The 51,057-nt window shown below is 34.9% G+C and carries 50 protein-coding genes and 6 pseudogenes; 33 read left to right on the forward strand and 23 right to left on the reverse strand.

Annotation, left to right across the window (positions count from 1 at the left end):
* Nucleotides 1-184: 184 nt before the first annotated feature.
* Nucleotides 185-814, forward strand: a complete 630-nt coding sequence (locus ES765_RS16235) for a LysE family translocator (protein WP_138115361.1) — start codon at nt 185-187, stop codon at nt 812-814.
* 1,195 nt (nt 815-2,009) lie between these two features.
* A complete protein-coding gene (locus ES765_RS16240; protein ID WP_138115362.1) occupies nt 2,010-3,032 on the forward strand; it encodes a transporter in 1,023 nt (340 codons plus the stop codon).
* An 811-nt stretch (nt 3,033-3,843) separates the two neighbouring features.
* Here the strand turns inward: ES765_RS16240 and ES765_RS16245 are convergent.
* The 7 genes from ES765_RS16245 to glgP form a co-directional block, all read right to left on the reverse strand.
* On the reverse strand, nt 3,844-4,068 hold the full coding sequence (locus ES765_RS16245; RefSeq protein WP_138115363.1) for a hypothetical protein: 225 nt from the start codon (nt 4,066-4,068) through the stop codon (nt 3,844-3,846).
* A gap of 63 nt (nt 4,069-4,131) precedes the next feature.
* Nucleotides 4,132-4,344, reverse strand: a complete 213-nt coding sequence (locus ES765_RS16250) for a hypothetical protein (RefSeq protein WP_138115364.1) — start codon at nt 4,342-4,344, stop codon at nt 4,132-4,134.
* Nucleotides 4,345-4,484: 140 nt separating this feature from the next.
* A complete protein-coding gene (locus tag ES765_RS16255; protein WP_138115365.1) occupies nt 4,485-4,724 on the reverse strand; it encodes a hypothetical protein in 240 nt (79 codons plus the stop codon).
* A gap of 516 nt (nt 4,725-5,240) precedes the next feature.
* Nucleotides 5,241-7,649 (reverse strand): phosphoenolpyruvate synthase, encoded by a 2,409-nt coding sequence (gene ppsA / locus ES765_RS16260; RefSeq protein WP_138115366.1) that lies wholly within the window; start codon nt 7,647-7,649, stop codon nt 5,241-5,243.
* 526 nt (nt 7,650-8,175) lie between these two features.
* On the reverse strand, nt 8,176-8,424 hold the full coding sequence (locus tag ES765_RS22980) for a cation-transporting P-type ATPase (RefSeq protein ID WP_138115410.1): 249 nt from the start codon (nt 8,422-8,424) through the stop codon (nt 8,176-8,178).
* A gap of 190 nt (nt 8,425-8,614) precedes the next feature.
* Nucleotides 8,615-9,067, reverse strand: coding sequence for a pyridoxamine 5'-phosphate oxidase family protein (locus ES765_RS16270; RefSeq protein ID WP_138115367.1), 453 nt, complete (start codon nt 9,065-9,067; stop codon nt 8,615-8,617).
* 91 nt (nt 9,068-9,158) lie between these two features.
* Nucleotides 9,159-11,696: an alpha-glucan family phosphorylase gene (gene glgP / locus ES765_RS16275; protein WP_138115368.1), complete on the reverse strand. Its 2,538-nt coding sequence runs from the start codon at nt 11,694-11,696 to the stop codon at nt 9,159-9,161.
* Between the two features lie 435 nt (nt 11,697-12,131).
* On the opposite strand from glgP, the gene ES765_RS16280 reads away from it, so the two are divergent.
* From ES765_RS16280 to ES765_RS22420, 9 genes and pseudogenes are all read left to right on the forward strand, one after another.
* The gene (locus tag ES765_RS16280; RefSeq protein ID WP_138115369.1) at nt 12,132-12,989 is read left to right on the forward strand and encodes a flagellar motor protein MotB; all 858 of its coding nucleotides are present in this window, start codon (nt 12,132-12,134) and stop codon (nt 12,987-12,989) included.
* Between the two features lie 218 nt (nt 12,990-13,207).
* Complete coding sequence (locus ES765_RS16285; RefSeq protein WP_249356524.1) at nt 13,208-14,005, forward strand: 2-hydroxyacid dehydrogenase; 798 nt, start codon at nt 13,208-13,210, stop codon at nt 14,003-14,005.
* Nucleotides 14,006-14,047: 42 nt separating this feature from the next.
* Complete coding sequence (locus ES765_RS22415; RefSeq protein ID WP_249356526.1) at nt 14,048-14,197, forward strand: hypothetical protein; 150 nt, start codon at nt 14,048-14,050, stop codon at nt 14,195-14,197.
* Nucleotides 14,198-14,257: 60 nt separating this feature from the next.
* A complete protein-coding gene (locus ES765_RS16290) occupies nt 14,258-15,193 on the forward strand; it encodes a 1-phosphofructokinase family hexose kinase (protein WP_138115370.1) in 936 nt (311 codons plus the stop codon).
* Nucleotides 15,175-15,432, forward strand: coding sequence for a hypothetical protein (locus tag ES765_RS16295; protein WP_138115371.1), 258 nt, complete (start codon nt 15,175-15,177; stop codon nt 15,430-15,432). The genes ES765_RS16290 and ES765_RS16295 overlap by 19 nt, the downstream gene beginning before the upstream one ends.
* 64 nt (nt 15,433-15,496) lie before the next feature.
* A pseudogene (gene glk, locus ES765_RS16300) lies at nt 15,497-16,520 on the forward strand (glucokinase).
* 191 nt (nt 16,521-16,711) lie between these two features.
* A pseudogene (locus ES765_RS16305) lies at nt 16,712-17,109 on the forward strand (DUF302 domain-containing protein).
* A 583-nt stretch (nt 17,110-17,692) separates the two neighbouring features.
* On the forward strand, nt 17,693-18,079 hold the full coding sequence (locus ES765_RS16310) for a hypothetical protein (RefSeq protein WP_138115372.1): 387 nt from the start codon (nt 17,693-17,695) through the stop codon (nt 18,077-18,079).
* 795 nt (nt 18,080-18,874) lie between these two features.
* A pseudogene (locus tag ES765_RS22420) lies at nt 18,875-19,552 on the forward strand (SDR family NAD(P)-dependent oxidoreductase); the annotation flags it as partial.
* Between the two features lie 151 nt (nt 19,553-19,703).
* Here the strand turns inward: ES765_RS22420 and tnpA are convergent.
* Nucleotides 19,704-20,147 (reverse strand): annotated as a pseudogene (gene tnpA, locus ES765_RS16325) (IS200/IS605 family transposase).
* Nucleotides 20,148-20,247: 100 nt separating this feature from the next.
* Here tnpA and ES765_RS16330 point away from each other — a divergent pair.
* From ES765_RS16330 to ES765_RS16340, 3 genes and pseudogenes are all read left to right on the forward strand, one after another.
* Nucleotides 20,248-20,835 carry a DUF2238 domain-containing protein gene (locus ES765_RS16330; protein WP_249356529.1) on the forward strand — a complete coding sequence of 196 codons (588 nt, stop codon included), beginning with the start codon at nt 20,248-20,250 and terminating at the stop codon, nt 20,833-20,835.
* Between the two features lie 188 nt (nt 20,836-21,023).
* Nucleotides 21,024-21,236 (forward strand): annotated as a pseudogene (locus ES765_RS22760) (Dps family protein); the annotation flags it as partial.
* Nucleotides 21,237-21,630: 394 nt separating this feature from the next.
* On the forward strand, nt 21,631-22,008 hold the full coding sequence (locus tag ES765_RS16340; RefSeq protein WP_138115376.1) for a response regulator transcription factor: 378 nt from the start codon (nt 21,631-21,633) through the stop codon (nt 22,006-22,008).
* Between the two features lie 343 nt (nt 22,009-22,351).
* Here the strand turns inward: ES765_RS16340 and ES765_RS21835 are convergent, their stop codons facing one another.
* The 5 genes from ES765_RS21835 to ES765_RS16360 form a co-directional block, all read right to left on the reverse strand.
* The gene (locus tag ES765_RS21835) at nt 22,352-22,513 is read right to left on the reverse strand and encodes a hypothetical protein (RefSeq protein WP_171017329.1); all 162 of its coding nucleotides are present in this window, start codon (nt 22,511-22,513) and stop codon (nt 22,352-22,354) included.
* An 18-nt stretch (nt 22,514-22,531) separates the two neighbouring features.
* A complete protein-coding gene (locus ES765_RS16345; RefSeq protein WP_171017330.1) occupies nt 22,532-23,155 on the reverse strand; it encodes an outer membrane beta-barrel protein in 624 nt (207 codons plus the stop codon).
* Nucleotides 23,156-23,348: 193 nt separating this feature from the next.
* Nucleotides 23,349-23,705: a hypothetical protein gene (locus ES765_RS16350; protein WP_138115378.1), complete on the reverse strand. Its 357-nt coding sequence runs from the start codon at nt 23,703-23,705 to the stop codon at nt 23,349-23,351.
* An 88-nt stretch (nt 23,706-23,793) separates the two neighbouring features.
* The gene (gene trxA / locus ES765_RS16355; RefSeq protein ID WP_171017331.1) at nt 23,794-24,093 is read right to left on the reverse strand and encodes a thioredoxin; all 300 of its coding nucleotides are present in this window, start codon (nt 24,091-24,093) and stop codon (nt 23,794-23,796) included.
* Nucleotides 24,094-24,615: 522 nt separating this feature from the next.
* Nucleotides 24,616-25,377 (reverse strand): sigma-70 family RNA polymerase sigma factor, encoded by a 762-nt coding sequence (locus ES765_RS16360; RefSeq protein WP_138115380.1) that lies wholly within the window; start codon nt 25,375-25,377, stop codon nt 24,616-24,618.
* A 208-nt stretch (nt 25,378-25,585) separates the two neighbouring features.
* Here ES765_RS16360 and ES765_RS16365 point away from each other — a divergent pair, with 208 nt between their 5' ends.
* Nucleotides 25,586-25,891, forward strand: a complete 306-nt coding sequence (locus ES765_RS16365) for a BON domain-containing protein (protein WP_171017332.1) — start codon at nt 25,586-25,588, stop codon at nt 25,889-25,891.
* 169 nt (nt 25,892-26,060) lie between these two features.
* On the forward strand, nt 26,061-26,582 hold the full coding sequence (locus tag ES765_RS16370; protein ID WP_262710690.1) for a BON domain-containing protein: 522 nt from the start codon (nt 26,061-26,063) through the stop codon (nt 26,580-26,582).
* A 703-nt stretch (nt 26,583-27,285) separates the two neighbouring features.
* Here ES765_RS16370 and ES765_RS16375 read toward each other — a convergent pair.
* A complete protein-coding gene (locus ES765_RS16375; RefSeq protein WP_138115383.1) occupies nt 27,286-27,717 on the reverse strand; it encodes a hypothetical protein in 432 nt (143 codons plus the stop codon).
* 931 nt (nt 27,718-28,648) lie between these two features.
* Here ES765_RS16375 and ES765_RS16385 point away from each other — a divergent pair.
* Nucleotides 28,649-28,873: a DUF6327 family protein gene (locus ES765_RS16385; protein WP_138115384.1), complete on the forward strand. Its 225-nt coding sequence runs from the start codon at nt 28,649-28,651 to the stop codon at nt 28,871-28,873.
* A 241-nt stretch (nt 28,874-29,114) separates the two neighbouring features.
* Here the strand turns inward: ES765_RS16385 and ES765_RS16390 are convergent, their stop codons facing one another.
* From ES765_RS16390 to ES765_RS16415, 6 genes and pseudogenes are all read right to left on the reverse strand, one after another.
* Nucleotides 29,115-30,185, reverse strand: a complete 1,071-nt coding sequence (locus ES765_RS16390; RefSeq protein WP_138115385.1) for a response regulator — start codon at nt 30,183-30,185, stop codon at nt 29,115-29,117.
* An 18-nt stretch (nt 30,186-30,203) separates the two neighbouring features.
* Entirely contained in the window at nt 30,204-33,443 is a 3,240-nt protein-coding gene (locus ES765_RS16395; protein WP_171017333.1) for a PAS domain S-box protein, read from the reverse strand.
* A 179-nt stretch (nt 33,444-33,622) separates the two neighbouring features.
* Nucleotides 33,623-33,838: a hypothetical protein gene (locus ES765_RS16400; protein WP_138115387.1), complete on the reverse strand. Its 216-nt coding sequence runs from the start codon at nt 33,836-33,838 to the stop codon at nt 33,623-33,625.
* 738 nt (nt 33,839-34,576) lie between these two features.
* Nucleotides 34,577-34,804, reverse strand: coding sequence for a hypothetical protein (locus tag ES765_RS16405; protein ID WP_138115388.1), 228 nt, complete (start codon nt 34,802-34,804; stop codon nt 34,577-34,579).
* A gap of 54 nt (nt 34,805-34,858) precedes the next feature.
* A pseudogene (locus tag ES765_RS16410) lies at nt 34,859-35,638 on the reverse strand (universal stress protein); the annotation flags it as partial.
* 1,711 nt (nt 35,639-37,349) lie between these two features.
* Nucleotides 37,350-38,189, reverse strand: coding sequence for a helix-turn-helix domain-containing protein (locus tag ES765_RS16415; protein WP_138115389.1), 840 nt, complete (start codon nt 38,187-38,189; stop codon nt 37,350-37,352).
* A 149-nt stretch (nt 38,190-38,338) separates the two neighbouring features.
* Between ES765_RS16415 and ES765_RS16420 the strand changes: the two genes are divergently transcribed.
* The 15 genes from ES765_RS16420 to ES765_RS16490 all read left to right on the forward strand — a co-directional run bounded on the left by ES765_RS16420 (nt 38,339) and on the right by ES765_RS16490 (nt 47,984).
* Nucleotides 38,339-39,193, forward strand: a complete 855-nt coding sequence (locus ES765_RS16420) for a DUF4412 domain-containing protein (protein ID WP_138115390.1) — start codon at nt 38,339-38,341, stop codon at nt 39,191-39,193.
* 290 nt (nt 39,194-39,483) lie between these two features.
* Nucleotides 39,484-39,894 (forward strand): carboxypeptidase-like regulatory domain-containing protein, encoded by a 411-nt coding sequence (locus ES765_RS16425; RefSeq protein ID WP_138115391.1) that lies wholly within the window; start codon nt 39,484-39,486, stop codon nt 39,892-39,894.
* Between the two features lie 130 nt (nt 39,895-40,024).
* A complete protein-coding gene (locus ES765_RS16430) occupies nt 40,025-40,387 on the forward strand; it encodes a hypothetical protein (RefSeq protein WP_138115392.1) in 363 nt (120 codons plus the stop codon).
* Between the two features lie 115 nt (nt 40,388-40,502).
* Nucleotides 40,503-41,009: a hypothetical protein gene (locus ES765_RS16435; RefSeq protein WP_138115393.1), complete on the forward strand. Its 507-nt coding sequence runs from the start codon at nt 40,503-40,505 to the stop codon at nt 41,007-41,009.
* Nucleotides 41,010-41,098: 89 nt separating this feature from the next.
* The gene (locus tag ES765_RS16440; RefSeq protein ID WP_138115394.1) at nt 41,099-41,491 is read left to right on the forward strand and encodes a hypothetical protein; all 393 of its coding nucleotides are present in this window, start codon (nt 41,099-41,101) and stop codon (nt 41,489-41,491) included.
* A 158-nt stretch (nt 41,492-41,649) separates the two neighbouring features.
* Nucleotides 41,650-42,024: a hypothetical protein gene (locus ES765_RS16445; RefSeq protein WP_138115395.1), complete on the forward strand. Its 375-nt coding sequence runs from the start codon at nt 41,650-41,652 to the stop codon at nt 42,022-42,024.
* 87 nt (nt 42,025-42,111) lie between these two features.
* Nucleotides 42,112-43,293 (forward strand): hypothetical protein, encoded by a 1,182-nt coding sequence (locus tag ES765_RS16450; RefSeq protein WP_138115396.1) that lies wholly within the window; start codon nt 42,112-42,114, stop codon nt 43,291-43,293.
* A 4-nt stretch (nt 43,294-43,297) separates the two neighbouring features.
* Nucleotides 43,298-44,017, forward strand: coding sequence for a hypothetical protein (locus ES765_RS16455; RefSeq protein WP_138115397.1), 720 nt, complete (start codon nt 43,298-43,300; stop codon nt 44,015-44,017).
* A gap of 177 nt (nt 44,018-44,194) precedes the next feature.
* A complete protein-coding gene (locus tag ES765_RS16460; RefSeq protein WP_138115398.1) occupies nt 44,195-44,992 on the forward strand; it encodes a hypothetical protein in 798 nt (265 codons plus the stop codon).
* A gap of 129 nt (nt 44,993-45,121) precedes the next feature.
* The gene (locus ES765_RS16465) at nt 45,122-45,334 is read left to right on the forward strand and encodes a hypothetical protein (protein WP_138115399.1); all 213 of its coding nucleotides are present in this window, start codon (nt 45,122-45,124) and stop codon (nt 45,332-45,334) included.
* A 123-nt stretch (nt 45,335-45,457) separates the two neighbouring features.
* Nucleotides 45,458-45,859, forward strand: coding sequence for a DUF6252 family protein (locus tag ES765_RS22425; protein ID WP_262710691.1), 402 nt, complete (start codon nt 45,458-45,460; stop codon nt 45,857-45,859).
* Nucleotides 45,860-45,889: 30 nt separating this feature from the next.
* Nucleotides 45,890-46,255, forward strand: coding sequence for a DUF4870 domain-containing protein (locus ES765_RS16475; protein WP_138115401.1), 366 nt, complete (start codon nt 45,890-45,892; stop codon nt 46,253-46,255).
* 162 nt (nt 46,256-46,417) lie between these two features.
* Nucleotides 46,418-46,849: a hypothetical protein gene (locus ES765_RS16480; protein WP_138115402.1), complete on the forward strand. Its 432-nt coding sequence runs from the start codon at nt 46,418-46,420 to the stop codon at nt 46,847-46,849.
* A complete protein-coding gene (locus ES765_RS16485; RefSeq protein WP_138115403.1) occupies nt 46,846-47,352 on the forward strand; it encodes a hypothetical protein in 507 nt (168 codons plus the stop codon). Before ES765_RS16480 ends, ES765_RS16485 begins: the two co-directional genes overlap by 4 nt.
* Before the next feature lie 2 nt (nt 47,353-47,354).
* A complete protein-coding gene (locus ES765_RS16490) occupies nt 47,355-47,984 on the forward strand; it encodes a hypothetical protein (protein ID WP_138115404.1) in 630 nt (209 codons plus the stop codon).
* Nucleotides 47,985-48,070: 86 nt separating this feature from the next.
* On the opposite strand, the gene ES765_RS16495 is transcribed toward ES765_RS16490, so the two are convergent.
* The 3 genes from ES765_RS16495 to ES765_RS16505 form a co-directional block, all read right to left on the reverse strand.
* Nucleotides 48,071-49,324, reverse strand: a complete 1,254-nt coding sequence (locus ES765_RS16495) for a type II toxin-antitoxin system HipA family toxin (RefSeq protein WP_138115405.1) — start codon at nt 49,322-49,324, stop codon at nt 48,071-48,073.
* 7 nt (nt 49,325-49,331) lie between these two features.
* Entirely contained in the window at nt 49,332-49,619 is a 288-nt protein-coding gene (locus ES765_RS16500; RefSeq protein ID WP_138115406.1) for a helix-turn-helix domain-containing protein, read from the reverse strand.
* 206 nt (nt 49,620-49,825) lie between these two features.
* On the reverse strand, nt 49,826-50,158 hold the full coding sequence (locus ES765_RS16505; RefSeq protein WP_138115407.1) for a hypothetical protein: 333 nt from the start codon (nt 50,156-50,158) through the stop codon (nt 49,826-49,828).
* On the opposite strand from ES765_RS16505, the gene ES765_RS16510 reads away from it, so the two are divergent.
* On the forward strand, nt 50,147-50,671 hold the full coding sequence (locus tag ES765_RS16510; protein ID WP_171017334.1) for a hypothetical protein: 525 nt from the start codon (nt 50,147-50,149) through the stop codon (nt 50,669-50,671). The genes ES765_RS16505 and ES765_RS16510 overlap by 12 nt on opposite strands.
* Nucleotides 50,672-51,057 lie beyond the last annotated feature (386 nt).

A 51,057-nucleotide genomic window follows, 5' to 3' on the forward strand; every position in this document is an offset into this window, starting at 1 on the left:
ATTACTGAAAAAAGAATAAAGGAAGTAGAAAGATTATTAAATTACAGACCTATTAGAAAGTTTAATTATAATAACCCAATTGAAGTCCTAAAAAATAAGTGTGTTGCACTTATGGGTTGAACTCAGCTTCCATATTAATCTCTTCTGAAATAATTTTGCTGCAGAAATATATCAAACTAAAATTATGGATTTGACACTTTTTATTTCCTTTATTGGAACGGTACTAATATTGGTCTGCACTCCAGGGCCAAGTGTTTTACTTGCAACTGCTAATAGTATGAAGTATGGAGCAAAGAAAACGAGTGGAACAATTTTAGGGGATTTATCAGCCAATTTGTTACAGATAATTGTTGCATCTGCTGGACTCGCCACAATTGTTATTTCATCTGGTGAACTATTTCAAATAATTAAGTGGCTTGGAGTTGCATATTTAATTTTTATTGGAGTTAAAAAAATAATAACTATTCCGAAAACAGAACTAAAAAAGAGTGATTTAAAAAACAGAAGTTTCTTTAATTTATATACTGAAGGGTTTTTAATGTCAGCAGCAAACCCAAAGGCTATCGTTTTTTTTGCCTCGTTATTTCCTCTATTTATAAACGAAACTCTACCTTTTATTCCTCAGGTAATTATTCTAGGAATTACTTTTTTGATTTTAGATGGAATCTCTCTTCTAACATATGTACATTTTGCAACCAAGTTGAAAAGTTATTTAGAAAATAAAGAAAAAGTTCATCTACAAAATAAAATAGTTGGTTCACTTTTAATATTGAGTGGATTGATGCTTTCAATGGTAAAACGAACAAATAATTAAAAACGGCATACAACGTGTATAATTAATTGCTTGGTTATAGCAAACTTGGAAATTCCTTCGGAATTTCCTCTGGTTCGTTTCATTTTTTCTAAATTAGTTACTTAACCTTACAACTAAACATATTGTGCCAAGAAGTAGCCGGGCAATAAAATGGCTGCATGATTTAAGTATGATGATGGTAGGTCCATCAGGGTCGTTGTATAGGCGATGGCCCTAAACCAACTAAAGGTGCTTTGATTAATAGTCTTGATACTGAGCGTTTAGGAGAATCCAATCCATGAGAGAGGTGTCGAGAAGTTGCTACCTCCAGTCAAAAGCTACGAAGTATGATACGGAGTAAAAAGTGATGTTGTTTATAACATCAATTACAGAGACCACCTATTTATTTTCTGTAAGGCTGGCGTCATTCAGATGGCAAGAACTTTATTTGGGCTTATTTATGGAACTTGGGAAGCTGCATACAAATGTTAAGGGAAATGTGTAATAGGCACAACCTAGAGGCAAAATACCGATAGTGTATGTAGTGGCAGACTAAGCCGTAGTAGTGACGAAGTTTCTGTAATGGAGATGAAGCGAAGGGCTTAGCTAATTTGGAATACCGTTTGCCAACTTGAAAGAGGATGAGCTTATATTTGTTACAAATTAGAAGAGCCGTGTGAGGGGAGACTTTCAAGCACGGTTCTCTTAGAGCCTTGTGGTGAAACTCCCCTTGTCTAATAGATTACCAAACGTTGGGCATAATTAGAATGAGACCGAAAATAGCTATATGCATATTAATCATCTTCTGTTTTGCAGAAGTAAGACCTCTATTGCCTTTTTTGGAATACTATGTTAATTATGAATACATTTCAGAAGTGCTTTGTATAAACAAAGACAAACCTATGTCAAACTGTAACGGAACGTGTTACTTAAGCAAACAATTAAAAAAAGATCAAGAATCTGAAAAACAAGACAAAAAAATACCCACAGTCGAGCAGGAAAGAATTCCAATGTTTATTTGTAGTTCTGAATTTCCAAAGTTAGCAGTTACTGATTCAATCTCTCAAAAATATAACGTCTTTTTTCAATTTTCAATAAAAGATTTAACCATCTCACCCCCTACACCACCACCCAAATGTTAATTGGATATCAGATTAGTTTCCAATTGATTGGAGACTCAAAATATTCTTAATTTCAATTAACAAAACAGTAAATAATGTACAATAGAATCATATTGCCCATAGTGGGCATTATTCTGCTATGCTCTAATATAGCAGTAGCACAAGAAAATCAATGGAGTTCGGCGAGACCAGATGGTCACGCACCAATAAGTGTTATGGGCGACCATTATCATAAGAAAGGTGAATTTATGTTCTCATATAGGTATATGCTTATGTGGATGAACGGTAACTTACAATCTACTGATGACATCTCAAATGAAGATATTTATCAGAATTTTATGGTTGCACCGCAAAAAATGCAAATGAATATGCATATGCTTGGTATTATGTATGCACCTTCTGACCGAATTACGCTAATGGTTATGGGAAATTACATCTCCAATTCTATGGACTTAAGAACAGGAATGGGAGTTAATTTCAAAACAGAATCAGGTGGTTTAGGTGACATTTCTTTGAGTAGCCTAATAAAGATAATGAACAAAAACAGACAATCATTACACGGTAATGTTGGAATTTCGATTCCACTAGGTGATATTGACCAGCGTGATACAACACCTATGATGAATGATGCACAATTAGCGTACCCTATGCAGTTGGGTAGCGGAACTTGGGACCCAACTATAGGCTTAACCTATTTGGGGCAATCTGAAAAATTTTCTTGGGGCGCTCAATCAATGTATAAATTTAGATTAGGAGAGAACTCTGAAAACTACACCTTCGGTAATCGCTTTAATATAGTAGGTTGGGGCGCAGTTAAGATTTCTGATTATTTTAGTTTTTCAACAAGCTTGAGCTATTTCAACACACAGAAAATAGACGGTGTTGACGCAGACTTAAATCCAATGATGATGCCTTTGTTCAATACGGCTAATTCAGGAAGAAGTCAATTGGATGTTGGTTTAGGAACAAATTTCTTAATACCAAAAGGTAGTTTAAAAAACTTACGATTGGCAGCAGAAGTTAAAATTCCTACCTATCAAAAGGTGAATGGAATTCAAATGAAAAACACTTTAATGGTAACATTTGGAGTTCAATACACAATCGGACATAAAGAATAACTATGCTCAACCGTGTATAAAAATGGCCTGTGAACTACGTGAATGTATAGGCCTTAAAAGGCCGTATTTCTTTCATGTAAATCAAAACTTATTGTAAATTGCAATTAAATTATTAATCACAATAGTGAACACGAAACTGAACACGTTTTGGAACACGATTTTTATAATATAGCATCCCACAAAGGCCATTTTTAGGCATTTTGTGATTTAAGAGTTGAATTCATAACCCGGAGGTCGCGGGATCGTGCCCCGCTCTCGCTACCCAGTAAACAAAGGAAAACCCAAGATGAAAGTCTTGGGTTTTTTTATTAGGTACAACATAGGTGCAACATTTTGAAAGTATATATTTATTCTTCAAAAGCCTTACAACTAAGGAATTGATTCGCATTTATAGATTAAATATTGGTTTTGTTATAATGATTTTATACTGAACATAAATGCAGTGCCATCCATTTATAATCTTGATATTATCACTTTGGTTTATCATATTCACTTAGATTAATATTTTCATTGATTAAGAATCAAGTCAATTAAGGTTGAAGCTAGGGCAACTATTACTCAATAGTTGCCCTATAATATTTGAAAAAGTGTTTTAATTATGTGGTAAAAAAGTTATTTTCAATAATATTTATTCACTAATCAAACAGTAGTTGTATGCTCTTAAAGTCTTATTTTTTATAAGACTTGGATATTATTGTTTACTTATAACAAATTTGAAAGAATGAAGGTTATTGTTTGTTGTAGGAATATCATCCTTATTTAAACTTCTAATTTTGTTTTGAGTCGCCGACACTGTGTCCCACCTCGTTCCTTATTTGGACTTTGATTCTATCAGTTGATATTTCCCGATCAGATCATTCAGTTTATCCAACATCAATATGAAAGCCCTGGTTATAACCACCGGTCTACCATTGACATGAATTTTAAATGCACTGAATCCTTCTATTGTTCTGGCATAGATTACTCTGGCTTCTACAGTTTCATATTGGTCCAAATATGTGAAGCTTTGACCCTTCTTCAATTCCGGTTCAGACATAATGGTTATTTTCCATTTATTCTTTTAATTCTGTTTTGGTTCGCCGACATGGTGTCCTAGCCTTTATCTAGACTTTGCATGGTCTAGTTTCATTGCTTTCTCGATCTCGTTTGTTCGGGATTGGCCGAATAAGTTGACCAGGTAGGTATCTGGACTGGATATTTCGGAAGTAATTATCTCATTAAATTCTTCTTTGGTAATAAATCCTTTGTTAAGCAACGGTTGAAATGTTTCCTTAAGTATAGGATTGATTTTCTCTAGTTCTTCTTCTTTCATCCTCTATTTGAATTATCTATTCTATATCCCACTGAGCTAGGCATCGAATGGATTAAAACCTGTGTGAAGACTCCTATAGAGTCCTGCCTAGCCATTAAGCCACAATACCATGAACTATCCTTCATTTGAACTCTAATACTTTAATCTTCAGCAATAACTAAAAAATCAAAGAGATTCGGGATATCTAAAAACATTATTTTTACTCCTTCACGTATCTGATATTTATGGAAAGCATAGGTCTTATCCCAAAACTCTCTTCTCTCTTGGGTAAAGGATGGAAGATTCGACAACTCAATATCGATATCATGTTTTAAACTACTCAGCTTACTTAAACGATTTTCCTTCTCTAGTTTATCCAATAGATTTCTTAGGTTTTGCATAATTAATTTAAAACTAAGTAATTAGGTTAGGAATTTTCTAAAACCGCTTTGGTATTTAAAACACTTTAAAATAATGATAAACTGCTTATTCATTGAATCTACAATTCTAATATTTAAACACAGTATTTTTATGACCATATTCCTCATTTATTTCAAGCTATACATAGTAAATACAGAGTGTCTTCATAGTGAAAGTTCAGAACCATAAGAAGGAGGTCAATATTATAAAAGGAATATGCTACAGATCAAAACCTATAACCTAGGTTGATTCCGCCTTTGTCTATAATGGTAAAATCCCTGTCGTTTTTGAAATGGTTTCGTGCGATTCCTAAATATATTGTTAAGTCTTTTGGAATAGTTTTGACCCATCCAAAGATTTTGACCTTGGACTTCTTACAATTGATTAATCAATTCTTGTGCTGAAATTCGTAAAATACCATCCTTAATTTGAACTTTGCTCTAAATAGCCTATGACCTTTTTGACCTCCTCTCGTTAAACTGTCAATGCCGACTTGCTCAATTACTGTTTGAGGCCATTCCAAAACTAACCTTGTCTGCTTCAGCTATATTAATATTCTTTATTCCCGTAATCAATGCATCGGGGTTAAATGAGATGGAGTTAATCCCGTTTTCAACAAGAAATTGAGCAAACTCTGGAAAATCGCTAGGAGCCTGCCCACATAATCCGATTTTAGTGTGGGTTTTATAGGCTGAGGCGATAACCATTGCAATCATTTTTTTCACCCCAACATCATTGACATCGAAAATATCGCTTAATAGTTCAGAATCCCTATCCACGCCCAAGGTCAACTGAGTAAGATCATTGGATCCGATGGAAAAACCATCAAAATATTTGGCAAATTCTTCCGCCAGAATTACGTTGTTGGGTATTTCGGTCATCATATAAAGCTGTAGACCTTGTTCTCCCCTCTTTAATCCTTGATTGGCCATAAGATTTATCACTTTATCAGCTTCTTTTAAGGTGCGACAGAAGGGTATCATAATCTTTACATTATCGAAGCCCATATCTTCTCTAACCATTTTCATCGCTTTACATTCCAGCTCAAAAGCATCTTGATATTTAGGATGATAGTAGCGAGATGCACCTCTAAAACCTATCATTGGATTACGCTCTAACGGTTCAAATTCTTTTCCGCCAATTAAGTTGGCATATTCGTTAGATTTGAAATCACTTGTGCGCACGATAACATCTTTAGGGTAGAAGGCTGCCGCAATCTTGGCAATACCTTCTGCTAGCTTATGTACAAAATAATCGGACTTATCGGGATAGTGGTGGGTCAATTTTTCAATTTCCATTTTGGCCGAAGCATCTTTTAAGGTATCAAAATGCCTTAAGGCCATGGGATGTATCTGTATAGAATTGTTGATTACGAATTCTAAGCGCATCAGTCCGACACCTTCTGCGGGATAAAACGATAGTTTGAATGCTTGCTCTGGATCGGCCAAAATAAGCATAGGTTTCGTTTTCGGTTTTTTGAGGGATTTTGTGTCTACTTCCGTTTCGTCCCATTTTAGTAATCCTTTATATACAACACCCGTATCGCCGTCAGCACAGGAAATCGTAATATCTTCTCCATCTTTGATGGTCTTGGTTGCATTTATGGCTCCTACAATGGCCGCGACACCCACTTCACGGGCAACAATAGCCGCATGACTGGTGCGCCCACCTTGGTCCGTAATGATACCAGCTGCTTTTTTAAGGATTGGATCCCAATCGGGATCGGTCTTTTCGGTTACTAAAATTTCTCCTTGCTGTAACTTATCAGACTCCTTCGGGCTATGAAGAATTCTTGCCTTTCCAGAGGATATTTTGTTACCTAAACCCATTCCTTTGGTAATCACTTGACCTTTTTCCAACAATTTATAGGTTGTAATCTTAAGCTTGTCCTTTACGGCACTTTGCACGGTCTCTGGCCTTGCTTGTACAATGAATAGTTCGTTGGTTAGTCCATCTTTCGCCCATTCTATATCCATGGGACGATTATAATGATCTTCAATGATTATGGACCATTCTGCAAGTTTTACTACTTCTGAATCGGTCAAGACAAATTGTTCCATTTTCTCTTTTTTGGTCTCGAGGTTCACTGTACCGCTACCAGATGGATCATAGATCATGGTCTTTTCCTTACTTCCCAATTTTCTTGAAATAATCGGTTGGCGAATACCCGTTTTCAAACTGGGTTTGAAAACAAAATATTCGTCGGGATTGATACTACCCTGCACAATGTTCTCGCCAAGGCCCCATACACTCGAAATCAGCACCACCTTATCAAAACCCGTATCGGGATCCAGGGTGAAGTTTACGCCCGAGGCGGCCAGATCCGAACGAACCATCAATTGAATGCCAATCGACAGCGCTACCTTTGTCTGGTCGAAATGATTGTCTTCCCTGTATTTGATGGCTCTATTGGTAAACAACGAGGCATAGCATTTATGGCAGGCCGCTATCAATTCATCGATACCCTTTACGTTAAGATACGTTTCTTGCTGTCCTGCAAAACTGGCGTTAGGTAGGTCTTCTGCGGTAGCGCTACTGCGAACTGCTAAGGAAATCTCCTTCCCGTAATTTTTCACCAAAGCATTATACCCTTTTTCCACAGAGGTTTTAATGGCCTGAGGAAATTCTGCTTTTCCAATATAGTTTCGTATAGCTGCCCCGACCTTCCTTAAATTGGAAAAATCTTTTTTGTCCAGTTTTTCGAGCTCTTTGAATATTTTATCCTTTAGCTGCGCCTCCTCCAAAAAGAGCCAATAACCGGCTGATGTTGTGGCAAATCCATCAGGAATCCGAACCCCTTTCGATGTCAGTTTTTGGAACATTTCACCCAATGAAGCATTCTTACCCCCTACTTCAGGAACATTGTGTATATCAATTTCATTAAAGTGCTTTATGTAATTTTGCATAACAGAATTTTTATAAGCATGAAATTCCAAAAATGTACATTGGTTTGCAATGATTTAAATCAGTCCGTCTCAAAAATCATTACTAAGCGCTCCGAATCTTTTGACCAAAAAAGTGGCAGACTCTTGGGCCGTATTCATCACTTCACTTACTGAAACTAATGCAGCATCTACTGTATGACCAATGTGAGGTTAATGTTACTGCTAATGCATATCATTTAGAAAACCATTTACTTACAGTCAAACTAATAACAGCGGCCATAACGAGAATAAAAATACCAAATATAGAATGACGTACACTATCGATTTTTGCTATGAGCTTTTCCATAGCATTATGAAAGAAAATACCTAAACTCAGATACACTGCAACATAGGTTAATGAACCACAAATATTTATAAGAAAAAATTTACGTTGTTACATTCTGCTCAATCTGGCGAGGATAAGGCCGAAAAAATGTACTCTGGAAATAATGGCACCGATAAGGAACTTATGAACCTTATGGTTTTTTAAATTTGATCTAAAACTTTTTTATAATCTGCGCATGTTTCTTTTCTTGGAGTTTTTGTGTCCAATCGTTTCCTGGCAAAAACTCAAAAATCCGCTAAAAATAATAATATTGAATATGATTATGGTATCAACATGTTTGCCCAAAAAGAAGGCAAGTATATCAGCAATCAGTAGTTGTGCCATAAAGGGGTTTTTGAACTGGTTGAACAAAAATAGTAAATTTAAAACATGTTTATTTTCTACTATCGTATTAGTGCCAGCCCCCGTAATCTTGTGAACACTTCGTCACTGACGAGGCCATTGAGAAGGTCCGATTTTAAGGAGTTTACGATTTCTTCTGTTGCGTTGCTCCAAAAAGGTATTCTGCCATTGGCCATTAACTCTAGTTTTATGCAATTAGTCTTCTGTATATTTTGAGGATAGAAAGAAAATCAAACACATTGAGATAATTTGATTATGTTTAGGTCTCCTTACGTTTACCAGTTATCTCAATTATGTTGATTCGATATACAATGGGAACACTTTTTAAATATAATTTGCTTGAAAATTCACTAATAAATTCTGGATGGGAATGCTCTTTTTTTGTAATAACACTTTTAACACCCTTTGTAAATTGATGCAATTGGGACTTTGCATCACTACCACTTAATTCTTCGAAAGTACCATGTACTAAAACCGAAAGCCAGTTGCTATTCGATTTCACTTCCTCTACTTGTAGTGAAACCGAGCCATTTTCACGCATTGAATCTATTTTATGACCCTCAGACGAATAGCTTATGATAGCATTATTAGCTTCATCAAAGTAATATGTAATAGGTAAACTAGAGGGTCTACCGTTAGAAATATATGCCAAATGGCCTAAATAATTCTTCTTAAGAAGGGTAATGATTTCGCTATTCGATAAATTTTCCATTAAAATGTGTTTTTTTAATTAGTCATTAGGACCTCAATATCTATTTAGGTGGTTGTTTCTCATTTTTTTAAATGTACCGCACCTTTAAAAATTAATGTTGCCATCGAATCAGATTAACTTCCAATGGCACCGATACACCATCAAAATTTGGAATGATGCGAACTGTATAATCGTTGGCAGGGCGTGTTGTGCAAACATTTGTATGATAGGTTTGTACACCTTCCATTTTATCGAAACCGCTCTCCATATTTATTATTTCAGGCAACCCTCCATTAAGTTCATTGGCAAAAAGCTGAATCAAAATAGTAGTAGGGTCAATGGCCTTCAACGATACGGATATTATGTATTGAAAACCACCTTCAACATATTCTACGGAAGCTTCGCCAAATTGTAAGGTATCCCATTGTTTTTTTAAATCATGCATAATACTAACAATTGATTTTCCCAAACTACTTTCTTTAGCTGCCCTTTTTTGATAGTTGGTTGCTGCGGGTATATAATATTCTTCTGTATATTCCCGTATAGCACGATTAGCTGAAAATTTTGGTGTTAATGTTGAAATACTATTCCGCATTTTAGCTATCCACTGCTCAGGAATATCCTCATTATTACGGTTGTAAAAAGCAGGAACAACCTCCTGTTCAAGTAATCGGTAAAGTGAATCTGCTTCTACTGCATCCCAATTAGCATCATTATCATGGTTCTGAGTATCTCCTAATGCCCATCCAACTTCTGGGGAATAAGCTTCAGCCCACCATCCATCCAATTCGGATAAATTTATCCCGCCATTTACCAATACTTTCATACCGCTTGTTCCACAGGCTTCCCAAGGGTGTCTTGGCGTATTAATCCATACATCTGTACCTTGCACCATATGTTCGGCCAGCAACATATCATAATCACTTAAAAAGATTACGTGGTGATATAAATTATGTTGTTGAATAAACTGTATCCATTGCCTAATCATTGCTTTTCCTGACTCGTCAAATGGGGGTGATTTGCCCGCTATAACAAGTTGTACCGGCCGCTCAGGATTAGTCAATATTCGAATAAATCGTTCGGGATCATGCAATAGTAGGTTCGGTCTTTTATAGGGTACAAAACGCCTAGCGAAACCTAATGTCAGTGTATTTGAATCAAGAATATCAGTTGCAATAACATCAATTTCGGGTCGCTCTTCAGTAGCCTCTACTTGTTTTGCAAATCTTTCGCGCGCATAATTCACTAATTTATTACGAGAATCATTACGAAGTTGCCAAAGCTGTGCATCTGTTACCCCTGAGATATCTCCTTCTAGTTTTTCAAGATTTCCTCGCCAACGTTCTTTTCCGCAAGTCTCTGTCCAAATCTTATCCGCAAATTCCGAGTCCCAACTTGGCATATGGACGCCATTGGTTACCGAACCTATTGGAATTTCATTCTTTGTCCATCGTGGAAACAAGTTCTTAAAAAGTTGGCGGCTCACTTCGCCATGCAAACGACTTACCCCATTCACTGCTCCACTACCATGAATAGCAAGGAAAGCCATGTTAAAATTCTCCGAAGAATCTAATGGGTTCTTTCGGCCCAAATCTAGAAGATCATTAAAATCAATACCTAAATCGTTCTTCGCGTAATCACCAAAAAAACGCCACATCAACGATGGATTAAAATGATCAAAACCAGCAGCAACTGCAGTATGGGAGGTAAATAGATTACCTGCACGAGTAATAAACAAGGCCTCTTCAAAAGTTACTCCGTTCTCTTTAATAAAAGCACTGGCACGTTCCAAAACCAAAAAAGCAGCATGGCCTTCATTCATGTGGTAAACTTCTGGTTTTATGTTTAAAACCTGTAGCAATTTACATCCACCAATACCTAATATAATTTCCTGTTGTATGCGTAAGTCAGAACCGCCACCATATACTTCACTGGTAATAGCCCTGTGAATTGGACTATTGGCCGGGTCATTGCTATCCATTAAATATAATTTTACTCTGCCCACTTGAACTTGCCAGGTGCGCAACCAAATTTTCTGATTGCCTAAGTTCAATGCAAATCTTAACCACTCGCCATTGGGTAGGCGTAATGGGCTTATAGGAAGTTGTCCGGGGTCGTTATAAGGAAAAAGGGCTTGTTGGGTACCATGCTGGTCTATAATTTGTCTAAAATAACCTTGTTGGTACAGTAATCCAACAGCCACCACAGGCACGCCAAGGTCGCTGGCTGACTTTAGTTGATCACCTGCTACATTCCCTAGGCCACCTACATAAATCGGCAATGCTTCACTGAGCATGAACTCCATGCTGAAATAGGCGATGCACGTAAGAGATGATTTTGGATGGTTTTTTTGAAACCAAGCAGGCTCCGAAATCGATTTTCCCATCGACTTCATCATATCATCCATTTTTTTTCTGAATGTCTGATCGACCATTAACTTCATAAGCTTTTCGCGGGATACATTTTGTAATACAACCCATGGATTATGAGTATCCATCCATAGATCTGCGTCAAGTTGGTACCAGATTTCATCTACCGCATGGTTCCAAGACCACCGTAAGTCGAGGGCAAGCGATGCAAGTGTATCTACCCCTTCAATATCGGTGGGTAAAAACCCATATACTTGGTTATTGTTAATTGATTCTGCCATCTGTTTTTATATAGGTAACTTTTTTAAAATTCAGAATTAATCCTCTTGATTATTTAATTGATATGGCTGTAAATTCTATAGTTAATAGATATCTGATTTGTATATACAGAACTCCCTAGTACAAATTTATTTTTATGTTGGAAAGATATTTGGTAATCTGATCTCAATGAATGACCTATGTCATGTTAAGATATAAAATTTAGAATGGCCCTATCTATGAACACTTCAAATTCCATTTCTTAAAAATTAAATTACGTTTCATGCATTTTTTCATGTGTTCGGCACTCTTCCATTTCAGTTATAGCCCTACTGCCAAAATTGACGCTAACCCCGTTTTCGATTATAAATCAGGTATGACCTATATCATTTCAAGCCTCTTTTTGGAGTGTTACTTTGCATACATAAATTAATATTACCTATCTAAAATTGAATTAAATGAAAATACTAAAATTCACCGCCATTATCATTACACTATTTTTCGCATCATGCGTAAGCCAGAAGAAATATACTGTTGTAAAAGACAGCGCTGCACTTTGCGATAACAACCTAAAAAATAGCCAGAATGAAAATACGCTATTGGCAACCAATCTTGATAATGAAAAAAATCGAGCAAAGTCCCTAGAACAACAAATGGAATATTTTAAAAGTACTAATACAGATTTGCTAGCGCGCTTATCAGATCTTTCGGTGCTGAGTAAATCGGGTGCGGAAAGTATCAAACAATCTTTAGTGGCCCTAAACGAACAGAACAAATATATAAAAGACCTGACCACATCGATGCAACGTAAAGATAGCATCAACCTTGTACTTGTTATGAACCTTAAACGTTCGTTAGACAATATTGATGACGAGGATATCAATATAGAGGTTAAAAAAGGCGTGGTCTACGTATCCATTTCTGATAAAATGTTGTTTCAATCGGGCAGTTACCAAATCAGTAACCGTGCAGAAGAGGTTATTGGCAAGATAGCCAAAATTGTCAACGACCATAAAGAACTTGATATTCTGGTGGAAGGTCATACAGACAATGTATCTATTTCAAATGCGTGTATGGTCGATAATTGGGATTTGAGCGTCAAAAGGGCAACATCAATAGTCCGTTTAATGCAACTTAAATTTGGGGTTCAACCTTCACGGATGACCGCTGGTGGTCGATCTGAATATTTACCCAAGACCACGAATGAAACTGTCGAAGAGCGTGCAAAAAATCGAAGGACGGAAATCGTAATTCTACCTAAACTCGACCAATTTTTTGAATTGTTAGAACCACCAACAGCGAACAGTAAGGATTAAAACCCCTATCAAACAAGCTTTAAGAAAGTTACTTAATATCGTATTTATGGGTTTAATAAACATTCCTATGCGGCACAGCATTGTCTTCACTGTAAATATCAAAAAAGTCTAAGGCCATGTAAAAGGAAATTTTTCCTAATCGATTATATGTATTACACAAATCGGTCATGGATATAAAAAGGTTACAAATTAAAAAGATGAAAGTCTAAATCAAAAAAATGAACATCGCCATATTTAACATTCACAATTGGGAAAGGAAGTATTTGGAAAGTGCAAATCAAGGCAAAAATGAGCTGAAATTATTGGACACTTATTTGACCATGGATACTGTAGATCTTGCCAAAGATTGTAAGGCCATATCTATTTTTACAGCAGACGATGCGTCAGCACCTGTTTTAGACAAATTGTACGAACTGGGCGTTCGGTTTGTTGCGCTGCGCTCGGCAGGTTACAACAATATAGATGTGGCACATGCCCATAAATTGGGCATTAAAATTACAAGGGTACCCGACTACTCCCCTAATGCTATTGCTGAGTTTACTGTAGCAGTCATGTTGGCCTTAAACCGAAAATTGATCCGTACCCATTATCGAATCATGGAAATGAACTTTTCGTTGGATGGTTTAGTGGGCTTTGATATGAACGGGAAGAACGTAGGCATTGTGGGTACAGGTGAAATAGGACAAGTAGTAGCCAAGATTCTTAACGGTTTCGGATGCCATTTGCTAGCGTATGACCCAATCGAGAACAAAGAACTTGCCACAAAATACAACATAGTCTATACCGATTTTGACACCTTGTGCCAACAATCAGATATTATAACCTTACATGCGCCCTTGACCGAAGAAACGCACCACATGATTAACGAAAAAAATATCGTTCGTATGAAAAAAGGGGTAATGCTTATTAATGCGGGGCGTGGTGCGCTGGTAAATACCCAAAATGTTATTGATGCCCTAAAGTCGGGGCAGATCGGCTATTTCGGTATGGATGTATACGAAGAGGAAAAGGGATAGTATTTCGAAGACCATTCTGAAGATATTCTAAAAGATGATAAAATGGCCCGCCTAATGACACTTCATAATGTATTGATCAGCAGCCACCAAGCGTTTTTAACCGATACCGCGCTGCGGAATATTGCAGAGACGACTTTTGAAAATCTGGATAAAATGGAAAAAGGTATGGTCTGCGATAATGAAATAAAATAAACAGATTTAGCAAAAAAACTACTTAACGAAGATTCATATTTTTTAAATACGCGTACAGAAATGCACAAAAGAATAATTACACTAACCTTAAATCCCGTAATCGACAAAAGCGTTACCGTGGCTGGTATTAGTCCGAACACAAAATTGCGATGTTCAGCACCCAAGTATGATGCTGGCGGTGGCGGTATAAATGTTTCGCGTGCCCTAAAAAAACTGGGTAGCGATTCACTCTGTATATATCTGGCAGGTGGGTCTACTGGCGAACATCTCAAACAGGTATTGGATCAAACAGGTATTGAACAAATGGTCATTCCTATCAAGGGCTGGACGCGCGATAACCTTGCGGTTACTGATACAACCACCAATCAGCAATACCGTTTTGGTGTTCCTGGACCCCAAGTAGAAAAAGAAGAATGTGAAACTGTTTTAAAACGGTTGGAAGAGTATCTCGGAGAAAACGATTATTTGGTGGCCAGCGGAAAACTACCACCCAGAATGCCAGAAGACTTCTATGTAAAAGTAGCGGTCATTGCAGAAAAAAAAGGGGCGCGTTTTATTTTGGATACTTCAGGAGAGGCCCTATTGAAAACAGCCAATTCACATATCTATATGCTAAAGCCCAACTTGGGTGAGTTGAGTGCTTTATGCGGTGTCGAGTCCATTTCGGCCTTGAAACTAGAAACCCTTGCCAAAAACTTTTTAGCAGAGCATGATTGTGAGGTCTTAGTGGTCTCATTAGGCCCGAAAGGGGCCTTATTGGCTACGAAGTTTGAAATGGAATACATTCCTGCCCCTACCGTACTCCAAAAAAGTACTATAGGTGCTGGCGATAGTATGGTAGCAGGTATGCTTGTGAGCCTATTGAAAGGTAAGTCCTTTAGTGATATGGTAAAATACGGTATTGCCTGTGGTACGGCGGCCACCATGCACGAGGGTACGCAACTGTGCAACAAAGAAGATGCAGACAGATTGTATGAATGGATAAAAAGACAATAGAATATATTTTAAAAAACGAAAAAGAAACTATTGAAAGAAGATCCTTTATCAATTCTGACGGAGCATCATGCAATAAAAATTCTGTAGCCGTCACCGACACTGCTCCAATTAATAAAACATCAAGAGGTATAAAAGTGAGCTCTGGCAGAATAACCTATCAAATACCAGTAAAAGTAGAAAGTGAACTGCTTCATTTAATACAGGATATTTATGTAGATAAATCCGTTACCATTGCCTAAAAGACCTAATATGAAAAAAAATAGAATATTTTCATTGCCTACAGCTCATGAACCGCTTATTCCAATGGCTTTTGGCTTCGATAAAAAAACAAAGGTAACCAACAGAATAATTTTAGCGGGAGATGTTGGGGGAACAAAGACCCATCTCTCACTTTTTGAGATTAAAGAAGAACAGCTTACCCTGCTGATAGAGAAGTTATATCACACGAAAGCATATACTTCCCTTTTAGAACTTATCCAGGAATTTAAAATAGAAAAATCCAAAAAATCAACGGAATCTGTTTAGGCATTGCAGGCCCGATTACAAAAGGGAAGGTTCATGGTACCAATTTCCCTTGGGATGTCGATAGCGAACAACTCAAAAAGGAACTTAAAATTCATTCTGTATATCTGATTAATGATATGGAAGCTAATGCTTATGGGATGGCAGCACTTGAAGACAAAGATTTGGAAAATATCAAGGACGGTAATAAAGTACCTGGCAACGCTGCCATCATATCGCCTGGAACCGGTCTCGGGGAAGGTGGACTCTATTGGGATGGTTCGCACTATCATCCCTTTGCTACAGAGGGTGGTCATTGCGATTTCAGTCCCCGAAATGAAGCGGACTTAGAGATTTGGGAATACTTCAAACAAAAGTATGAACATGTAAGTTGGGAAAGAATAATCTCGGGGTCTGGCATCTATGATATTTCTGTTTTATTACGCCGGGTAAGTGGAATAAATGAGCCACAATGGTTAAGGGATATGTTAGCTAAGGAAGATCCGGCAGCGGTAATTACCAGTACCGCACAGAAAGAAAAGATTTTGTTTGCCAAGAAACCCTAATACTGTTCACTCGTTTTTTAGCTATAGAATGCGCTCAATTAGCCCTAAAATTTAAGGCCACAGGCGGTATTTATATCGGTGGAGGCATTCTACCAAAAATCATCAAAGGTTTGAACCGTTCCGTTTTTTATGAAAACTTTGTACAATCGGGGCGTATGAACTCCCTTTTACAAATGATCCCAGTAAATGTAATCCTGAACGAAAAAACAGCGCTCTTGGGAGCTGCTTATTTTGGGGCAATGAAACTATATAAAGAATAAATTGTTAAGTGTTATAACAAAAGACTATCACGGTTTTTAGACTAGGCAAAAGCTAGCTATAAAAATGTTTCTTTACAAAAAGAAAACAACTACAGGTTTTGCTTGAACAAGATAAGAACAGTGAAAAGTGTATATCAATAGAAATGATAAAATTTTGGTACACTTTAAAATGAACAACTAAAACGAATCGAATGAAATACTATTTCAACAAAACAATTGCGACCATTTCTTTTAAAGAAGCAGTAGAAAAAACTAAAGAAGCCCTACAAAAACAGGGTTTTGGTGTGCTGACGTAAATTGATATAAAAGCAACTCTCAAGAAAAACTGGATGTTGATTTCCACAATTACAAAATCTTGGGAGCCTGTAATACTTCCTTTGCATACAATGCGCTACAGTCCGAGGATAAAATCGGCACAATGCTACCATGGAATGTTATCGTTCAAGAAAAGGAAAATGGAGTTATAGAAATAGCTGCAGTAAATCCATTGGCCTCAATGCAGGCAGTTATCAACAAAGATTTGATGTCTATTGCCAATGAAGTTGGCGATAGGCTAAAAAAGTTGTTGAGAATATCGATTAACACATAAGCCTAAGGGCTTCGGAATCTTCACTTTTATATATAATTGAATCCGATATGAATGATTTTAAATCATCTAGTAGAACGTTTTAAGACAAATCATTAATTGACCGCTTAAGATGAAGAATCATTTTATTGCTTCGGAAATAAAGGGTAAGCCAATTATCTCACTATAAAAATGGAATAAACCGATTTCAAATAAGACAAAACAAATCTGGTAATTGACCAAAAAAATCATATTTGAATTACTATTACCAAGTAGCAGGCTGGTTAGAACTGTCATACAGTTTCTTTTTACATATTGACGTAGGTCATTTAGAATATTAATCATTTCATATAATTTTAAAAAGTATAGCATTAAAGTCTTCAACTAATATTTTAAAAAAAATGATATCAAGAAATCAAATTATATAAGGATCTAATAAAATTAACAGGAGGTTTTTCAACAATAGGTTTTAATAACCATCATAAAGTCATTAATACAAATAGTATTAAAACCTAAAGAAGTAATTGCGTTAGGAATTACTATAACCTTTAAAATAATATTACTGTGAATCGCGTGAAGTCCTATATCGTTTACTAATTATAATATCATGGAAAAAGAAATCATTTACAACTCTAACCTACATTTTGAGCATAAGCAATGGCAATCGGAACTTGCTTTTTGGGAAGATGAACTAAAAACGTTCAAAAACCGATTGAGTGAACTCATAACCCGTTGGACCGCCAAAGACATACTCGTAAAATTGGAGCATTACCAAAATGAATTTATTTTGCATGGTGGGGTTTTAGAAGATCTTCAAGAAGAAATTGAAGAACATGAAACGCGCATTGCAGGACAAAGCTTAATGGGAAAGGATGCATTAGATATTGCAATTGTTGAAAAACATTTAAAATTTCGAAACAAAATAGAAACTCAACGTCAAATTTATGAAGATCTTAAAAAGGAGTTCTTTCGCTTTTTAAATAAGTATATGTAGCAAATACAAATATCAATTCCTAAAGATAAATGGAACCAATTTATTTTAGGTTCGAACATTCTATTCACAGCCTTATAAGTATTGATTCTGAGTTATTGGTTTGCAAAAACGAGCATCACACTATTTAAAGGTTGAAGGATTACCTGAAAACTCATTGTTACGACTTTATTGGCATGATTCATTCAAATGTACGGTAGTCCTTATTAACAAATAAATAGATTTTTTTCCGCTCCTTTTTTCGCTCCCTGACCCAAGTCATTTTCAACACGACACATCCTATTGTAACTAAAATCTCAAATAGGATTTAAATCCATTTAAAAAATAATTTTATGGGAACAAAATCAGAATTTTTGAGTGAAGTAATGGTAAATCTGCTTAATTATTGAGTAGAACAAGAAGAATTTTCTTCAAGAATATATCTAGCTATGTCTACTTGGTTAGATGATAAAGGTTATGTAGGAGCGGACAACTATTTAACAATATAGCGAAGAAGAACTAGTACATTCAGATAAGACAAAGAACATGCTTTTTCACAAAGTGGAATTTCACCCTATAATTCTGATACTATATTGATAGATAATATAGCCCGTAAATATCCCTTCAGAATTTAAAATGAGAAGGCAAAGTTTAGCGCATCTGGAAAAGCAAAGAAGATATTGCCTCATTTCATTAGCCGAAGGGCACAATTTAAGTCTGTATTCAAAAATTATAGAAAAAATAGTGAAGTTAAAGCTGGTTTGGTTTACCAACTAGATAGTCTTGACAAGAATTATTAATAAATAAGACAAAGAAAAAATGAAAAAACTTGAAAATAAGGTTGTGTTTATTACAGGTGGTAATTCTGGAATCGGAAAAGCAGCTGCATTAGTAGCTGCAAGAGAAGGTGCAATAATAGTAGTTGCAGACCTTCCGGGAAAAGATCATGACCAAACCTTAAATGAAATTAAAAATTTGGGGGCAAAATGCCTTTTTGCACCTATAAATGTATCGAATGTTTCCAGTGTAAAAGAGGCTATCAGCTTAACGGTTGAAAAATTTGGAAGGCTTGATGTAGCATTTAATAACGCAGGTATCGCAGGTAAATATTCTGGCATTCATGATATGCCTGAAGAAGAATGGGACAAGATAATAGCCATAAATCTTACAGGGCAGTTTTATTGTGTAAAGTATGAATTGCAACAGTTTCTAAAACAAGGTGCTGGTGTATTGTAAATATGTCATCTCTAGGCGGTCTTAAAGCTGAACATGGTCTAGTGCCCTATACCGCAGCTAAACATGGTGTATTAGGAATGACCAAAAATATAGCTGTTCAATATGCTGCAAAAAATATTAGGGCCAATACACTTTGTCCATATTATGTCGAAACGCCTCTTTTAAGGGCTGCTCCTTCCCAAGTGCACCAGTCATGGATTGATGATACACCGGCTAAACGACTTTGTACCCCTGAAGAAGTGGCAAAGGCATTCATTTATTTAGCCTCAAGTGACTCTAGCTATTGCAATGGCACCCAACTTGTTTTGGATGGCGGCGTAATGACATAAAAATTCAAACTAAATAATAAATCAAAAGAAAGTATAATTAGAAAGAATTAAATGAACTACCCCGAGGCAGAGCCATCGAGGTATCAAAACAAACGTAATTGATTTTTATGTATTTCTTTATAGTCGGATTTTCCTTGGTTTTGGAGGTACTTCTTTATTACCTCTTCATTTGTGTACTGTCCAACAGTATTCACATAATATCCACTTGTCCAAAATTTACCGCCCTAAAGCAGCGTTATCACTTCGGGATGGAGCCTGAATATTTCCTTGGCCGTGATGCTATTGACCGCACCGATTATCTTTTTCGGAGCGTTCGACGGAACACTCTGAATCAAAAAATGAACGTGGTTGACATCAAAACTTATCTCCAAAAAATGAATCTCGTACCGTTCCTCTGTACCAAGACAAATCTCTTTGAAGGTCGTAGAAACGTTATCGCTAAGTACAGTTCTCCGATATTTGATGGGACAAACAAAATGATAAAGCAACAGGCTCTTGTTATGCCGCTTGTGTTTGTGATTACTTATAATCACAAAAATACATATCAGTACGCTACCCCGAGGCAGAGCCTCGAGGAATTCTGTTGATTAAAATGGTTGCTCAAGGAGTATTAGCTCAACGGAAGGGTTGATTGTTTTTGTTTTTTTATTTGCCACGGTATGGGCGAATTCCTTAATCGGAACTAACGATATCGCAAATTGGTTAATAGAAAATACCTCGACGTTCATTTCGCTGCTTTTTTTACTACTAACTTATAAAAGGTACCACTTTAGCGATTTCAGTTACTTTCTTATTTGTATGTTTTTGTGTCTGCACGTCTATGGTTCAAAATACACGTATGCAGACAATTCGTTCGGGTTTTGGTTGCACGAAGTTTTAAATTCGCCTAGAAACGAATACGAGAGAATTGTACATTTCAGTTTTGGTTTTCTGCTGTATTACCCCATGCAAGAATGTTTCTCAAAATGGATGGGGTATTCCAAACCATTAGCTAACATTTTGCCCATTACCACTACACTTGCCGTTGGTGCTGTTTATGAAGTTATTGAATGTATCGTTGCTGATAAATTTTTTGTTAATCAGGGTATAGCTTACTTGGGTACTCAAGGCGATACTTGGGATTCGCAAAAAGACATGGCTATCGCATTTTTGGGTGTCATACTTGCTACTATATTCTATTATGTATATGCCTTATTTATGAATCCAAGAAAATAATTTATAATGATGCAGGTCATGATAATTGTTTTTAATATCCAATAACTTTGTTTTATTTTTAATCTAAAATTTCAAAAATGAAAACACCAAATATTGGAATTTCTAAAGAAAACAGACAAGCTGTCGCAGACCAATTAGCAAAGGTATTGGCTGATGAATTCGTCCTATATTAAAAAACTTTAAATTTCCACTGGAATGTTGAAGGCCCAGATTTTCATTCTGTACACCTATATCTTGAAACGTTATACGAAGAGCAACAGGGAGTTATTGATACTGTAGCAGAAAAAATACGTATGGTAGGTCATTATGTGCCTGCAACTTTAAAAATGTATTCCGAATTAACACATCTTACCGAAAAGACAAAAGGTAAGAATGATAGTCAGAGTATATTTTCAGAATAGTTAGAAGACCACGAAAGCATTATTATTTTTCTTAGGGAAGAAATAAAACCTATTGCAGAAAAATGGAAGGCTGATGGTATTAGTGACTATATTATTGGACTAATGGAACAGCACGAGAAAACTGCATGGATGTTACAATCACATTTAATATAAATTTTACAACAAGTCTCAACTATTTTAACAATATTCATTGAGGGGTAACTTTAATCCACAACTTTTGTAAACACATTTATTTGTTACCCAACATTAAAAAAGAAATGACCTAATAAAGAACCAACTTAAATTTATTTAAAAAATACCCACCCCTACATTCAACTCTTAAGTATTAACAGGAATATTCCCAATAAAAAAGAGTATATTCGGGAAGCCCCCATAATCTAAAACCTTCATAAGTATGCCGCTAATTTTACTTATTGAGGATAATTTTACCATTCTTGAAAATACCGCTGAACTCTTAGAGTTTGAAGGCTATACTGTTAATACTGCCATCAATGGCAATAAAGGCTTTCAAAAGGCTACTGAAGTTCGTCCCGACCTCATTATTTGTGATGTACTGATGCCCGAAATGGGCGGTTTTGAACTACTCGCCAAATTGGGGTCACATTCCCACCTTAAAACTATCCCATTAATTTTTTACAGTGCGAATAGCGAAAAAAATGATATTAAAATAGGAATGAATCTTGGTGCATACGACTATGTTGTAAAGCCTTGCGAAATCACAGATCTTTTGGTATCGATTCGAAAGTGCTTTAAACGAAGAAAAATTTCTTAAGGTAATACCTTGTTTTTGTCTTTTAGCGTCTACCGAATTTCTTTTAGTACCCCTAACGAGCCAGCCTGTCAAATACTCTGTGAATCTCATGGAGGGAGCGTAAAGGCATTTAGAACAACAGGTTATTTATCAACGGTAAAATAAGCCCGTTATTGGGAATAACAACGGCCATTCGTCTATACCTTCAATTACGGAGTTAGTCATACTAAAAATTCTTTTTAAAGTAACTCATCTTTTTTTAAAATGAATAGCGTACCCCAACATTTAATCCTATTCCGCTGGCATTTACCAATTGGGTGAGTATTCTTCGCACATCGTTTTCATCGGACGTTGTAGTTGTACTTTAGGTAAAGCTATCGGTAAATTCAAACTCTATTTCGTATCGGGATAGATCTGATAACTGTTCACCTGGCACAGCAACAGATTGACCATCCCTGACCGACAAAGTGCTATATGTCTTTATTTCCGCCGATTTACTTTCGATGGTTAAACTTTTGAACTCCATCTCTCCGAATAGGCTAACCTATTCGTTAATTAGATAAGTGACACCCAGAGCACCGGAATACCCCAGACTAAATCTAGATTTTACCTCAGATTCAGCTGTAACAATGATGTCAATACCACCCCCTCCACCATCAACTTGCCTTATCTTCGTATCAATAGTAAGATTTCCGACCACAGGTAGTAATAATCCCGCGCCCAAATAAGGGTTCAATTTTGAAAAAGCGGGTGTAAGATAAATTGCTGGGCTAAGGTCAAATCCCTGAATATAGGTTTTCACCTTGGACTGAACCTGAGAACTCGTCAAACTCCCCACAGTGGTTTCGTCGCCCCTAAAATAATTAAGACCAAGTTCAGCACCCAAATAGCTGTTGAACATATAACCACCAGTAACAAAAAACTTATAGCCCGAACCCACAGTACCGTTCAGGGCCTCTACGGTGGCCGTACCATCAGAGTTTAACGTTACCGAAGTAGATTGTCTGATTCCCGTTATGCCATTAGGATCAGTATTGTTGAATTCGGTTTTAGCAAATTCACCCGAATAGCCACCTCCTGCACGAACATACCAATCCTGTGAAGAACCTTTAAAGCCTGAAAAGAGCATCAATAAAAATGTTAATGTGAACAATATTCTTTTCATCATCATACTAGTATTTAGGACTTTATAATTGTATCAGCTTAAAAATTATCATTGAACTTTCGAACAAATTCAGTTGTAAATACTAAGCATTTTTTTAAAAATGCAAATTTTAATGTGTTTTACACAAGTAACATAAAATATCACAAAACAATTAATTTCAGTTATAGTCATTATTAACAAACCAACGTTCAAGCCTTTAACTTTTAGCCAAATATTCTTTCAATACTTTTATCTGCCATTTACAAACGGCAGAAAGTTTTATTTCTGCGTTCATCAGCACTAGACCATAACCCAAACGAGAGAGTTTGCAGTCGTTTACAATAGCTCCATTCATACTACTGAAAACAGGTTTGAAGTGTTCACGAATATTCATTCCAGAAGACTTCCCCACATTAATGGCCTTAATAATGGCATCACTGATTTGTTTGGGCGACAAGCCTTGGTATAACAAATCACTGGCTAAAGAATTCATCTGAAAGCTGTAAAAGAAGTCCAAAAAATTATCTATACTGCCCTCCAGGGCATATTCTTTTTGATACATTGTTAGTTCCATATATCATCTTTTTTAATCAATTTTACTATCAGGTCGAAACCTTCTTCATTTCATACCCTAATAAAGAATGGGTATTGCTAATTGAATATTACGTATTTTGTTTAATTATTTCAATCAGCTTTGCCTTTGTTTGCACCCCCAAATCACGCCACACTATTTTCCCTGCTTTAAAGAGCGCCAATGTAGGTACACTCTTAACATTATAGCGTTGCGCAATAGCTCTGTTCTTATCAATGTCAATTTTAATAATACGAACCTTACTATTAACTTCTTTTGATACCTGCTGTATAATTGGAGCTTGTGCCTTACATGGGCTACACCATTCCGCATGAAAATCTACAAGTACAGGCTTGTTGTCATTAATCAATTCAATGAAATCTCCTTTCATAATTCTGAGGTGAACATTTCCACTATTTGTTAATTAATTGGAATCTCATAATCTTTTTCAAGAAATGGGGTCGTACTCAACTGTTCTTTGCATAATCAAAGATCAATTTTTTGAACAATCTGATGGCGTTGGTATAATTTTCCATTTTAGTCATAAGCCCACGGTGCTTTTCTTGATAGTCGCTATCAGATAAACCTTTTTCGGAATCTTCAAGTCGAGATAGGTATTTTTCGTGATTGATTATTGTTATCAGCTAAAAAATCAAATAGACCGGCATGTATATTGTCCTGCGCTTTTAATAGGTTACCTTATGCTTGTTTATCTTCATCAGTTGATTGCTTTTTCTTTAGCAAATCGGCAAAGAACCTGATTTCGAATTTCCAGAAAGCAATGGTATCTTACCATTCCCTACTTTCAAAGTGCAACACATCAAGTCCTGGACCTAATAATAATTCTGTTTTTGGGTTTGTACTTTTCGTATTCATCGTAGTATTTTTTAAATTATTATTGTGATTATTTTATTTAAATCCGGTTCAAGAATCTGATTTCCAAACTTTTACTGGCCTGTTCAAAAAGCTCTTTGACTTCTTGAATGGTTAGGTCTCTTATTTTAGCAATTTCCTCTATATCAAAATAGTATTCCGTAGCCAATCCAAATACCGTTTGCATTGTCAAGGGCAAATGATACAATACCATTTCAATATGTTTTTTAATTCCCTCTGGACCCAATACTTCATCAAGTTGAGCGATTAAGTCACTAGTGTCATTATCTACGAAAACATGGTTCAGTACATAATCGTTCTTAGGGTATGAGATATCATCTAGTTCTTCTATCATGACCAATTCGTCACCTCCATCTATACTGTATTTTTCTTCCATCTCGTCCCATTCTGGCTTCGAATAGTCATCAATATTCTTTAAGAAATAATTGTCGAATTCTTCATCGGCAATGGTATCGTCCAAAACTTCATCTGCAATCTTGAACAGCCAAGGATATAGGTCTTTTTTCGTTTTAACCTCCATAAAATTATCAAAGACCTCAATGAACAATTGGTCTAGAAAATCTTTGGTTTTATATTTTCCTTGAGGAAGGTTCCCTTTTGATAAGGCAGAATAAAACCTTTTGGCTATATACCTCTTTACATGAGGCAACGTCTTTAAAAGGAGCTCGTTAAATAAAGTTTTGTCGCCTTTCTCTCTTAATTTTTTTAAGTCAGAAAATGTATTTGCTACAAATATGTGATACTCTTTTAGATTTTTGGAATAGTTCACGGTGTCTTGCATAGCTTGAATATTTATAAGACCAAAAATGCAACCTTCACTTCTGATAGAAAATGACCTACATCAGTCCCAACAAGAAAATTGCATTTTTAATAATAAAACAACATAGTGTTAAATATTTCAGAACTGACCTGCATCAGTGAACATGTTCTAGACAATCCCTAATTTTGACTTTGTTCATTACATATTGTTTAATGAAAATCATTATATAGTGAGAACAGATTTAGAAATCAAAGAAGATGTGTTGGAAGAATTGTTATGGCAACCTAACGTTAACCAGTCCGAAATTGGGGTAATTGTAACTAATGGAATTGTTACTCTTATGGGTATTGTAAATAACTATGCTAAAAAAATGGCGGCAGAAGAGGTAACCAGAGGCGTAGTAGAAGTTATAGCAGTGGCAGAAGAAATCGCAGTAAATTATGATGCCACAGTGCCAAAATCTCACACAGAAATTGCATTAACAACCGGCGATGTGCTAAAAGATAAAGGCAGTACCAAGGTTGAACCTGAGTAGGTTTATTTGAGCGTTGAGCTAACCCGGGCCTTTCAAAATGAGCACAATTTTTAATAATTAAAGGAGTAACATAAAAAATAAAATCATGAGAACAGATTTAGAAATTAAACAAGATATTCTTCACGAGCTAGCATGGCAACCCAACATCGATGAGACCTAAATAGGGGTAATTGTAGAAGATGGCGTGGTTACCCTTACCAGTTTTGTTGATGAATTTCCAAAAAAAGTGGCAGCTGAAAAAGCAGCCAAGAGTATAGCCGGAGTGAAGGCAGTTGCAGAAGATATTATTGTAAAGTATGGTGATAATTATAAAACTACTGATAAAGAAATCGCCAAAGCAGCAGTACGTGCTTTAGAATTGAACACTTCGGTACCCAGGGAAAAACTAATGGTAAAAGTTGATGATGGATACATTTTTTTATCAGGAGAGTTGAAATGGGACTATCAAAAAAATGCAGCAAAAAACACCATTCAAAATTTACAAGGGGTAAAAGGGGTCATTAATAATATCACTATTTATAAGGAAACCCCACCTACAGAAGTGGCGCATAAAATAATGGAGGCTTTTAAACGCTCTGCAGATATCGATGCCAATACTATTACAGTAAAAATAGAAGGACATACCGCAATATTAACTGGTACCGTAAACTCACTTAAAGAAAAAGATGATGCCACTCGGGCAGCATTTTAGGCACCAGGTATGACAGAAGTAACTAATGAACTAAAGGTTCAATATTATCCCATTTATATGTAATTAAATTTGGTAAAATACCAGCCTTTTGGGTTAAAAATACCTTAAGCTGTCTAGGAAAGTTCTAACAAATGCCGCATATCTTAATGAGGTATATTTGCAGGAACTTGGTTGATTGGTGAAAATCCACAACCAAGTTCATTTGGAACCTTCTGGGAAATCGTGGAATACTCAAGTGTTCCCGATTTCCTTATATAAAGGAATGAAAACGATATAAACACTCAATTCTTTATGGGTGTATATAAGACTAGAATCGTTCATTAACAATAGTAATCTTTCGCTTTCTGCTATCATTTAAATACCCTTCTTGAATACACACGTATAGAACTCACCTCGATTTCATATAAAACCACATCGTTTCCATACTAAGGCATATTCCTACTTCATTTCTAAAGGTTCATATACACCATAATTTACACTTTAAAAAAATCAGTATTCAATGAAAATCATCAAAATAATGAATACAAATACTTAAATTAAAATGGTAATTTTCACGAATTCTAATGGCAACCCAGTATTAATGAGACACGAATAGGTTGGCGTTATTGTCGAAGACGGTATAGCAATGCTAACTAGTTTCGTTAATAACTATTAAAAAAAGTCGCAGCAGATGAAGATTTTAAAAAAACTTGCATTCAACACTTCAATATTTATTTATAGGTATTAGTGCTTCTTCCAATTTTAGTAAATCTTGGTCGTAGCCCCTTATAATTAAAATAAATCCACCTTTCCCCAAGATTTTGATATGTGAACTGGCATGCTCAGGTTCAATACCCAAACCCCTTAAAATTCCATAAGGACCTACAGACATAGCACCTAGTTTGGTGCCTTCAACATCCTGCAAGAAAGTCGAGACCAAAGACCCTACAATAAAAATAGTTCCTATTTCTGGATTGAAAAAGAATCCAAAATCCGCTGGGGAACCCAGTAATTGCCTCCAAAATTCTTTAAATTCCTTTTGTTTTGAACGTGAAATTGAGTTATCCTCTACTAAAGAATCATCTATTTTTCCTAAAACAGAAATTTGGGTATTTACCAATCTTTTTTTCTTGATGGTTTCAATTGCTGCTACCATCTGTGATAGTTTGAAATACGCCTTTGTCAAAACGTGTTTTTGTAAAAATTTCGATGAATTTGGTAACATTACATAGCAATTAGAAATATTAATGGTAGTGATTTGTGTGATTCTAATTGCTAAGGTATTATAAGGTTAAGCATTCTGTAATGATTTGTATCATTCTAAAAAAAAACGGATACCGACCTTCGTCATTCTACATACTTTATAATGCATATAATTTAGCCTATTATTAATTTTCACTAAATATCAAAAATGATGTCAAACGATAACGGAAACAATTTATTAGCTCTTTTAACAGGTGCCGCCATTGGCGCAGGAATCGGAATTCTCTATCACCAGACAAGGGCACGGTAACGAGGGACAAAATAAAGTACAAGGTTCAAGATATCGGTCATGACCTTTCTGAGCGTATCTCACATGCTAAAGAAGAACTTACTAAATCAGCCAATGAGCAGAAAGATTAGTTCGACCGAAAATTGGATGAGGCCATCTCGACTATTAGCTACAAGGCAGACGATATAATCGCCACATTGGAACATTAAGTTCGAAGATCTCAAAAAGAAGAACGCCCAACTGCATAAATAATGCCCATGGCCCTTGATGAACTCAAACAAGACCTCATAGAAACCGACAACGACATGAGGTCTTATCTGGAAACCAGCGAAGAGTACCTTCAGTTGAAGGTTTTTAAAATTTTGATGCTGTCTGTCACGACCTTTGCGCAATTTGCGCAACCATTATTTTGGCGCTATTCATACTATCCATAGGTGCATCTTTAGCCATCAATGAGAAGATGAACAGTTTTTACATCGGCTTTATCATAATGGGGATGGTTTATGTTTTGGTTGCCATAGCCTTTTATTTTTTAAGAGATAAACTCAACAGCCCTTTAATACGAAGATTCTAGAAAGATTATTTCAATTAAACTATGACAAAACACTACAATTATTTTACGGAAATTGATAAACAGCTTCAAATATTAAGACTTCAAAAGGAGATTTATAAGGAAAGTGTAAAGATGGACCTAAACAATGTGAAAAGTGACCTTTACCCTAGCGAGCTGCTCGGCGGGTTTAAAGAGATGATTCAGCAATTTGAATTGACTTTTGCTATTAAAAAGCTGTCGAATATTGTGAGCCTATTCCGCAAGTAGGTATAGCTTTGGTATATGTATGACAATTTTTAAACCTCATTCTATTTCACGTCGATTGAATAGGCTGGAATCACAAAGAGTGTGATGTATTTTGCTATCGAAAGTAAAAGGGCCGTTCTACCTACAAAAAATACTCTTAAATTTATTGCTTTTAAGCTAAGAAACTGGCTATAGAAACGAACATCTGCTATTGCGAACAGCATCCATTAAATTATGGGAGGAATTTAAAACTCCTATTTATCTACTTAAAATTGGCTACATTCTGCAGTCCTATCTTATCCACTATAATAATACTTCTTCGATTCCCCAAAGTAATTAGACCTTCCTTTTTAAAATCAGAGAGCGTGCGAATTGCGGTTTCGGTGGCGGTGCCTATAAGACCCGCAAAATCTTCACGTGCAATGTCGATTCCCTCGTTGAGAGTATCTTTTATAATTCTCTTGCTATGAAAGTTCAATATTACTTTTGCCACTCGCTGCCGAACGCTGGCGTAGGCCATATCTACCAATTGTTCCTGAATTTCTTTAAGGTTGTTAGAAATAAGATTCATAAACTTATTCGAGACTTCTCTATTACCATACATCAAGTGAGTGAAATCAGTTTTAGGTATACTGTAAACCACGGCAGATTCCATTGCAGTTGCCGATTCCAAATAGGTTTCACTATTACTCAGAAGGGATAGCTGCCCCATAAAATCACCCGCTTTATGAATACCCGTTACAAATTCCTTACCTGCATCGGTTGATTTATAAGTCTTTATAGTACCTCTTTCAACAAAATAGAGGGTATAGGCGGCATCACCTTCCATGAAAATAAAATCTTTTTTGTTATATGCTTTGGGCCTATAGTCCTTTGAAATAGTTTCTAAATTTAAGTAATCGAATGCATCTGTAAAAAATTTGTTGATTCCTTCGATATCCTTGGAGAAGTCTTTGCGCAGAAACTCGTTCTTTCGTAACCGGCAAGCAACGGCATCCAATAGTTCGTATTCTTCAAAAGGTTTCGTCAGGTAGTCATCTGCCCCTAGGTTCATGCCCTTTCTCATGTCTCCTTTTTCTGATTTAGCGGTCAAAAAAACAAAGGGAATACCTGCTGTAGCCTTATTTTTACCTAATGCTTCGAGTACGCCATAGCCGTCCAATTGAGGCATCATTATGTCGCAAACGATAATATCAGGGTGAAACTGAGATACTTTTTCTATACCCTTCTTTCCATTTTCGGCAGTAGCTACTTCATAATTGGCTAGTTCTAACATATCTCCCATGTTTTCACGGACATCTTTGTTGTCTTCTATAATCAGTATTTTTTTCATTTTTTTGTATTATCTAATTTATGTTCGATTATCCAACAAAGGAAAATTTAGGTAAAATGTTGTTCCCTTGCCTTGCTTACTTTTAAAACTGACGGTACCACCCATTAGTTCTGTATATTGCTTTACAATATATAGACCCAGCCCTGTACCTTGAATATTGGTAGCATTATTCGCCCTAAAAAAACGATTGAACAGATTAGACTGCTCTTCCAAAGGTATGCCCATGCCTTGATCTGCAACTTGTACTATTACTTTTCCATCATTTTTAGTTATAGAAATTTCGATTTTGGTGTTTTGTTCGGAATATTTTGTGGCGTTTGATATCAAGTTGACCAACGCATGATGTATCAATTTAGCATCTAGGAAAACTTGAATTTTCCGCTCAATTGATTGGAAATAAATTTGTTGATCGGCTTCTTGATTAATTTCAATTTCTTCGATAACGTCTTTTACTAACCGAACCAAATCAAAACGTTCTGGTTGGGAAATCGTTTTGCCTTCTTCCATTTTACTAAGGGATAGGAAGTCATTCAAGATGACTACCAAACTACGCACATTGTTCTGGATTTGATTGACATACTTTTCCCGTTTTTGTACATTGTCAGGACCGTTCTGTTTACCGATCAAGGTGGCCGAGGATAGAATTGCGCTCAATGGCGTTCTAAATTCGTGTGAAGCCATAGAAACAAAACGTGACTTTAATTCGTTTAAGTCTTTTTCTATTTGCAATGCGTTTAGAATACCTAACTCAATTTCTTTTTGATATGTGATATTATTGTATACGAAAAGGGCTTGGTTTGCCTTATTTCTAACATCTTTTAAAGGTAAAGTGTAGACAGCATAATTCATGTTCATAAATTCGATTTCAAAGGTTTGATGTTTTCCATCTAGGGTTCTGCGTACACTTTTCTTTAAAGCATTTTTTTGGTAAGTTGAAAAGAGATCTATTTCATCTATTGCCTTTTTCTCATATGATGTGCTTTTTAGTCCAAATTTCTTCAATTCCTGACCATTGATATATTTAACCTTATATTTATTATCTATCACAACAATAACACCATTAGGAAAGTATTCGGCAATAGCCGCAAATAATGCTTGACTATCTAAAGCCTTTCGTTCTGCTATTTTAGTCACCTGCATTTGGTCTTCAAGACTGAGATTGGACTCCACCAGTTTTTGTACTGTCGCGTGTACTTCTTTGGTGCGTTCCGCAACTTTTTTCTCTAACTGCTGTTTCCCTTCCTTCAACTCTTCATTAATCCGATAGTGTTCTATGGCTACGCTTGCTAAATACGTAAGTTCCTCCATTATTTCCCTTTTTACTTTTTCTGGTTTTTGTTGGCGATAATTATAAATAGCAAAGGTGCCCAGTACCTTTTTGTTAGAAGAAAAAATCGGAAACGACCAACAAGACTTCAATCCGTAGGTATAAGCTAATTCCTTATAATCTGACCAAAGAGAATCTTTCGAAATATGATCTACTAACACAGCTTCTTTTAAAAAAGGCGAAGTACCGCAGGATCCTACGCCATTCCCTATCTTAATCCCTTCTATCGCTTTCCTAAAATTATCAGGTAGATTCGGGGAAGCCAAATTGTGTAAGGTGTCCCGATTTTGATTGAGCAATAATATTGAGGCAATACATCCCTCAAAATGTCCTTCAATTGTTTTTACTATCGCATTTGCGATATCAGTCATTGGTTCATTGTTAGCAATCTGTTCCAATATTAAACGAATATCGTCCTTAAGAAGTTCTTCTAACTTACGTTCGGTCACGTCATTCTGTATGCCTATGAAATGGGTCAACACTGCATTATCATTATATATAGGTGTAATATGAACCTCATTCCAAAACAAAGTGCCATCTTTTTTATAATTACGTAGTTCTACATTCGACGGCATACCCTTAGCAATAGCGGTCGCCATAATCTTGACCTGATCCTGCGCACGATCAACACCTTGTAAAAATCTACAGTTTTTGCCCATTAATTCATTCTTAGAGTATCCTGTTAGTTTTGAAAAGGCATCATTGGCATAAATAATAGGATAATCAGGTTGTTCGGCATCTGTTATTACGATGCCATTTTTGGCTGATTCCAAAGCTTGGTTTCTGATATAAAGAGTTTCTACTGATTCCTTTTGATTTGTTATATCTCTTACAATAACCCAAAAATTACCGTTGTTCTTGGCCTCAACCCGAGCTTCATAATACGCAATCCTCTCTAAAATGGTGAGGGAATATTCAACAATTTGTGTGGTATTTGTTTTCTTACTATTATCAAAAGCTTCCATTATTTTTTTAGAGAGTTCTTTGGATAGTATATCATTAATATTTTTACCTATGATCTGATCTTTGGGCACCAATAAAATGGAAGGATCTGATGCATTAACTTCGAGGTATACGCCTTGCGCGTTAAGCACAAACATTAAATCAGGTATAGCTTTTAAAATATCCTTGTTTCTTGTCTCACTTGCTGCAAATTCATCTTTTAGAAAATTCAAGTCGGTAATATCTTGCATGGTACCCATCATGCGTATGGGCTTTCCTAATTTATTATAAGTTATTTTCCCTTTGGTAATGACATATCTTACGGAACCATCGGGCCTTACAATCCTTTTCTCAAATTTATAAGGAATTTGGTTTTCAATAGCATTTTCAAGTACTTTTGATGCATTTTCCCTATCATCAGGGTGGATAAATTTTTCTGCCGTTTCAGCATTTAGCCGATTATCGCCAGGCGGAAGACCAAAAATTTTATAAAACTCGTCAGACCATTCCCTTTCGTTAGTTTGCAAATCCCAAAACCAACTGCCAACATGAGCTAATCTTTGAGCTTCGTCCATTCTGTTACCACTCAACACTTTAGCGTTTATTGCAGACTTTAGAATCGAACTATCTCTAATAAACGCTATTGTCACTTGATTTCCTTCTATTACAGAAGGACTCAAACTAATGTCTAACGGAAACTCTGAGCCATCTTTTTTTAGTCCCCATAAATCCATGCCTAGGCCCATGATGCGCATTTCAGGTTTTTTTGCATAATTACTTCTATGCGTTTTATGCTTTTTTCTAAATTTTTTAGGGAGTAAGCTATCCAGCTTTTTGTGCTTTAACTCCCCTTCCCTATAGCCGAATATTCGTTCACAAGATGCGTTGGCATCGATAATGCTACCTTGGTCATCGACTACGAGTATGCCTTCTATTGATGAGTCGAATATTCGCTGCAAAAGCTCTGTATCTCTCGGTTGAATTTTCATATTATGATAGAGGTATTTAGAAAGTAAAAGCATGAAGCTAAGTACATTCGATATTTAACTTTATTGATGTTGCCTATTCGAAATTTCGGCAAATCAATAGATTGATATTTTGTATTAAGCCCATCAAATATTTCCTGAGGCAGCAACGAAGATTCTAACTATCAGATGCGTTTTTTGCGCTAAAAGTTGCCATCTATATTCGTAACTAGCAAATTTGATACGTTCTTATCCCATAATGGATAATCTTTTAAAACTGCTGATAATTTAGTACGGAGCTCGGTAACCGGAAATGTATAATCTACATATAAAAAAACGCTTCCCATGAGTTTTTGTGAATTAAAGGTCCAATTGACAAATGGTTTGTCATTCAACTGTTCATTTAGAATTTTAGGCATCCTTTTAATATTGAGTTTAAGAAATGTATAAATGAGCCAGTGTAACCTCAGACCTAACAGTATACTTACCAGTGACGCAATAAGATATGCCAGCCATGATTCTTGTTCAAAAAAATTGTTAATTTGGAGATTCATAAAGCGTTTTGGCAAACTTACTGTTGACACCTATACCCTACCATGACCTAAGTCATGGTTTTAATTATAAAAGAAAAACACTAGATTATATTTTTCAACCTTCCTTATTCTCTTTTAGAACGTTAACAGTTTCTTTTAAACCCCAAATATAATGCGTCATAATCATTTAGTTTTTCAGGAGAGATAACAATATCACAATCTGGATATTCCAATATGTAAATGATGCACCAACTATTGGAGGTGAACATATATTAATTGTATGATATGTTTGTTTCAAAACTACCCTTTTCTTCTTTCTCTCTATCCACAAAAAAAATCCGTGAGGTCGCAAGGGTTAGGGGTAGCAGCGGCATCGACCGCAACGGATTGTTAGAGCTCTTTGCCCTAAAAAGCGACACTAGAGCTCTTTTAGGGTTTACGAAACCATATATGGGCCTCAACGGGCGATATAGTGGACCTGCCTCACCGGCAGTCAGGTAACCCGGCCAACTCCAAAGCATCACAATGATATTTCTTTACTTTTAAAAGTATCTTTAACTGATTCCTTTTTTGAAATAGATTTCACTTCTTCTTTCTCTGGTTCAGTATCATATTTTTCTTCCTCTATAAAACAAAGCTTAAGGCAATCAGGCCAAAAACAATCCACAAAGCATTGAGAACTCGTTTTACAAGATTGATGGTAGTACTATCTAAATCAGAAAATTTTTTGCGCCGCTTCTTTAATGTCCATTTATGAAAGAGGTTTGTTAATATATATAACAGAATCACTCCTGCAATTACGATACCAACATAAATAAAATCTGAGCTGTGGATATTGAAATATTTTTTCATGTGTTTAATACCTTAAGTCAGGTCTATTTTGATGTTATTTTTGACTTGTCACCCTTATTCATTCAACACCAAAAAAGGTACTTTGGTATGGTAGCTGATTTCCTCCGCAGCGGGGCGGAACAAGATTCGTTGGAAGTAATTCTGGTTTTTCGCTACCATCGCAATCATGTCAATATCGCGACTTTCAGTAAAACACTGTACTGCGGTTTCGAGTTTACTACCTTTAAGGGAATGGAAGCTATGGTTCACTTCCACTAAATAATCGGCTAGAAAATCTTTGTTCTTCAGTTGTTCTGCATTGAGCTCTTCCCCGTTTTTGGAAATATGTAGAATACGTAAGACAGCCTTGTTCATTGTCGCCATTTCAATCAAATCATCTAATACTTTTAGATTGTTACCTAACTGATAATCCGTAGGATAAGCGATTTCTTTGGGCTGCGAATAGACTACATCTTCGGGAACTGCCAGCAAATTACATTTGACCTTGCTAATCACATCGCCCGTGTTACTTCCGACAGTCACTTTTTTGAGTCCGGACGCGCCTTTGGTTCCCATAATAATGAGAGCGATATTTTTGTTCTTCACTTCGTTTTTTATGGTGGTGATAAAATTGCTGTAGTACGTCAAGGGCACGAAAGTATGTTTGGTGTTAGAAAAGAGTTTTTCAACACGAGCCAACAATTCTTTTAAGTTTGTCATACTATTCTCCAAAAGGATGTCCGATAATTTCCCTGTTGAACTTTTAAGAGATGTTCCCGCACCTGAATAGGCAGTCACCAAATTGATATGTGTTAGGTAAAAAGTGCATTCTGTCTTTTGAAAAATTTCTAGGCCATACTTAAGGGCATTCTATGCGTTTTCTGAAAAATCAGTGGGTACAAGAATATGTCTCATTTTTAGTTTTTGTTTAACGGCTTTAAATTAGAACGTTAAAATGCAATTCGAAATGACAATGGTCATGTTGGTAATTCTGTTTTATCGACTCGACAAAGTAAAAATCTTATTAATTTGCAAGTAGAATTTATTGCGTCTCAGAATAGTAAGTAGACGTAGGCCTTAGATTAAAAGACATCGGTTTGCCAACAAAGCAAAAATTTGGATTTTAAACACATCTGTTCTATCTCTATCAAAACCGGGTTGAGTCGAGCTTCCTCAGTCTGAGTTTAGAGGCCTACAACGATAAAGTCAATTCACTTGCCCAGATCCGTGATATCAATATTTTTAATTCTATGCCGCTCGGAACCAATTAAATATACTTTCCTATACCTTGATAGTTTGTGCAATGAAATCTTGGTTCTTAAAGGTCAATACCCTATAAAAAAAGAACAGACGACAACAAAGTGGATGCGATTGTAGGAGCGGCTATAACCAGTATGGGTGTCGGCAATTATTATAAAAGAAATAGGTCTTTATCTCCCATAATCGAAGTCTAAAAAAATATAAAAACTGAAAAATCATTCTAAGATAGTAAGGTGACCGTTATTTATAATCATGAATTCATTAAATTGAGATGCTAAAAAGCGATTGTTGATGAAGTGTGTTGTAGCATCTAATCAAAAAGCCGATAGGAGATATCTTCAAAACCTATAATAAACGCTATCTATTTTACCTAGCTGATTATGATATCGGTCACTACCCTATTAACTCAATTATTTTTATAAGTTTCTCGTGCTTTATTCCTAGATAGACGTTTTCTAGTTTAAAAAGAATGGAGCGCAATTCAGTAGAAATTCTGCTTCCATCTAGTCTATTGTCTAAGCTTTTGAATAATCATTATAGCGATGAAATAATTAAAAAGAATTGGTTTTTCTGGGATGGCAAGCTTTTTCTTGATAGTATCGCTGAAAACCGCATAAAAACATACTCTGTGATTATAGTATCTTGAAACGTAAGAAACTGACAGCTATAGGACAATTAACACTCTAAATAGAAATACAAAAAAATAAAAGAATGGAATTCTGAAAAAAGCTCACCTACTCTACTTTTCATTTTCACCTACGTAATTACAAAATCGATGGCTGATAAAAAATGGCAAGTGACTTGCATTATTTCGGAGGTTAACGATTTACGATAACTTTGAAAATGTAAAAGATGAATGTTCCAAATTATTCATCTTAGAGTTGAATTTTTTAGATTTAATAATATGATTAAGGACTAATCAAAAAACTATAACGAACTCACAAAATTGATGACAGGAACCCTGTTTTGTTTTTATGTATTTGATTTTCAGAATTTTACTTAATTTTATTTAAAGTAAAATCCCGTTATTGACACCGTAATCTAAGAAGTACGTTAATGAACGTAATATTAAGCGTTTTACTGATGCAAATTTACGAAGAAAACCATTAGGTTTTCTAAACACTACGATTCAGAACTTTCCTTGGCATCTTAAAGATAAAATTGTCAACTCTGTAAATTCATTATTATAAATTTGTTTTCATTTTTTCGGGTTTATCAATTTATGCTAGCAGACTATGTTCCGTGGCTTATCATTTTAAATTAATACAGACTCATTAATGAACGTGATTTTGATTTTTATACAATTCTATAAGGTCTTTCTACCCATATAATCTTTTACAAACGAATGTTTTCCTTCTAAAAAATTTCTGGGGCTACTTCCTATCATTTTTTTAAAATCATTTATAAAATGTGCTTGGTCATAGTAACCACAATCTAATGCCAAATGATGTAATCTCTCTGTATTTGTAGTGTTTAACATTTCAAACACAGTATTTAATTGAATCACTTTACAAAAATATTTTGGCGAGATTCCTACCACCTCTTTAAATTTTCTTCTAAAGTGCCTTAAACTAATATCAACTAGCACCGACAACTCTTCTTGAGTTATGTTTCCTCCTAAAGAATATATTTTTTTTATAGCAGTTTCTAGCCATTTAATTTCTGGTCGCTTCGTGTCAAGAAGCGATTTTAAAAACTCAAATAATATTTTAATTCGATCATCTGTTGTTTTACAGGCTGATAGTGCTAACTGCAGGTCTTTATCTATTGCAATTGGTACTATATCTTGAAAATTGCACCATTTATTTAAAAAGTAAGATCCGGGCTTATTAAATAAGTAATAGGTTGTTAAAGGATGAAGGACTAAACCTATTTGTCCAAATTTCCCTTGAAGTCTTATTGAAATATCTGCATCAAATATTTGACCTGCAATTTGCACCCTTGAACTCGGCTTTGTCTCAAAACCATCTACAGAAATTACAGGAACACTATCATATACATATATTAATACTGGGTACCCCGTAGCAAATACAGGATATAATGTATCCATTTTATATTTCGATTTCCCTTCAATAATACTTACTACATATTTTTTAAGCTCATGTGGTATTTCATAAGATAAGTTAGTAGCAAAAGATTTTTTCATATAAAATACATTTAAAAATCGTGTCCGAAATATACAATGAATTAAGTATTAATACAGCTATGTTTGGTATGACTCTAGGTAAAAATAATCATTTAAAAAAATTATTCACTTTTTAAAATTATAAAACCAAAAAGTAAAAAATAACAATCATGAAAACACTAAAACCATTAGCACTAACCTTAATCTTTTTATTAATAGGTAGTTCTGCTCAAGCCCAGTTTTGGAAAAAACTAACTAAAAAAGCAGAGCAAGCTGTTGAAGAAGTAATTGTAAGAAAGACATCTGATAAGGCTGCTGAAATGGCTGAAAAAAGCATGGACAAAATTTTCGATATTGATTTTTCAGGTCCTCAAGTAGACCCTTCTATTTTACCTGAAAGATACGATTTTGAGTACAAGTACACCATGCAGATGAAGCACAAGAAAGGCAATATGAATATGACCTATTACTTAAAACCTGACGCCAAGTATTTTGGATCTCAGCCAGAAATGGAGGATAATCCTATGGCAAACGGCATGTTTATGTTGTTTGATCAAGAACTAGAAATCATAGTAATATTAATGGAATCCGAGAATGGTAAGTCTGGTCATGTGCTTAAAAGCCCAACTGCCGATATTGGAGAAATGGCAGAACAGGAAACCACCAATATTAATGATTACACATTTACAGAGTTAAGCACTAAAACCATATTGGGTTATGAATGTCAGGGCTTTCAAATGGAGAATGACGACATGAAGATGACCATGTATATAGCAATGGATTCTCCAGTAAGTTTTAATCAGGTATTTGGAGATCACATGAAGACGACACCAAAAGGCTTTGACCCGAAATGGCTAAAAAAGGCAGACAACAGTATCGTTATGGAAATGGATATGATTCATAAAAAAAAAGAGAAATATAATATGACCATGACCTGCGTGGCATTAGAGAAATATCCAAAGACAGTAGTAGTTAGTGATTACGAATTTATGAAGCTTGGTGGAGACATTTCGGAAATTGACTAATACAACTAGGTTCTTTTGAAGAATAATGTTCTATTTCTATTAAAGCCAATAACGATTAAACGAACAAAAAAAATATTATAAGGGAAGTAGAAATGGCAATATGCACGAATATGCTGCTTTTGGCGATGTCATGTGGTAAAAAAAGGGTCAAATAATTCCTTATTAGGGTTTTTAGAATTTGGAGACATCAATAAGGGAACTTATGTACACCTTAATTACCGTTTTGAGTTGATAGAATAAACATAGAAACACCAAATAAAATAGCAATTTTTTAATAAAAAATAGAAATTATGAAAATTTTGAAAACAACACTAGTAGTAGCGCTATTTATGTTAGGCATTATAAGTATAAATGCACAAATAGGAAAACCAATTAACAATCAATTAAATCTTAATAAAATAAAACCAAATAAACGACCTGAATTAAAGCTTAAAAAAAATGGATTTCAAGGCTATGTAACGAATCATAATGGTAAGGTTAAAATTGCTGGTGCTAAAATTATTTTTGAAAACAAAAATGGCAACTCTAAAAGACAAACGGTTATTTCAGGTGAATATGGTAACTATAAAATAGAGTTGCAACCAGGAAAATATTTGACGTATGGTATAAAGTCCGGGTATATACCTTATGTAACCCACCCCAGTTATAATGTAGTACAGATAGGGTTTAGCACTTTAAATATTTATCTAGATAAGGAATAACTAGTTTTAAATATTACGAATCATCCCCCAAGATGGAACATTTTTTTAGCCAATTATCTCGATACTATCATGCCCTCTAAAAAATGGAAAAATTAATCATTATGAATCAAAATTTATAAAACGCAAAAAAATGAAATTTCAAAATTATCTTAAAACCTTAAAAAAATCAATTTTTAAATTAGTCTTAAGCCTATTCACTTTGGTGCTGTTAACAAACTGTTCTAAAGATGATGATAATGGTACTTCTTGCCTAAAAGGGAGTTGGGTACAAGAAGTATCTTCTGAATTAGAAGTATGGTTGGCAGCGGCAAGTTCGTATGGTGAAAACCCTACTTTAGAAAACTGTACCAGTTATAAAAGTGCCATTAACGGGTACTTAAATGCACTTGACAGAATTAAAAAATGTGTGCCCACCGAAAGCTTAAATGAATTTAATGCATCTATTGAAGAAGGCAAAGAAAGCCTTTCTAAAATTGATTGTTCTGAAAATTAAATCCATTATAATTTATAGGTGTACTGTTTATGTGATACTATCCATGTTAAGGATTTAGATTTTTGCCTTACAATAAAATATGAGTATAGATTAAGAATAATTTTATACGATAATTATGAAAACAAAGACAAGCAAAATAAAACACATATTATTAATTATCGGTGTATTCGCGATATTATTTTTATTTAATTCTTGCGGTAACAAGAATAGTCCTACTTCTTCGGAAAGTAACAACTTTTATTTTAAAGTCAAAATAGATGGAATTGAACACTCATTTAACAAGATGGTATTTGTGAATGCCTCTTTATTAAAATTAGGTATAATTGCAATTAGCACTACTGATGGCAATGGAAATAATATTCAAATTGCTATTGCATCAAGTAATCCAGAAAGATTAACAGGTACAATTACAGATGATTTTACTGGTAGCTTTTTTAACAAATCGCAGCCAGGATTAGTTTGGGATGCAGACGGTAAAACCCGTATAATAACTATTACAGAAAACAACGATGCTTACATTGAAGGTACTTTTTCATTTATAGGAAATGACCGAAAAAGTGATATCACAAAAGAATTTACAGAAGGTACTTTTAGGGCGAGAAAGCCTAAAAAGAAAAAATAATACTATTTCCAAAAGTAAAATACTTACTAAACTATTTAAAAAAAACAATAGAAATGAAAACATTATTAAATTATCCAGTCTGAATCTTATTGCTTTCTACTTCTTGTTCTAGCGGTGATGACAGTAAAGAAACTGAAATAACGTTAATAAATAAAACATCAGGAAATTGGACAGATAATTTTGGTAATTCCTATACCATTACCGGTAAGAGTATAAACATAGAAAATAAGAACATTTATAAAATATTAACAGACGGTAGTAATTTTATTATTTGCAAAAATGGTTCAAACAAGGCCTCTAGTGCTAATTTATATAGCAAATTCGTCTTTACAAACATATCAAGCAACAAATTAAATTATTGTCAATCATTTTTTGATAGTCCATCACAAGTATTTATTGAAAATAAGGTGGAGCCTTCGGTTTTCAATAATTTAGAAGCTGGTTGCGGAGGTTTTCTTTGGTCAACAATGATTAGAGATTAAGTTTTCGCAACTAAAATCTTTAAATAAAGAAATTACAAAAAGGAAACTAGCACTAAAATGACGTGTATAGAATTGGTAAATAAATCTACTTACACAATAGTTAGTGAGTATGAAGTTAAATTTAAAAAATATCGAAGAAAATTATTAAAGTAAAAATTATGATAACAAAAATTTTAACAACAGTAGTATTCTGTCTATTTACTTTATTCTCTGCAAAAGCACAAGAAGAGAATTTTGTCGTGCTCATTGGTAACAAAGAACATCAGGTAAAAAGGGTTGAGTTATTTAATAAAGAATCATTTAAAACACTTGCAAAAAAATATCCAAAAAACATATTTAGTATTGGTTTAGTAAAAGGCAAATTTAAAGAAAGTAGAGGCAAAATAATGTTACAAAAAGAGTCTCGTATTTATCTAGTAAATGCAGAATGGTACATTCCAGAACTAGACACATTTATACCTGGAGATCAGTTTATTCCGGAAGATCAATTCATACCTGGTGATCAGTTCATACCCGGGATCAATTTTCTATAGGAGAAAATAAAGTAGAATTTCAAAAATCAAAAAAAGGCTCTGTTGTTCTAAAAGTTATATAGTTGAAATAAAATGAAAATTATGAAAATGAAAACTCACATATTATTCCTGTTAACCTTAATATATTTTCAACCGTGTATTGCACAGCAATCGCAAACAGATTTACCAAAAGTGGAAAACTATACCAAAGTCGAATTAGAAATTATGATGCAACCTTTTGGTTCAGAGAATCCAATATCCGTAGGTAAAATTACTGCAGACGGAACCATTCATTTTAACTGGAATACAGATATCAGTTCAGTTCAAGATACTGACCTCTATTTGTCCTCAATAAAAAGAGCCGTTGGTATGAATTTTTGTAACGACAAGGAAATAGAACAAAGTAATGAAGAAGCTAAAGCTGTAAATATAGATTATTTGTTTCTTTATAAATATGGGCAGGCAGTAGGTTCTATACATGCTAAAACTGAGTCCGATATAGGCGAAAACAGACATTCAAGTTTGATTTTAGGGAGTACACTTTCTTGGGTTTATAGTGATAGTGATGCGCTCTTTAACGCAAAATGTACTGTGAATTTTGAAAATGAAAACATTTATAAATTTAATGAGGTTACAAGCTACACTATCCAATTAAAAAAAGGGTGGAATATGATGCTAAACACCTTAACTGAAAAAGAAGATTGGACAAATGGAACTGAAAAAGGCAGTTTACCAAAAACCATGACTAAAACGTCAATAACAAAAATACCATCTACTATTAATTGGTATTTAAAGTATTGGGCAAATGATGAACTATTAGAAATAAAACAACAACTTCTTAAACTTAAACCAATCAACAAAGAACACTACGGAAATTGGTTGCCAAAAAAACTTGGAAATTTAAAAAGAACAGGCTATGAAGTTGGCCAAACAATAGAGAATATGCCAACCCTTAATAATGTAAATCTACTTTTTGAAAAAGGATCAAAAACAATAGACCTTACCATTGTTGATTGCGTAAGTAATAAAGATGCTGTAAGTATGTATACTTCAATGAAAGGTATGGTAAGTCGAGATTGGAAAGATAAAACCGAAACAGGCTATAATAGCGCTACAGAAATGGATGGTAAACGTGTAATGACAGAGTATAATGAAAAAGAAGTAAAAACGATACTAAGTTATAATGCAAACGAACGATTTGTAATTAAAGCAGAGGCAAATCAAATAACGCCAGAAGAACTGTGGGGTTATTTAAAAACATTAAATCTTGAAGCACTAATTAAAGAATAAGAAAATGAAAAAGCTAATCACGGTCACTATGCTATTACTTTTCGTAATGGCATGCAAAGAAGACAAAAAAAATACAAATAGTGAGGAATTGGCTCTTGCAGAAGAATACGTGCCACAAGAAAAAATTCCATCTAGCTATGCGTTCGACTGGAGAGTAACCTATGAAATGGAGGCCAATGGTAAAAAAATAGACTGTCATTATATGGTAAAACCAAAGGCCAGTTATTTCGGAGTTGTCATGGTATTAAACGGGAAAGACTTATCTAAAAATACGATTATCATTAAGGATTTCGGAATACATAAGAGTTTAAACTTACGAAACGGGAAAGGTGTTAAGTTGCTGTATGTTAGAGATATGCCTGAATTAAAAGATGTTATTGATCAGTCTATTACTATAGAAAGAATTGGTATTAAGGACATAATAGGCGCTACTTGTCAAGGCTATAAAATTACCATGAATGCCGGTATAGGAACCTTGTACATGACCCAAGATGCAGGTTTTGCTTTCAATAAAGACTTTGAGCAATACTCAAAAAAGAGGTTGGAGGGAAAAGGAATTGATGACAGCATACTAAAAGAACTTGAAACTGGATTAATGATGGAAATGAGCTTTATAGGTAATGGAAATGATGCTTCAGCAAGCGCATCAAAAATGACGATTAAAGAAATGACTGAATTGAGCTTCTCTGTAGATTTAAGTGAACATAAAATTATTGGTGATTAACCAAAAATAATACAACTGAAAAAATTAATCACCATTACGCTGTAATTACTAGAAATTATAGTCCGGAACCTTCAGATTAAAATGATTTAGATACTGGTTGCGAAGGTTTCGCATTGGGAAAATTGATTAGAGATTAAAATTTTTACTAACAAGATATTTTAACTATAAACAATAATAATGAAAACCAAAATTTACATATTAGTTCTATTCTTATTTATACTATTTCAATCGTGCAAGACACAACAATTGCAAACTGAAACTGCATTACCTAAAATTGAAAACCAGATTACTGGTGAGTTAGATTATACCAAAGGAGGGTTTGAACTTGTCCAATGGCAAAAAGGTGGAGATGAAATTACACTAGGTACTATTGATAAAGAGGGTGAGATTCATTTCACCTTGCCAGAATATGATATTAGAGCACTTCCGAGAAATAACATGGACTATACTTTAGAAAGTCAATTTCAGATGGTAAACTGTAAGGGCAAAGGTGAAGTTGACATTACAGGACAGCCCCTCGTCAAAACAAAATACGATGATGTATACTCGCAGTTATATGCGCCAATGTTCCTTAAAAAATATGGTGTTTACGTGGGTTATATATCTCTCGTTTCCGATAAAAAAATGTTAACCAAAAATAACTTTGACAAAATTACAGGTAATAAGTACTATTGGTTTTATATAGACAGAGCCCTTGATTATAAAGACAAATGTATAAAAGAACGGCATGAAGGTGCTGACCTTGAAGTTGACGTGAGTGCGGATATGCAATTTATAAAAGGTTGGAATTTTATAAAAAGAAATCTTGTTGCCGTTCAAAATTATGGTGAAAATAATGAGCATACCATCCCAAAAACAATACTGTTCACCGTAAGTTCTCCAATATCTAAAGATGTAATATGGCAATTAGCACGAAAAATGGACGAAGAAAAGATACTAGCTGCGAAAAAAATATACAATTCCCAAACCCAATAAAAGATTGAAAAATAGCTTCCAAAAAAGGTTGGTGATTTTGTAATAACTAGTTATAAAATTGGTGAAAGAGTAGGTCCATTTGATTCAAATAACAATGTTTTTCTAGTTTTCGAAATCCGAAATCACAAAATGGAGATTACTGTTGTTGACGGAGCGCAAAGTCCAAATGATTTAAAGACGGCAAGTCTTTCATTCGCAAGGGATGAGGAAAAAGTAGACAAAGGAGCACCTTATGCTAGTATTTATAATGAACGAGAAAAATCATTTCAAATCATGTCTCTTTTTAATGAAAGAATTATTCTTGATACAATAGGCTATAATATGACCGACGAACAGTTGTAGAAGGCTATTAAAACATTAAATGTTTCATCAATCATTGACTAAATAAATTAAAATGAAAATATTAATCTCACTATTACTACTCATAACACTAACAGCTAGCTGTTCTGACGTTAAAAAAATAAAATAGCAGTCGGCACTAAAACAGGTCAGGCTCAAAATGACACCTATTTAAAAGCAACGATAGATGACGAAGATTTTTATGCCGATGCTCCTGGCAATCTATCTAACCAAAACTTAATTGCAATTTTCGCTTCAAGTAAAGATAAAAACCAAAAAATTGAAATATATATAGATTCTAAAAGGGGACTTGGAACTTACACACTCGGTAAGGATAAGGGTAGTATGATATATACCAATTCTAAAGGTCATTGGATCGCTTCAAAATTTAGAGGAGAAGGCACCATTACCTTAACGGAAGTAGGGGATTACTTAATAGGTAAATTTTCATTTACAGCTGTAGTAAATAAAATTAAGAAACAAATTACTGATGGTGAATTTAGAGTTAAAAAAAAAGTAAATAAATGACATATTAATATAAAAATAATTTTAATAATTATGGAAAGTGTAAAATTAGAAACAAACGAAACAAGTAGTACGTCTTTACAAGAAGAAGGTAAAACAACTGCCATTATTGCTTACATAACTATTATCGGTTTAATAATAGCATTTGTAATTAACAATGAAAAAAAGAATGCATTCGCAAGTTATCATATTAGGCAATCTTTAGGTTTGGCACTAACGGCTTTGGTATTGTCACTAATTAATATCATTCCAATTTTAGGATGGATTATTAGTTTTTTAGGATTCTTTTTAATTGTTTATCTATGGGTTATGGGCTTGATAAACGCTATTAATTTAAAAGAAAAACCACTGCCAATACTTGGCAAAAAATATGAAGAATGGTTTAAAAGTATTAAGTAATAGGGCACTACTTTTTCAACATCTCAAGCAATTAAAGTATTAAAAATTAAGTAATATCTCTTTTTTATATGAAACGAGCCTGCTAAAAAGTATATCACCCAAGTAGAAAAAAAATAGCGAACAGTCCCAAAACTTCGGGAACCTTTAAAAAAAATTAGATACATGAAAATGATATTCAAATTAATACAAATCCTAAACCTGTTTTTGCTAGGAACAATGACGTTTATAAGTTGTAAGGACTCAAAGTTAGTTCATAAACAAGATACTGCTAAAGTTATGTACAGTAAGGATTCAACAACAGTACGTTTTGAAGGCATTATTACAGATGCTAAAAACGATTGTTGGGCAGATGGTGAGTGCAGCATTGAGGTCAATCACAAATGGTGGGTTGAAATTGAATATGGATTAAGAGACCCAAATTCAATTCCTAAAGAAAGCGGACAAGCTAAAGGTATTCGCTTTACAGAAAACAATGAAAGCATTGGAAAAAAAGTTAAAGTATACGCAGGAATTATTGATACTAACAAACTAACATTAGTAGGGAAAAAAGCCTACTATGTTGAAGTCGTAGAAACTAAAATCGTGAAAAAATGAAAAAATTAATCACATTTATCATGTTATTACTGATAGTGGTAGCATGTAAGAAAGACAACAAAAACAGGGGTAAGACTGTAGAAAATGTGTCAACAAATGAAACATATTTAACGGCTATAGTCGATGGCGTAGATTTTTCAGTAAATTCAAAAAAAGTGCTGTTCATTGCTTTTAGTGGACAACTTTCCCGTAAGTCTGGTATTGTAGGTACCAATGCTGATGGTTATGAAATATCATTTATGCTTCCTAATCCAGTCACAGAAGGTTCAATTGATACGAGTACAAAAGAGCCTAAAATTATTTTGTCGTATTCAGAGAGTGCAAATAAGGCGTCTTGGACAGTAGGCAATGACAACAACCCTACAAGTATGCCATTTACATTCACTATTCTGAAAAATGGTAAAAACTTTGTAGAAGGAACATTTTCTTTTACAGCATTAAATATAAAAGATAACACAAGAAAACAGATTACAAACGGAAAATTTAAAGCTGAAAAACTATAATCATGAAAAAAGGAATCGCAATTATTATGTTACTACTTCTGGTACTAGCTTGTAAAGAAGAAAACAATCCTTTAAATAAAATTAAAGAAGTTACAGGTAAAGTAAAGGAAGTAAAACAAGGCTTGGACAATTTTGATAACATTATAGATGGTGCAGAGGATATGCAAAAAAATATTAAAAAACTTTCAGAACTCACACCTGTTTCTAAAGAGCAAATAAAAGATTGGATGCCCGAAGAAGTAGGCGATTTAAAACTTACAGAATATGATATTAGCAGTCAAATGGGTCTTAGTGTTTTTAAATTATCATATAAAGGAGATGATGAGAAAAAGAAAAAGATAAACATTATCATATCTGATGGTGCAGGAAAAGGGTCAGCGCTAGTCGCAATGTTTTCTATGTTTCAAAATATAGAAATAGATACAGAGAATGAGTCTGGTTACGAACGAACGCAAACTTTTGAAGGTCAACGTACATTGACAAAATATCAAACTTCAGAAAAATATGAAAAGGCTACACTCCAATGTTTAATAAACCAGAGATTTGGTATCGAAGCAAACGCTTGGAACATGAACCCTGATGAATTATGGAATTTTATTAAAAAATTAGAAATTGAAAAATTAGTAAAGTGAATGTTAGTATAGCTTCATCTCATGAAGTGTGTAAGTAAAGATAGTGAAGGCAAACATGTTTAATTTGACACTTGTTATTTCAAAAACTAGCCATCCAAAAATGCCGCCGCCATTAGCTCTTGTTCTCCCCTTGAAATACCAAGTTTATTAGCAAACTTTTTCCATTGGCTTACAGCACCAAGTACTTCTTTAATAATGGCATCCATCTGCTCTTTTTCCAAACGAAAGTACTCTCCGACACTTTTCGCTAATTCCAGATCTAAGGCATTGCTGTCCATATCAATATTCAACGCCAGACCATCTTTATCTATGGACGGGTTAACATCATATGCGGGAGAAAGTACCCAACCTTTACGTGTTAGTATGAAACCATGATTACGCAAATGGTCATCGGTATTGGAAACGGCAATATGAAACACAATCCTTCGCCATAGTTGCTCCAAGTTTTCATCGATGTTAGCACCATAGTTTTGAATGAACTCTGCCAAATCTAAATAGCTTGCTGGGTTATCTCTTATGGTATCCTCATTATTGCCTGTCATGGTCATTGCGGATGAAAAGTGTATCCGCTCCCCTTCTGTCCTATCAAAACGTTGGGTAAAGAACGTATGGTAGTTTCCAAGAATCTTTTCAATTCTTGAAGGCGCCATATCAATACCACAATTTATAGCCAATTGGTAAACTAAGAATTCCCATGCTCCTTTATCTATAGTATCATTCTTAGAAGGAAATTTGGCTATCCATAAATTCCCTTGTTCATCCAAAATATTCGCTTTGGGTCTTGCTCCTCCTAAAGAGGATCCAGGTGCCATAAGAACAGCTAACCATTTTTTTACACCTTCATTATCGGAATCATTTTCAAAATTCTTAGCTGCCTCTTGTAACTCTCTTACCGATGACCATGGAGGTGTGGGTGAATATTCATTGTCATCTAAAAATGTGCCGTCTGGGTCTAATTTAAAACGTAATGCCCCCATCCGACTTTCATCATACACTCCTAGTAAAAAGTCAATTTCGTATAAGGTTGGTGCTTTTTCATTCTTTTCCTTTGCTTCTTGTGCGGCACGTCTTTTCATTAGTGTTCTTCCCCAAGTGTCTGGCATACTATCTAAGAAGACCCCAAAGTTTTCTTTATTATTTGGGTACTGCGGACCCGAATAAAACTGAATATCAGGATCCAACAATTGTTGCTGTTCTGATTGTATCCAATCTTTATTGTATTCGAAACTAAAGGCTTTTTTTCCTTTGGCATAGTATGCCGCAAGAATACCTATCATCTTCGCTTCTGGCATTCCTTGCCAATGCGCATAAACGCATATGTCTAATTTTCCAGTTGCCATTTCTATTCTATAATAATTCTAAATCTTGTAGTTTTCTCCCGAATTCATCATCAGCAGCTAGTTTTAGGAAATCATCTTGTAGCCCTAAAACCCGTAATACATTAAAGTATGAACCAATACCCACGCTAGCATCGCCTTTTTCTATAAGATATAGCGTACTTCTAACGATATCAGCCCTTTCAGCGACTTGAATCGTTGTAAGTTTTCTTCTTTTCCTTGCTAATTTTATATTTTCGCCCATCCGCTCCAAAATTTTTTTATGTTTGGGAAACAGCGTTTGTTTTCTTTTAGCCATAACTATAATGATTGTTATTTCATACAAATATAATTAATTTGATTGAAATAACAATCATTTTTAAAATATTAGTAAGTAGGGGTTCTAAAGTATTTGGAGTTTTCCTTCCCCAAATCTTACCATAACTTACCTGCGCATGGATCCTGTCCGGTTTTTGTAGTGTTCCGGCAGATAAGCGTAAAGCAAAAACCGGATAGGGCACACCCCTACTTTTGATTTGAAATGCTATCCCGCTTTTTGGCCCACCTTTTAAAATCTCTGTAGATAACTTCGTGGTCTTTGAAATAGCCTCTTGCGCTGCCCAAGCCATCGTGTTTGGCCTGAGTAACAGCATCCTGCATTTTCAAATCATAGTTGATAAAATAATAGCCCAAATAACTATATACAATGGTATTGATACTTAGAAAGATATACAGTAACGCAACTTCCCATTTTGGTGTCCATCTAGATTTCTCTATATTTTTCAGAACCTCCTCCATCCTGTTTTCATAGGACTTGACCGTTCTCTTTTGCGAGATCATAAAATCTTGATGCATCATATTTTGGTTCGTATGGGGTATACGAAACGTGATATGATTTTTCCGGTCTCAGCTGCTATATTAAACCGCATCGGAGCATATCAAGATGTTTTGGAGGCCCACTCTTCGGCTAGAATCGATTTGATCGAATGGAAACCTACGCAAGACCATAGTGTTGACATAACAAATGAGACCATTGATTTGTACCGTTATTTTGATGCCACGCTTCAGGCAGAATTTATCTACGAATGTGTTGAAGAAACTATTCAGAAAATAATTCCCGAAGAGCTTAATTTTTTGGGAAAACACGACCAAATAACCCAACAAATTAATGTATTAGTTACGTTGCCAGATACTAAAGTCGATTTGTTGATCAAGTTTCTGAACCAAAATAATGGCAAACTATCTAAGAACAGAAGAACAAAGGAATTTGAGGAACTGACGGATGCTGAAATCGGCACTATTGAAGAATTCTACAAGGCTATTTTAGGATGTGTTTGGGCAAAATTAAAACGGCACGACTTGCCGGGTTGATTGGAGCAACGTTTCCGCATAAGGAAGATTGGAGTGGAAGGGTTGTGCGACTTCCGCAGGGGCTTGGGAGGGTAACGATATTTTCTAATTTGACATAAGAAAAATTATAGTACATAAGTAATACTTTTTAGTTTTTTAAGGAACATTATCAATCCTGTCCTAAACGTTTTCAAGAATGAATAACTTTACTGTTTTCATTGACCTAAAGCTACCGTTTTGGTTTTTTTCAGAATAGAACCCCCTGTACGATATTTTGTTTAGGCGGCGGATGGTCTTGAAAAGGGTGGTCGAGCCATTTTTGGAGGTCTACCTTAACAAAAAGGTTGAGTCTTATAAAAGCGACCAGATTTGATAAGTACCATTTGTATTTTGCCATAGCTTTCAGT

The sequence above is a fragment of the Maribacter sp. ACAM166 genome (assembly GCF_005771495.1).
Lineage (GTDB): Bacteria > Bacteroidota > Bacteroidia > Flavobacteriales > Flavobacteriaceae > Maribacter.

Coding starts and splice junctions, on each gene's coding strand:
- ES765_RS16455 (WP_138115397.1), top strand. CDS start 43,298: ATGAAAAAGCTAATCACGGTCACTATGCTATTACTTTTCGTAATGGCA.
- trxA (WP_171017331.1), bottom strand. CDS start 24,093: ATGAAAGGAGATTTCATTGAATTGATTAATGACAACAAGCCTGTACTT.
- ES765_RS16295 (WP_138115371.1), top strand. CDS start 15,175: ATGGATAAAAAGACAATAGAATATATTTTAAAAAACGAAAAAGAAACT.
- ES765_RS16345 (WP_171017330.1), bottom strand. CDS start 23,155: ATGATGAAAAGAATATTGTTCACATTAACATTTTTATTGATGCTCTTT.
- ES765_RS16395 (WP_171017333.1), bottom strand. CDS start 33,443: ATGAAAATTCAACCGAGAGATACAGAGCTTTTGCAGCGAATATTCGAC.
- ES765_RS16360 (WP_138115380.1), bottom strand. CDS start 25,377: ATGCAAGACACCGTGAACTATTCCAAAAATCTAAAAGAGTATCACATA.
- ES765_RS16450 (WP_138115396.1), top strand. CDS start 42,112: ATGAAAACTCACATATTATTCCTGTTAACCTTAATATATTTTCAACCG.
- ES765_RS16405 (WP_138115388.1), bottom strand. CDS start 34,804: ATGAAAAAATATTTCAATATCCACAGCTCAGATTTTATTTATGTTGGT.
- ES765_RS16270 (WP_138115367.1), bottom strand. CDS start 9,067: ATGGAAAATTTATCGAATAGCGAAATCATTACCCTTCTTAAGAAGAAT.
- ES765_RS16485 (WP_138115403.1), top strand. CDS start 46,846: ATGAAAAAATTAATCACATTTATCATGTTATTACTGATAGTGGTAGCA.
- ES765_RS16250 (WP_138115364.1), bottom strand. CDS start 4,344: ATGAAAGAAGAAGAACTAGAGAAAATCAATCCTATACTTAAGGAAACA.
- ES765_RS16420 (WP_138115390.1), top strand. CDS start 38,339: ATGAAAACACTAAAACCATTAGCACTAACCTTAATCTTTTTATTAATA.
- ES765_RS16255 (WP_138115365.1), bottom strand. CDS start 4,724: ATGCAAAACCTAAGAAATCTATTGGATAAACTAGAGAAGGAAAATCGT.
- ES765_RS16310 (WP_138115372.1), top strand. CDS start 17,693: ATGGAAAAAGAAATCATTTACAACTCTAACCTACATTTTGAGCATAAG.
- ES765_RS22415 (WP_249356526.1), top strand. CDS start 14,048: ATGGCCCGCCTAATGACACTTCATAATGTATTGATCAGCAGCCACCAA.
- ES765_RS16390 (WP_138115385.1), bottom strand. CDS start 30,185: ATGAAAAAAATACTGATTATAGAAGACAACAAAGATGTCCGTGAAAAC.
- ES765_RS16375 (WP_138115383.1), bottom strand. CDS start 27,717: ATGGTAGCAGCAATTGAAACCATCAAGAAAAAAAGATTGGTAAATACC.
- ES765_RS16480 (WP_138115402.1), top strand. CDS start 46,418: ATGAAAATGATATTCAAATTAATACAAATCCTAAACCTGTTTTTGCTA.
- ES765_RS16385 (WP_138115384.1), top strand. CDS start 28,649: ATGACAAAACACTACAATTATTTTACGGAAATTGATAAACAGCTTCAA.
- ES765_RS16465 (WP_138115399.1), top strand. CDS start 45,122: ATGGAGATTACTGTTGTTGACGGAGCGCAAAGTCCAAATGATTTAAAG.
- ES765_RS16445 (WP_138115395.1), top strand. CDS start 41,650: ATGATAACAAAAATTTTAACAACAGTAGTATTCTGTCTATTTACTTTA.
- ES765_RS16350 (WP_138115378.1), bottom strand. CDS start 23,705: ATGGAACTAACAATGTATCAAAAAGAATATGCCCTGGAGGGCAGTATA.
- ES765_RS16460 (WP_138115398.1), top strand. CDS start 44,195: ATGAAAACCAAAATTTACATATTAGTTCTATTCTTATTTATACTATTT.
- ES765_RS16240 (WP_138115362.1), top strand. CDS start 2,010: ATGTACAATAGAATCATATTGCCCATAGTGGGCATTATTCTGCTATGC.
- ES765_RS16285 (WP_249356524.1), top strand. CDS start 13,208: ATGAACATCGCCATATTTAACATTCACAATTGGGAAAGGAAGTATTTG.
- ES765_RS16490 (WP_138115404.1), top strand. CDS start 47,355: ATGAAAAAAGGAATCGCAATTATTATGTTACTACTTCTGGTACTAGCT.
- ES765_RS16500 (WP_138115406.1), bottom strand. CDS start 49,619: ATGGCTAAAAGAAAACAAACGCTGTTTCCCAAACATAAAAAAATTTTG.
- ES765_RS16400 (WP_138115387.1), bottom strand. CDS start 33,838: ATGCCTAAAATTCTAAATGAACAGTTGAATGACAAACCATTTGTCAAT.
- ES765_RS16245 (WP_138115363.1), bottom strand. CDS start 4,068: ATGTCTGAACCGGAATTGAAGAAGGGTCAAAGCTTCACATATTTGGAC.
- ES765_RS16505 (WP_138115407.1), bottom strand. CDS start 50,158: ATGATGCATCAAGATTTTATGATCTCGCAAAAGAGAACGGTCAAGTCC.
- ppsA (WP_138115366.1), bottom strand. CDS start 7,649: ATGCAAAATTACATAAAGCACTTTAATGAAATTGATATACACAATGTT.
- ES765_RS16475 (WP_138115401.1), top strand. CDS start 45,890: ATGGAAAGTGTAAAATTAGAAACAAACGAAACAAGTAGTACGTCTTTA.
- ES765_RS16430 (WP_138115392.1), top strand. CDS start 40,025: ATGAAATTTCAAAATTATCTTAAAACCTTAAAAAAATCAATTTTTAAA.
- ES765_RS16435 (WP_138115393.1), top strand. CDS start 40,503: ATGAAAACAAAGACAAGCAAAATAAAACACATATTATTAATTATCGGT.
- ES765_RS16280 (WP_138115369.1), top strand. CDS start 12,132: ATGAAAATACTAAAATTCACCGCCATTATCATTACACTATTTTTCGCA.
- glgP (WP_138115368.1), bottom strand. CDS start 11,696: ATGGCAGAATCAATTAACAATAACCAAGTATATGGGTTTTTACCCACC.
- ES765_RS16415 (WP_138115389.1), bottom strand. CDS start 38,189: ATGAAAAAATCTTTTGCTACTAACTTATCTTATGAAATACCACATGAG.
- ES765_RS16235 (WP_138115361.1), top strand. CDS start 185: ATGGATTTGACACTTTTTATTTCCTTTATTGGAACGGTACTAATATTG.
- ES765_RS16425 (WP_138115391.1), top strand. CDS start 39,484: ATGAAAATTTTGAAAACAACACTAGTAGTAGCGCTATTTATGTTAGGC.
- ES765_RS21835 (WP_171017329.1), bottom strand. CDS start 22,513: ATGGAGTTCAAAAGTTTAACCATCGAAAGTAAATCGGCGGAAATAAAG.
- ES765_RS16340 (WP_138115376.1), top strand. CDS start 21,631: ATGCCGCTAATTTTACTTATTGAGGATAATTTTACCATTCTTGAAAAT.
- ES765_RS16495 (WP_138115405.1), bottom strand. CDS start 49,324: ATGGCAACTGGAAAATTAGACATATGCGTTTATGCGCATTGGCAAGGA.
- ES765_RS16290 (WP_138115370.1), top strand. CDS start 14,258: ATGCACAAAAGAATAATTACACTAACCTTAAATCCCGTAATCGACAAA.